Origin of the sequence: Dyadobacter fermentans DSM 18053 (assembly GCF_000023125.1) — a bacterium.
Classification (GTDB): domain Bacteria; phylum Bacteroidota; class Bacteroidia; order Cytophagales; family Spirosomataceae; genus Dyadobacter; species Dyadobacter fermentans.
In genome coordinates, this window is sequence record NC_013037.1 from 2,595,220 (window position 1) to 2,652,890 (window position 57,671).

The 57,671-nt window shown below is 53.7% G+C and carries 43 protein-coding genes (1 of these 43 running past the window's edge); 15 read left to right on the forward strand and 28 right to left on the reverse strand.

Going from position 1 to position 57,671, the window contains the following annotated elements; all coding sequences use genetic code 11:
- Positions 1-5 precede the first annotated feature (5 nt).
- The 3 genes from DFER_RS10475 to DFER_RS10485 form a co-directional block, all read right to left on the reverse strand.
- Complete coding sequence (locus tag DFER_RS10475) at positions 6-824, reverse strand: transketolase (RefSeq protein ID WP_041736313.1); 819 nt, start codon at positions 822-824, stop codon at positions 6-8.
- 60 nt (positions 825-884) lie between these two features.
- Positions 885-2,345 (reverse strand): L-fucose/L-arabinose isomerase family protein, encoded by a 1,461-nt coding sequence (locus DFER_RS10480; RefSeq protein ID WP_015811603.1) that lies wholly within the window; start codon positions 2,343-2,345, stop codon positions 885-887.
- A 134-nt stretch (positions 2,346-2,479) separates the two neighbouring features.
- Positions 2,480-3,247 carry a DeoR/GlpR family DNA-binding transcription regulator gene (locus DFER_RS10485; protein WP_015811604.1) on the reverse strand — a complete coding sequence of 256 codons (768 nt, stop codon included), beginning with the start codon at positions 3,245-3,247 and terminating at the stop codon, positions 2,480-2,482.
- Between the two features lie 239 nt (positions 3,248-3,486).
- Between DFER_RS10485 and DFER_RS10490 the strand changes: the two genes are divergently transcribed.
- From DFER_RS10490 to DFER_RS10500, 3 genes are all read left to right on the forward strand, one after another.
- Complete coding sequence (locus tag DFER_RS10490; protein ID WP_015811605.1) at positions 3,487-4,263, forward strand: 3-keto-disaccharide hydrolase; 777 nt, start codon at positions 3,487-3,489, stop codon at positions 4,261-4,263.
- A gap of 132 nt (positions 4,264-4,395) precedes the next feature.
- Positions 4,396-4,659, forward strand: coding sequence for a type II toxin-antitoxin system HigB family toxin (locus DFER_RS10495; protein ID WP_015811606.1), 264 nt, complete (start codon positions 4,396-4,398; stop codon positions 4,657-4,659).
- 9 nt (positions 4,660-4,668) lie between these two features.
- Entirely contained in the window at positions 4,669-5,034 is a 366-nt protein-coding gene (locus DFER_RS10500; protein ID WP_015811607.1) for a helix-turn-helix domain-containing protein, read from the forward strand.
- Positions 5,035-5,370: 336 nt separating this feature from the next.
- Here the strand turns inward: DFER_RS10500 and DFER_RS10505 are convergent, their stop codons facing one another.
- From DFER_RS10505 to DFER_RS10525, 5 genes are all read right to left on the reverse strand, one after another.
- A complete protein-coding gene (locus DFER_RS10505) occupies positions 5,371-7,392 on the reverse strand; it encodes an aceric acid hydrolase (RefSeq protein ID WP_015811608.1) in 2,022 nt (673 codons plus the stop codon).
- Between the two features lie 42 nt (positions 7,393-7,434).
- Positions 7,435-9,267 (reverse strand): sialidase/neuraminidase family protein, encoded by a 1,833-nt coding sequence (locus DFER_RS10510; RefSeq protein ID WP_015811609.1) that lies wholly within the window; start codon positions 9,265-9,267, stop codon positions 7,435-7,437.
- Between the two features lie 4 nt (positions 9,268-9,271).
- Positions 9,272-10,729 carry a glycoside hydrolase family 140 protein gene (locus tag DFER_RS10515; protein ID WP_041734938.1) on the reverse strand — a complete coding sequence of 486 codons (1,458 nt, stop codon included), beginning with the start codon at positions 10,727-10,729 and terminating at the stop codon, positions 9,272-9,274.
- Between the two features lie 40 nt (positions 10,730-10,769).
- Positions 10,770-12,182, reverse strand: coding sequence for a RagB/SusD family nutrient uptake outer membrane protein (locus tag DFER_RS10520; protein ID WP_015811611.1), 1,413 nt, complete (start codon positions 12,180-12,182; stop codon positions 10,770-10,772).
- 65 nt (positions 12,183-12,247) lie between these two features.
- Positions 12,248-15,394 (reverse strand): SusC/RagA family TonB-linked outer membrane protein, encoded by a 3,147-nt coding sequence (locus tag DFER_RS10525; RefSeq protein WP_229206228.1) that lies wholly within the window; start codon positions 15,392-15,394, stop codon positions 12,248-12,250.
- Between the two features lie 248 nt (positions 15,395-15,642).
- Between DFER_RS10525 and DFER_RS10530 the strand changes: the two genes are divergently transcribed.
- Positions 15,643-16,905: a ribulose-bisphosphate carboxylase large subunit family protein gene (locus DFER_RS10530; protein ID WP_015811613.1), complete on the forward strand. Its 1,263-nt coding sequence runs from the start codon at positions 15,643-15,645 to the stop codon at positions 16,903-16,905.
- Positions 16,902-18,287: a four-carbon acid sugar kinase family protein gene (locus DFER_RS10535; protein ID WP_015811614.1), complete on the forward strand. Its 1,386-nt coding sequence runs from the start codon at positions 16,902-16,904 to the stop codon at positions 18,285-18,287. The genes DFER_RS10530 and DFER_RS10535 overlap by 4 nt, the downstream gene beginning before the upstream one ends.
- Positions 18,288-18,290: 3 nt before the next feature.
- Here DFER_RS10535 and DFER_RS10540 read toward each other — a convergent pair whose 3' ends face one another.
- The 15 genes from DFER_RS10540 to DFER_RS10610 form a co-directional block, all read right to left on the reverse strand.
- A complete protein-coding gene (locus tag DFER_RS10540) occupies positions 18,291-19,607 on the reverse strand; it encodes a bile acid:sodium symporter family protein (RefSeq protein ID WP_015811615.1) in 1,317 nt (438 codons plus the stop codon).
- A gap of 2 nt (positions 19,608-19,609) precedes the next feature.
- Positions 19,610-20,278 carry an aspartate/glutamate racemase family protein gene (locus DFER_RS10545; protein ID WP_015811616.1) on the reverse strand — a complete coding sequence of 223 codons (669 nt, stop codon included), beginning with the start codon at positions 20,276-20,278 and terminating at the stop codon, positions 19,610-19,612.
- Positions 20,279-20,468: 190 nt separating this feature from the next.
- Entirely contained in the window at positions 20,469-22,055 is a 1,587-nt protein-coding gene (locus DFER_RS10550) for a DUF5060 domain-containing protein (protein WP_015811617.1), read from the reverse strand.
- A gap of 2 nt (positions 22,056-22,057) precedes the next feature.
- The gene (locus DFER_RS10555) at positions 22,058-23,569 is read right to left on the reverse strand and encodes an FGGY family carbohydrate kinase (RefSeq protein ID WP_015811618.1); all 1,512 of its coding nucleotides are present in this window, start codon (positions 23,567-23,569) and stop codon (positions 22,058-22,060) included.
- Between the two features lie 130 nt (positions 23,570-23,699).
- Positions 23,700-24,008: a hypothetical protein gene (locus DFER_RS10560; RefSeq protein WP_015811619.1), complete on the reverse strand. Its 309-nt coding sequence runs from the start codon at positions 24,006-24,008 to the stop codon at positions 23,700-23,702.
- Positions 24,009-24,038: 30 nt separating this feature from the next.
- Complete coding sequence (locus tag DFER_RS10565) at positions 24,039-24,260, reverse strand: hypothetical protein (protein ID WP_015811620.1); 222 nt, start codon at positions 24,258-24,260, stop codon at positions 24,039-24,041.
- A gap of 99 nt (positions 24,261-24,359) precedes the next feature.
- A complete protein-coding gene (locus tag DFER_RS10570) occupies positions 24,360-26,714 on the reverse strand; it encodes a DUF5703 domain-containing protein (RefSeq protein WP_015811621.1) in 2,355 nt (784 codons plus the stop codon).
- A 29-nt stretch (positions 26,715-26,743) separates the two neighbouring features.
- Complete coding sequence (locus DFER_RS10575) at positions 26,744-27,628, reverse strand: sugar phosphate isomerase/epimerase family protein (protein WP_041734940.1); 885 nt, start codon at positions 27,626-27,628, stop codon at positions 26,744-26,746.
- A 10-nt stretch (positions 27,629-27,638) separates the two neighbouring features.
- Positions 27,639-28,724, reverse strand: coding sequence for a sialidase family protein (locus tag DFER_RS10580; RefSeq protein WP_015811623.1), 1,086 nt, complete (start codon positions 28,722-28,724; stop codon positions 27,639-27,641).
- 78 nt (positions 28,725-28,802) lie between these two features.
- Positions 28,803-30,266, reverse strand: coding sequence for an MGH1-like glycoside hydrolase domain-containing protein (locus DFER_RS10585; protein ID WP_229206229.1), 1,464 nt, complete (start codon positions 30,264-30,266; stop codon positions 28,803-28,805).
- 86 nt (positions 30,267-30,352) lie between these two features.
- The gene (locus DFER_RS10590) at positions 30,353-33,514 is read right to left on the reverse strand and encodes a DUF6298 domain-containing protein (protein ID WP_229206230.1); all 3,162 of its coding nucleotides are present in this window, start codon (positions 33,512-33,514) and stop codon (positions 30,353-30,355) included.
- Positions 33,515-33,521: 7 nt separating this feature from the next.
- Positions 33,522-35,219, reverse strand: coding sequence for a pectate lyase family protein (locus DFER_RS10595; RefSeq protein WP_015811626.1), 1,698 nt, complete (start codon positions 35,217-35,219; stop codon positions 33,522-33,524).
- A gap of 25 nt (positions 35,220-35,244) precedes the next feature.
- Positions 35,245-36,993, reverse strand: a complete 1,749-nt coding sequence (locus DFER_RS10600) for a RagB/SusD family nutrient uptake outer membrane protein (RefSeq protein WP_015811627.1) — start codon at positions 36,991-36,993, stop codon at positions 35,245-35,247.
- A gap of 14 nt (positions 36,994-37,007) precedes the next feature.
- A complete protein-coding gene (locus DFER_RS10605) occupies positions 37,008-40,136 on the reverse strand; it encodes a SusC/RagA family TonB-linked outer membrane protein (protein ID WP_015811628.1) in 3,129 nt (1,042 codons plus the stop codon).
- 357 nt (positions 40,137-40,493) lie between these two features.
- Positions 40,494-43,553 (reverse strand): metallophosphoesterase, encoded by a 3,060-nt coding sequence (locus DFER_RS10610; protein ID WP_015811629.1) that lies wholly within the window; start codon positions 43,551-43,553, stop codon positions 40,494-40,496.
- Positions 43,554-43,719: 166 nt separating this feature from the next.
- Between DFER_RS10610 and DFER_RS10615 the strand changes: the two genes are divergently transcribed.
- Both DFER_RS10615 and DFER_RS10620 read left to right on the forward strand, forming a co-directional pair.
- Complete coding sequence (locus DFER_RS10615) at positions 43,720-44,283, forward strand: collagen-like protein (protein WP_015811630.1); 564 nt, start codon at positions 43,720-43,722, stop codon at positions 44,281-44,283.
- A gap of 239 nt (positions 44,284-44,522) precedes the next feature.
- Positions 44,523-44,897, forward strand: coding sequence for a DUF7678 domain-containing protein (locus DFER_RS10620; RefSeq protein ID WP_229206231.1), 375 nt, complete (start codon positions 44,523-44,525; stop codon positions 44,895-44,897).
- Between the two features lie 3 nt (positions 44,898-44,900).
- Here DFER_RS10620 and DFER_RS10625 read toward each other — a convergent pair whose 3' ends face one another.
- Positions 44,901-45,104, reverse strand: coding sequence for a hypothetical protein (locus DFER_RS10625; RefSeq protein ID WP_041736317.1), 204 nt, complete (start codon positions 45,102-45,104; stop codon positions 44,901-44,903).
- A 142-nt stretch (positions 45,105-45,246) separates the two neighbouring features.
- On the opposite strand from DFER_RS10625, the gene DFER_RS10630 reads away from it, so the two are divergent.
- The 6 genes from DFER_RS10630 (at position 45,247) to DFER_RS10650 (ending at position 49,961) form a co-directional block, all read left to right on the forward strand.
- Positions 45,247-46,422, forward strand: a complete 1,176-nt coding sequence (locus DFER_RS10630; RefSeq protein ID WP_229206232.1) for a sensor histidine kinase — start codon at positions 45,247-45,249, stop codon at positions 46,420-46,422.
- 15 nt (positions 46,423-46,437) lie between these two features.
- Positions 46,438-47,211 carry an exodeoxyribonuclease III gene (xth, locus tag DFER_RS10635; RefSeq protein WP_041736319.1) on the forward strand — a complete coding sequence of 258 codons (774 nt, stop codon included), beginning with the start codon at positions 46,438-46,440 and terminating at the stop codon, positions 47,209-47,211.
- A gap of 102 nt (positions 47,212-47,313) precedes the next feature.
- Positions 47,314-48,033 carry a hypothetical protein gene (locus DFER_RS10640; RefSeq protein WP_015811635.1) on the forward strand — a complete coding sequence of 240 codons (720 nt, stop codon included), beginning with the start codon at positions 47,314-47,316 and terminating at the stop codon, positions 48,031-48,033.
- 59 nt (positions 48,034-48,092) lie between these two features.
- Entirely contained in the window at positions 48,093-49,091 is a 999-nt protein-coding gene (locus tag DFER_RS10645) for a PD40 domain-containing protein (RefSeq protein WP_041736320.1), read from the forward strand.
- Between the two features lie 109 nt (positions 49,092-49,200).
- On the forward strand, positions 49,201-49,368 hold the full coding sequence (locus DFER_RS30090) for a hypothetical protein (RefSeq protein WP_015811637.1): 168 nt from the start codon (positions 49,201-49,203) through the stop codon (positions 49,366-49,368).
- Complete coding sequence (locus DFER_RS10650) at positions 49,368-49,961, forward strand: GNAT family N-acetyltransferase (RefSeq protein ID WP_015811638.1); 594 nt, start codon at positions 49,368-49,370, stop codon at positions 49,959-49,961. Before DFER_RS30090 ends, DFER_RS10650 begins: the two co-directional genes overlap by 1 nt.
- On the opposite strand, the gene DFER_RS10655 is transcribed toward DFER_RS10650, so the two are convergent.
- Entirely contained in the window at positions 49,958-51,715 is a 1,758-nt protein-coding gene (locus DFER_RS10655) for an ABC transporter ATP-binding protein (protein ID WP_015811639.1), read from the reverse strand. The genes DFER_RS10650 and DFER_RS10655 overlap by 4 nt on opposite strands.
- Positions 51,699-53,444, reverse strand: a complete 1,746-nt coding sequence (locus tag DFER_RS10660; protein WP_015811640.1) for an ABC transporter ATP-binding protein — start codon at positions 53,442-53,444, stop codon at positions 51,699-51,701. Before DFER_RS10660 ends, DFER_RS10655 begins: the two co-directional genes overlap by 17 nt.
- A 117-nt stretch (positions 53,445-53,561) precedes the next feature.
- Here DFER_RS10660 and DFER_RS10665 point away from each other — a divergent pair, with 117 nt between their 5' ends.
- A complete protein-coding gene (locus DFER_RS10665) occupies positions 53,562-55,055 on the forward strand; it encodes an arylsulfatase (RefSeq protein WP_015811641.1) in 1,494 nt (497 codons plus the stop codon).
- A gap of 3 nt (positions 55,056-55,058) precedes the next feature.
- Here the strand turns inward: DFER_RS10665 and DFER_RS10670 are convergent, their stop codons facing one another.
- Entirely contained in the window at positions 55,059-56,042 is a 984-nt protein-coding gene (locus tag DFER_RS10670; RefSeq protein WP_015811642.1) for an NAD-dependent epimerase/dehydratase family protein, read from the reverse strand.
- Positions 56,043-56,130: 88 nt separating this feature from the next.
- On the opposite strand from DFER_RS10670, the gene DFER_RS10675 reads away from it, so the two are divergent.
- Entirely contained in the window at positions 56,131-57,108 is a 978-nt protein-coding gene (locus DFER_RS10675) for a helix-turn-helix transcriptional regulator (protein WP_015811643.1), read from the forward strand.
- A gap of 6 nt (positions 57,109-57,114) precedes the next feature.
- Here the strand turns inward: DFER_RS10675 and DFER_RS10680 are convergent, their stop codons facing one another.
- Positions 57,115-57,671: the 3' portion of a cation diffusion facilitator family transporter gene (locus DFER_RS10680; protein WP_015811644.1), read on the reverse strand. It continues 361 nt past the right edge of the window; only the last 557 of its 918 coding nucleotides appear in the window; its start codon lies off the right edge, out of view; its stop codon occupies positions 57,115-57,117.

Here is a 57,671-nt window from a genome sequence, read left to right on the forward strand (position 1 = left end):
ATGGCTCAGGCCAGCAGCTCGTCCAATTCCTGTATGGCATCGGCATATTGCTGCTTATCGGGTACGCCGTGGTGCCATTTCAATTGATTTTCCATGTAACTCACGCCCTTACCCTTCACAGTGTGCGCGATGATGAGGCTTGGCTTGTCTTTTTCAAACGGTAATGCATCGAAAGCAGCCATTAGCTCTTTGATATTGTGCCCATCCACATGCCGCACAGCCCAGCCGAATGCCTCGAATTTATCGTCTACCGGATCGGTATTCAGCACCGCGCTGGTAGAGCCGGTGATTTGCAAGGTGTTTTTATCCAAAATCGCGCACAGGTTGTCCAGCTTGTAATGCGAGGCCGACAAAGCGGCTTCCCAGTTGGAGCCTTCGGGCAATTCGCCGTCGCCGAGGACGGTAAACACGCGGTAATCGCGCTTATCGAGCTTGCCGGCAATGGCCGTGCCCACGCTCAGCGAAAGCCCGTGGCCCAATGCGCCGGTGTTCTGCTCCACCCCGTGCACCTTGCGGGTCGGGTGGCCGATGTAATGCGATTGGTACTGACACAAAGTTTCCAGATCAGGTTCCGGGAAAAAGCCGCGCGACGCAAGCACTACATATAATGCTTCCACCGTATGGCCCTTGCTCTGGATGTACCGGTCGCGGTCGGGCGAGTCGAAATGGTCGGCGTCCACATGCATCGTGTAATTGTAGAGCACATTCAAAATATCGATACACGACAGGCTGCCGCCGGTGTGGCCCGCTTTGGCTTGGTAGATATATTTGAGTATTTTCTTGCGGTACTCCACCGATTTCTGCGCCAGTTCCTTTTCCGACATGACTTTTAGCATTAGTCCGGCCTCGCGACCGGTGTCCGTAATTTTTCCGATAGTTCAGGGTTAGTTCTGCGAAACCAGTTCGCGGTCGGGCAAACGTGTGGCGTAAGGTTGCTGTGCGGGTTCGTCAAAAACCTGCACTTCCCAGCCCATGTAATTGCCCAACGCTTCTTTCAAAATACCCGCCGTTTTCGACGCATTCATCACCACATGGTGTTCGAAACCGTTGCGGCAGATGTAATTCATCAGGTTTTGCAGGTTCGGGATCTCAGCCACGGCACGGTTACCGAAGGTTTTCAGCGTATCGTCCGTGAGCCGGCCTTCGCCAATGTACGCCTTCATCACGCCGCGCGGGTCGTCCGTGCTGATGCGCCCATATGTGAGCGGCATCGCAGGTGTGCGACCGGCCAGTGCACCCCAGGTATTCTCCTCTCCCACCGACGTGCCGAGGATCGGCGCCGTCGCAATTTCGATATCCGGCAAAAACGATTTCGCCCAGTTACCGCAGTGGAAAAGCACGCATTTGTTATCGTCGTTGGCGTAATTGTTGTTCCAATCCACCAGCGCGCTCGGCGAGCCCGAAGCCAGTTGCAGCGCATACATACTTAATGTACCCGTCACATCCACCTCGCAGCCGCTCGGCATCATGTTCTCGCTCATAATGCTCATGCTCGTGCACACATTACAGCCATAATTCTGCTGCACCGACGTCCAGCATTGTATTGCCGTGGCATCCAATGCATTAGCTTCAATAAAGTCTCCCAAAACCACATCCAGCTTCGCCATTTGGATCAATGCTTCGTCCGGCGTGCGCCCGCGGGAGGCGTAGGAAGTGATTTTATCTAATCTTTCTTTTACTTTCGAATCCTGCGCAGTCAGCTTATTAGCATTACCCAAAATCTCCGACAAATCCACCGTCACGACCGAAATGCCATTCCGCTGCAATATTTTCTCGCTATAACGAACGGTATTGAACCCGCCCGGACGAGCGCCAATCGCGCCAATGCGGACATTTCGAAGCCCTTTGGTCACGCGGCAAACCGCCACGAAATCGTTCAGGTCCTTAATGAATGAAGGATCGGTCGGATGCACGACGTGCTTCGTCGTGAGCGTGTATTTGATGCCAAACTGATACAGGTTATTGCAGGCTGAAATCTTGCCGCACCACGAATCGCGGCGGCGGGCTACATCCAGCTTGTCCAGATCGTCGGGATAACCTTGCACCAAAACAGGCACATTCAGATCGGCCAGTTTCAATGTCTCGGCAATGCCGCGTTCATCCCCGAAATTGGGCAGCACCACGAGCACGCCCATGATCTCATCCCGGTGCGCCCGGAACAATGCGGCGCATTTCTGCGCATCCTGGAACGTCTCGACACCCCCGAGCTTGGTAGCCTCGGTATCGAGCATAATCTCATTGATATTCAATTTTTTAAGCAAATCAACGATCTCCACCCGCGCCTCGGCCACCAGCCGGTCCGGAAAGAAATCCCTGTTACCAATAATGACTCCGATACTTTTCATGTTCGTTGTTTATGGGCGATAGGCTGTAAGCTATAAGCTATAAGCCCTATGCTTTATTCAATCATTCAATCATTCAATCATTCCCCATTCCACGGCGGCTCATTCACTCATTCACTCATTCACTCATTCAAAATTCACTCCGCAATAATCAACTCAATCTCATTATCATGAAAAAGCTGCTGATGCTTTTCCTCGATGCCGGCGTCGGTGATGATGTAATCGATCAGCGACAGCGCCCCGAGGCTTGCGAATGCGCTTTTGCCTACTTTCGTTGAATCAGCCACGAGGTAAGTCGTGTCCGCGGCGTCAATCATGGCCTTTTTCACTACCAAATCCGCGATACTCGGATAAGTAAGCCCCGCTTTCAGCGATAAACCCGCCGTGGCGAGAAAGAGCTTCTGCACATTCAGACCTTTGAAAAAGTCGGCGGCCTTCTGGCCTGTCAGCGACAAGGTAGGCGGCTTAAACTCGCCCCCGGTCATGATTACTTCGATGCCCGTTTCGGCGCCGAGGATCAATGCGATGTTGAGCGCATTGGTGATTACCGTCAGGTGCTTGTTGCTGCCGCGCAGCTTCTTCGCAATTTCCGTCGTGGTCGATCCCGAATCGAGGATGATCGTGTCGCCATTGGAAATAAATTCCAGGCATTTGGCGGCGATCAACTCCTTTTTATCGAGGTTCTCCTGGTTGGCGAGCGAAAAGTTGCGTACCTGGTCTTCCACATTCTTTAAAAACGCCCCGCCGTGCTCCTTGATCACCAAACCATCTTTTTCGAGTTTGTCCAGGTCCTGCCGGATGGTCACCTCGGTCACTTTAAAGAGCTTGGCCAGGTCGATCACCTTCGCCGAGCCGTCTTCTTTTAATAGTTCAAGTATTTTTTCTCGTCTCTGATTTGCCAGCATCGTATTAACTTTTGTTTTTTACCTAAAAATAGGCGGAAAAGAAACAATTCGTCACATACCGACAAAAAATAAACGCATTCACAACTCAAATAGAATACCTAAACTTATCAAAAGCAAATTTACGTAAATAAAAGAAAATAAAAAGAGAAATTTGAAAATAATAGTGAGTTATTGTGCTATTATTTCTTTGTTTAACTACAATCGAAAAATTTATGCTTGATTTTGCTATATCCGCTGACATGTATCGAAGCATCATAAAGTCGCTGACAGCCGCCGCCCTCACATTGTGCATCAGCACATTCGCCTCGGCCCAATCGGAAAAAGAAGAAAAATTACCCTCGCCAAAAGTCACCGAAGACTGGTCCGTAAAACCGCCGCTCGTCACGCCCGGCGACACCTACGCCCAGGCACCATCGGACGCCATCGTCCTGTATAGCGGCACCCCGGACATCACCAAATGGGAACATCCTGACGCCTCGCCTGTGAAATGGAAACCCGAAGGCGATGCACTTACCATCGTGCCCAAAGCCACCGACATCCGCACCAAACAAAAGTTCGGCAACATCCAGCTCCACCTCGAATGGCGCACGCCCGACCCATCCGAGGACAAGGACTTCAACCGCGGCAACAGCGGCGTCCTCATCATGGGCCTCTACGAATTGCAGATCTACGAATCCTGGAACTACAACACGCGCATCTATTACAACGGCCAGGCCGGGAGCGTGTACAAACAACACGCCCCGCTAGTCAACGCCGCCCGGAAACCCCAAACCTGGCAGACCTACGACGTTATCTTCGAAGCACCTGTGTTCCGCGCCGACAAGTCAGTAGAAAAACCCGCCTACATGACCGTTTTCCATAATAATGTATTGATTTTAAACCATGTAGAATTGAAGGGACCGATGGTGTATCAGGGGTATCCGAAGTACAAATTCCATGATGCTAAACTGCCATTGCAGTTGCAGGAGCATGGCAGTAGGGTGAGTTTTAGGAATATTTGGGTGAGGGAGTTATGACGCTGAGGCCGTTTGCTCATTAAGACCCTACATTTGCACATGAAATTCGCTCCGGACACCACTTGTTTTCAAAATTGAAGCGTAACTTCAATAGTCAAATTCGTGGTCATAATTTCTCGCAAAGCGATCAGAATGTTTTGTTCAAATAATCGGGAGTTCGCACATCCATTGGATAGATGGTATGACCAGGCTTTAAAGGCAAATTGGGCCAGTTTTTCGGATGTTAAGCAAACCTGCAACTCTGTTGACTCTATCGGGAATGCGCTTTTTGTTTTTAACATCGGCGGCAACAAATGCAGGCTTATCGCGCGAATTCTATTCAAGAAACGGACGCTTTATATCCGCTTCATTGGTACACATAAAGAATACGATAAAGTAAATTTGTCTAAACTTTAAGATAGTGATATGGAAGCCATAAAATCAGAAAAAGAGTACGAAGACGCGCTTGAAGAGGTAAACACTTTAATGAAAAAAGGCGACGATCTTATTTCAGACGAAGAAGCGGACCGGGTGGAGGAACTCGCTTTGGCAATCCAAGCATATGAAGACGTTCACTACCCCTTCCCAATGCCCAAATCAATCCCGGAATTGGTGGAGAGCAAACGTTTTGAACTTAATCTTTCAATAGCCGGTCTTGCGGAATTGCTAGGACTAGGCAAGACAAAGCTCTCCAAGATCCTGCGCGGTCAACGCGATCCGGACATACCGTTCCTCAAAGCAGTCTACCACAAACTAGGCATCGATCCCGGCGTTTTGCTGGACAATGCATAGCATCGCGAAAGCGGCAAAACTATCATAGCAAAGCCCAGCCGCAGAGCGGCAAGCGTACCACAGCAAAGCCCAGACGCAGAGCGGCAAGCGTACAGCAGCAAAACCCAGCCCGCAGAGCGGCAAGCGTACAGTAGCAAAGCCCAGCCGCAGAGCGGCAAGCGTACAGCAGCAAAGCCCAGCCCGCAGAGCGGCAACCTGTTTATAGAAACCAAATGTCAACACAAACGTCAAGGCTCCGTAGGTGCCGCCTTTGCTTGAACAGGCGGCACCTACGGAGCCTTAACGTTTAGCATCTTCATCAATGCTACAAACAGGACGCCCCGCAGGGGCGCAGCATCACCGCACCAGCGGCAGCCATACCGACATATCCCCATGCCCCCTGTTCCCCCAGGCATAATACGGCACGAGCCGTACGGGGATGGTTTTGGGCACGTCGACGGACACTTCGCGGTACAATTTCTTGCTCCAATCCGAATTATCCACCAGCACCGCATCACCTTGGAGGCTCATGACCGGGCTGTTTTCGATCGTCAGTAATGCAGGCTTGAAATTATTCCTCGCGCCAATGGCGACGTCGAAAATGGTTTTGCCTTTCGGTAAATCAACGGACTCTACGCAGTACACAACCGGACCGCGCTTCACGGCTACCTGATTGCGGGTTTCTTCTACCAATGGGTTGGATTCGATCAGTTTGACGGGCATTTCGAGCATCAGTTCAATCTTATCGCCTGATTTCCAGGTCCGGCGAAGTTCGGCGTAAGAGCCGGACGCCAGTTTTGCGGTTTCTTTTTTACCATTAATCACCATAGAAGCATTGCTGCACCAGCCCGGAATGCGGAAGAATAGCGATAATGCGTCTTTCGGCGCCTGGTCGAGTGTGATGGAAATTTTGCCATTCCACGGATAATCAGTGACTTGCGTCAATTGCAGCTGACCACCTTTTACCGCTGTTTGAAACTTATTCCCCCCATACAAATTGAAGAAAACCCCCGCATCGGAAAGGCTGTAAGCATACTGGCTCACCTCCGCGACGGTGCGCACGGTGTTGGGCGGGCAGCAGTTGGATTTCGAAATGTAGGCCTGCCGGTCCTTTTCCCAGCGCTGCTTGAATGGCAATGCATCCGAATAGGCTAATGGATTGGTATACAAGAATTTATCACCTTTGAGGCTAATTCCCGAAAGTACGCTGTTGTACAATGCAAGCTCCACAATATCAGCATATTTGGCCTCGCCGGTGATTTGCAGCATGCGCCAGTTCCAGAGTACGTTGCCGATGTTGGCGCAGGTTTCGTTGTGGGCCGTGAAGTTAGGGAGCTGGTAATCGCGTCCATAAGCCTGGTGGATTTTCTGCACTTCGTCCGGCTTGTACGACGTTCCGTCGGGCGAGGTGCCGTCATATAATGCCCCGCAGCCGCCTGTGACGTACATTTTGTGCTGCGTCACGTCATCCCACATGGTATGCAGCTGCGCAAGGAGTGCTTCGTCGCCGGTTTCGGCGTACACGTCCGCAACGCCCGCGTACAGGTAGTTGGCGCGCACGGCGTGGCCCATAACCTTGGTTTGTTTGAGGAACGGTATGCGATCTTGGTTGTCGTCCGTGCCCTCGGTGGCGCCTTTGATGGCGATGAGGTGCTTCACGAGCGTGAGGTATTTTTCGTCGTGCGTGGTACGGTAAAGCTCCGAAAGGCCCATATAATGAGCCGGGCAAATGGCATTGCGGCTCTGCTCGGGCGTGGCGGCACCGTAGAAAGTAATGAGAAAATCGGCGGCCTTTTTGGCGACGTCGAGCAGGGAAGTTTTGCCCGTGGCGCGGTAATGCACGCAGGCGGCGGTCATCAGGTGACCGAAGTTGTAGGCTTCGAAACTAAGCCGGTCCGCGAACATTTTGCCTTCGCCGTTTTGCTTTTGCTCGATAATGGCCTTGGTATAAATGTACCCGTCCTTGCGCTGCGCTTTGGCGATCACAGCGATGGTTTTGTCCATCAGCTCGTCCAGTTTCGGGTCTTTGGTGGCGGCGTACAGGCTTGCCACCGCCTCAAATGTCTTGTAAAAATCACCATCATGAAACGACGGCCCCTTGAACTTGCCCGGCTCCAAACCGGCCGCGATCTCGAAATTCCGGAACGAATGGCTCACATCCGGGTCGGTGTAGGTTTTCCAGAGCTGCGGCACCATCGTTTCGCGGCATACTTTGAAACGGTCGGCCCAGAAGCCCTGCGTCCATTCCACGGCGTTCATGTCCGTGCCGTGGAGTTTGGCAAATTTGCTTTGGGAAGTGTTGACGAGCGCTTTTTCCTGGGCAAAAGCATGGAGCGAAAGGCCCAGCGAGAGCGCTATAATCGTTTTAGTGGTTTTCATATTGTTCAAAAATCGGCCATGCGTATTTAGCAAAAACCTGCATTAGAATGACTTGGTAATCAGATAATCTATCTCAAAAACAGCCTCCGGGTCCTTTTTGCCGGCATTGGGCAGGTCGTACATCTGGTCGGTAGGCGTGTCGGCATCGGGGAAGCGGCGCGTGTCGCCGGTGCGGAATGCAATGCGGCTCACCGATTCCAGGGGGGCGAAAAGCACGCCATTACCGACCTGCTTGCCGTTCACTACAACGCTGTAAAGCCGCGTTTCGGTGTTGGCTTTGACCTGAATGTCATATCGTTGCCCCTTTTGATATTCCAGCAAAGTTTTGTTGCGATAACCCGCTTTCAGCCTGAAAACGCCCGTCGAATCGAAAGACAAACGAATGCCCGGCGTTCCCCTGGCGTCCAGAAACTCGATGTCGAGCAGGCCGGTGTTATTCTGGCCGGGTGTTACCGAAAATTCTGCGATGAGCTTTGGGGTAGCAGGAATCACGCGTTCGACTCTTGTATAGTCAAAATGATCGGCATCTTTCAGTATCAATGCTTTGCCATTTTTAGTCTTGCCAATGGCAGCCGGCGCTTGCAGCGGACTGTAAATATTCCATTCGACAAGCTCTTTCCCGTCAGTTAGTTGCGCAAAACGATCGGCGGCATGCTTTTCGGCTTTATCCCGCACCGGCACGGGGATTTTGGATACCCAAATGTCCTCTTTGTTCATACTGTAAGTTACCCAAAGGCCTCCGTCGGGCGGTGTACCGTCGCCCTCCGTGATCCCCCGGACGTATTGCGGACCGTACGATTTGTAGTTGCCGCCATAGCGCATGGACGTGATTTCGCCATTCACAAGCAGGAGGTTTTTGTAGTTCAAACCGTCATCACTCACCGAAATCGCCAATGGCCAGCGAAATTCCGACGGGTTATAAACCGTCGCATACTTTCCGTCCGACGTCTTTTGCCCCCAGATTTTGGCATTGCTGTTCACAAACCCCGGCGCCCGTTTGGGGTTGTAAAGCCAGGTTTTGCCCTCGTTTCTGCTTATGCTCGTCAAGGCATTTTTCCAAAGGCCCACCACGCGCCCGTCCGGTAAATGGTAGTAACTGAATGCTTTATATTCTCCTTTTAAACTTACCAACGGGTCATTGCGATCCGCCTCTTCTACCCATTGCTGCGTAACTAACTTATTGGCTAACAGTTCGTCGCAGGCTTCTACGAAACCTTTGTCTTTGCTTTCGGTATACATTGGATAATCGGACGGCGCTTTCCAGGAAGCATTATGTCGAATAAAATAGATCGGGCCGTACCTGCCGTCTTTCCTGATCTCCCGCACCACTCTGCCGATGCCATTTCCGTCATTCGGATCGTCTTTCGCGTCGAGTACCATGCCGAAATAAGCCAGCGTGAGCAATCGGTTGCTTTTGGAAACATAAAAGCCCATTCGCTGGTGCATGACCGCGTACAGGTCCTTCGCTACACCGGGATGACCATCCTTTTTGGTGCCGTCGGGAATTTTGTAAGGCGGAAAAATCGCGACCGGTTTGGTCCAGGTTTGCCCGTCTTTCGATGTTTGCAGCAACGTCTGCCCCGGCGGAATGTGCTCTCCAACGGGATTCGCGAGGTAGTTCAGGTAAAATGTGCCATTCCAATACGCCAGCATCGGCGCGTGGTTGTAGGTCCAGGTAATGGCCGAATCCTTGCTGGCGTCGGTACGGTTGGCGCGCAATGTCTGGTACGAATGCACGCCGATGGCCGGGCTCAGTTGCCCGTGATGGTAGTCGACATTCACGAGCGTTTTGCCCGTGTAGCGGATCGTGTCCTGCGCATTTGCCGCGCCCACAGCCAGGCACAAGGCCAGCATTCCGGTTAATTCTTTTTGCATAGCGTTATTTTTCCAACACCAAAACCCAATCATTCCCGTTTCTAACCTCCCCGGGCGGGTTAAATGTGCGGATTCCTTTGTTTTGAATTTTTCCTAAAATCTTCGTTTCGCCGGTTCGCGGATCAAACCAGCTCGCATTCAGCACTTTCCCTTGAATTTTACCCATATTGATCCTCATCTCACGCCCCGTCCAGGTGTAAATGAATGCATAATCCTTGCCGCGGGTAGCAATGAGCCGGTCGTACCGCTCACCATTTTCGGCGATCAGCGATTGGTCGGGCACGCGTTCGAAATAGGGTTTCGAGCGCATTAAGTTCTTTAAATGGGCCATCTGCCCTGCGCCGGGATCGTTAATCGCCTCTTCCCAGGAGGGCAGTTTGGCTGATCCTGCGGCTGGGACCGCATTTTGGTTGCTTGCACTTGCCTGCACGTTCGACTGTGCGCCGCTGGTGCTTTCCGGTCGTCGCGAGTGCCGCATTTGCATGACCGCATTGTTGCCATAAGTAAACCCGCAGGCACCGGCAAAAACCGACCAGTAGGCATACCGCCGCACATCTGCCGCCGTCCAAACCGGCAGCGTTTTGTCGTGCAGGCCGTGCCAGATGTTTTCATACGAAGGCTCGCCGTCGAGCACCGGCTTCACGGGCTCGCGCGCATAGTCGGCCTCCACGTAGCGCCAGTTGTCCTCGCCGTAACGAAGGTCTTTGGCCTCATTATCCTGCGCATAAGTGCGGTGACCGGATTGGAACATATTGAAATCCAGCCAGTCGCGGTCATGAAACCATTTGGAAGACTGCATTCGGCCGAACGGGTGAAAAGTGATGAGATGGTTCGGATCTTCGGCGCGCAATGTGCTGCCGATGGCCTCCCATACCTCCGGGACGACATCTCCCTGGATGTCTCCACCATTGAGCCACACGATATTCGGGCGGTTGCGGTACCGCCGCGCGAGGAATTGCGCATCGGCCTTAGCCTGCGCCGCGCTCGTTTTCCCGTTCTTCACCGCATTGCCCCAAATAGGCACCATCCCGATTTTAATGCCCTTTTCCGCGGCTAGATCGACGATGTAATCGACATGGTCCCAATAATCGTATTCCGCCGCATTGTCGAAAGCCGCGCCCTCGGTCACTTTCGGCGAGCCCAGATCGCGGTTCGTCAATGCGGAATCGCCATACACATTTACCGAGCGCAATGCCTGCACTACCATCACCTGCACCACATTAAAACCCTTTTGCTGCCGGTCGGCCAGGTACCGGGCGGCATCCTCGCGCGTGAGCCGTGTAAAAAGCAGCCAGCCGGTATCCGCCAGCCAGAAGAACGGCTTGCCGTTTTGATCCGTAAAAAACCGCCGGTTTTCCGATACTTTCAAGGTTTGCGATTGGCTATAAACAGGCTTTGTGCCGGCAATGAAGCCGGCACAAAGGAGCATGATCAATTTCAGGTTCATGCGTTTACTAACCATAAGTAATGCTTTCGATTGTACGTAAACACTTTGTAAACTATTAATATCCAGCATTCTGTGTAATCTTCGCATTCTGGTCCCGCACGATATTCGGGATCGGGAACACCAATTTGTTTTGCGTTACCGGCTTTCCTTTCGCGGTCAGCACGTCGATGACGCGGCCGGTACGTTTCAGGTCGAACCAACGGTGGAATTCGAATGCCAGCTCCACGCGGCGCTCATGTTCGACGGCCAACGCGATCGTATTGTACTGGGCAGGATAGCCCGCGGCACCGTACAATGGCAATCCGGCCCGTTTGCGGACCTCGTTCAGGTAAACCGGGTCGCCGGTCGCTTCCGAGAGCAGCAGGAGCAGGTCGGCATAGCGCAATACCATGAAATTGTTGTTTGCCGCAATGTTCTGGTTGATCAGCGGGGCCGACTTATCCTGCCATTTTTTCGGAAATTTGGCTTTGGTAAAGTTGCCTTTCGCGTCGGTGAAGCCCGTATCGATGGAAGCCTCGCGGCGGTTGTCGCCTTTTTCGTACTCATTCCAAATGTCCTCCACGACCTGGTTCATGCCCGCGCCATAGAAGCCCAATGCATTGGAATTAGGGAAAAATTCGAGGTAATAATTGCTGTAAGGCAATGTGGCGGAGCCACCAAGGAATTGTATTTCGAAGATCGACTCTTTTGTATTCTTCGTTTTAGGGTCCCAAAGCGATGCGTACGAGGGCAACAGTTCATATTGTTTGCTATCATACACTTCTTTTAACTCCTTCACGCCATTGGCTTTATCACCCACAGCCAGGTACACTTTACCGAGCAGCGTTTGCGCGGCGCCTTTGGTGGCCCGGCCGGCGATGGCAGAAGATGCCGGCAGTTTAGACTTCGCATCGGCCAAATCCTTGGTAATCTGCGCATAAATCTGCGCGGCGGGCGTGCGAAGGATTTCATAAGCTTCTGCGGCACTCACCGGACGCGTCACCAGCGGCACATCCCCCCAAAGCTGCACCATATTATAGTAGTACAATGAGCGCAGGAACAGCATTTCGCCTTGTGTTTGAGCCTTGTACGTCGCGTCGAGATCGGCATTCTCAATCTTTTCGAGGATGATATTGATGTTGTAAAGCGACCGGTAGAAATCCTGCCAGAACTGGTACACCATCGTGTTTGCAGGCGCCAGCGTGTAGTCGCGGAACTGCCATTTATCGGCCTGGTTACCCGAAATGTTGAAGATCGTCACGTTGTCGGACATCAGCTCGCCGGCATAGGAAACCGGCCCCTGCGGATGATACACGGTGTAAAGCGTGTTGTAGGCTGCATTGGCAGCAATGTCGAAATCCGACTTCGTTTTGTAAAAATTCTCCGCACTGGGGTTTGAAACCGGCGCCAGTTCGAGGAATGAATCCTTGCAGCCCCAACTGGTGGCGATGAGCGCGGCAAGTGTGATTGATTTTATGATTCTTTTCATTTGTCTTCGCTTTTTTGAGTTGCCTCAAAAGCATGGCAGCGGCCGTGCCTTCGCAGCATAAAACCTTAAAAATCAGCTTTAATCCCAACAGTAATCACACGGGGCAGAGGATACGATCCATAATCAACCCCCTGAAAAGCGCCCGGCACCGGTGCATTGCCACTGCTGTACGAGCTGGAAGTTTCCATGCTCGAAGAATAGGAAGTTGTTCCGTAAGTCGTGTTCTCAGGATCGTAGCCGATGTATTTGCTCCACAAATGCACGTTTTCCGCATTCACATAAATTCGCGCGCTGCTCATTTTCAGCTTCGCAGCCCATTTCTGAGGCATTGCGTACGATACGCGCACATTGCGCAGGCGCAGGAACGAAGCATCTTCCACCCAGTACGACGAGAACTGCTTTTGCAACCCAAGGTAGTTCACCGATGGTTTGAAATGCTTGCCATCGCCCGGATTGCTCTCAGAGCGCCAGTAGTTATACATGCTCTCGAAAAAGTTGCGTCCATTGTCCCAGGTCCCGAGGTAGCGCACGTTGTTGTTGGCGATCTCGCCGCCGTACGAGCCCTGGAACAGGAACGATAGCTCAAAGCCTTTGTAGCCAACGGTGTTGGTAATGCCCGCCGTGAAATTCGGCTGATAGTTTCCGAGAATGGTGCGGTCGGCATCGCTGATCTTGCCGTCGCCATTCACGTCACGTACTTTCGGGTCGCCCGGCGTGGTGCTGGCATGGTGCGGGTAAGCGTCGATTTCCGCCTGATTTTTGAATACGCCGTCGAAAATGTAGCCGTAGAAGTTCGAAACAGGCTGGCCCACTTCCGTGCGCACGGTCACCACGTTGTCGACATACTGGATCGGCGCGTTGCCCGGGCCGAGTTGCAGCACTTTGTTCCGGTTCCTTGAAAAGTTGAAATCCGTCGTCCATGTGAATGCGCCAGTGAGGTTTTTGGTAGAAATATTCAATTCCACGCCGCGGTTGCGCATTTTACCGATATTGGTCAGCTGGGTCGAGAATCCGGTAATGTCGGGCACCGGCACGAAAAGCAGCATGTCACGGGTAAGCGAGTTGTAGTATTCCGCCGAAAGGTTGATCCGGTTGTTAAATAGCCCCACATCCACGCCCACGTTGAACTGATTGGTCTTCTCCCATTTCAGATTAGGATTTGCCAGGCTGTTCACTTTCAGTCCATTGGCCAGGTTCTGACCATTTACATATTGCGCCGCAGCCAGCAAACTGATCGCGCCGTAGTTAGGGATCTGGTTGTTACCCGTCACGCCATAGCTCGCGCGGAGTTTCAGGTTGTTCACCGCCGTCACACCCGACATGAATGCCTCATCCGAAATCAACCAACCCGCTGAAACAGAAGGAAAATAGCCCCATTTGTTGTTCTCGCCAAAGCGCGACATTCCATCGCGGCGCATCGCTCCCGTCAGGAAGTAGCGGTTTTTGAAATTATACTGCACCCGCGCCAGGTACGACAGCAGCGACCATTCGCTGGCTGTGGTGTTCCCTGCGGTAACTGTTCCGGCATTGAGCGTGTGCACGAGGTCGTTCGGGAAGTTGTTGGCAGCCACGTACATCGTTTCGTCGCGCTGTTTTTGGCTGGTGTAACCCAGCAAACCGGTGAATGAGTGCTCACCGAGCTTCTTATCGTAGGTCAACGTATTCTCACTCAGCCAGTTCAACATGTACGCGTCGCTTGCATTGCCCTGCGCCGCGAGCACAGCCGAGTAGCCGTATTTTTGTTTATCGTTCCAATAAAAATGGTTGCGGGTATTGTACAAGTTGCCGCTGAGGCTGGTGCGGAACCGCAGGCCGTCGATGAGCTCGTATTCCAGGTAACCCGTCGCAAGGGTATTGAACGACTTCCGGCCCTTATCCACCTCCCGGGTGAGCGAGTACGGATGCCAGAGGTTCATATCCGCATAGGGCGTAAAGCGGAACCAGGTCGAGTTGGGATCGCGGAAACCGAGGTTGCCGTTTTCATTGTAAACCGGGAAAATCGGTGAGCTTTGCAGGCCGAGACTGATCACGTCGCTTTTACCCTGCGTTCCTTCCGTGCGGTCGAAAATGGAGGTAATACCAATGTTCAAGCCCGCGGTGAGCCTTTTGGTAATTTGTGTTTTGAGGTTCGATCGAAGCGCGAGGCGTTTGTAGTAGTTCGCGTCGAGAACGGCCGTTTGGTCGAGGTAGGCGCCCGAAAACATATATTGCGTCTTGTCGGTGCCTCCGGTAACCGTCAGTTGCGCGTTGAACGACGGTGCCGTGCGGAACATCACATCTTGCCAGTCCGTACCTTTTCCAAACTGCTGCGGATTTTGTGTAAAATCATCCGGGATACGCAATGTGGCCGGGCGGGCGCTGTTCGGGTCGCTCGCATTGCCGCCCTGTGCTGTCCAGGCATTGTTTTTAGCATCGGTGTAAGTTTCGATAAACTGCTGCGCGTCCATCATTTTCACGCGGCGCGTCACTTTTTGCGAGCCATATTCCACATTGGCGCTCACATTCACCTTGCCGGGCTTGCCCGTTTTGGTGGTCACAATGATTACCCCGCTCGATCCGCGCGACCCGTAAATGGCTGCGGACGAAGCGTCTTTCAGCACTTCTATCGACTCGATATCCTGCGGGTTGATAAGGTTCAGGTTAAAATTTTCCAGCGGCACACCGTCCACCACGATCAGCGGATTGGTACCGGCGGTAATGGAACTGATCCCGCGGATCTTGATCACCGGCGATGAGCCCGGTGCACCCTGCGATTGCGAAATATTTACCCCGGGGAGCGTTCCGGCCAGCGACTGGGTAACGTTACTGAATGAACGGTCTTTGAATTTATCGTAATTCACGGAAATCACCGCGCCGGTCACCGCCCGCTTGCTCTGCGTTCCGTAACCGACCACCACTACCTCTTCCAGCGATTTGTTTTCCGGCACGAGCTTCACGCCGATGTCGGTGCGCGCGCCTACCGTTTCCTCTACGGATTTGTAACCTACAAAACTGAATACCAGCACCGTAGCTTGATCCGGCACGTCGATCTGGAACGCACCGTCGGCATTGGTGGTCGTTCCGCGTTGCGTGCCTTTGATCACGACACTCACACCCGGCAGCGGGTCGGCGTCGCTCACACCCGTCACCCTGCCCTTCACGGACAGCGTCTGAGCATGCAATGCCGGAGCGACCAGCAGGCATACCAGAATGATGCGTAAGAGTTGTTTCATAAACATTCTAGCGATTAGAGAAAGAAGTGGTTTTCTTTTTATTTCTTTTATATTCTAATTTTTACGAAAAATAGGAACAATTTTACTTATAAAAAATATCCGCAAGTATTTTATGACTTATTTTTATAAAAAATTGTTGAAAACCACTTTTTGTCACTAGTCGGTGCATAAATAATCGGAGTTTGGTATACCAAATCGAACTAAAAAGCAATACATTCGTAAGCATACATTAGTATATCAGGAAACAAATGGAAAGAATAACAGCGAGATATTACATCGAAACCCCATACGCAGTTGAAAAAGCAGCCGCTGTGCTCGCAGGCGAACAGTCCTCGGGGACGTTTGTGGCAGTCCCGGGCGAAACGGAAGAACTCAAAAACCGCTTCGCGGCGCGGGTGGAGCTTATCGAACTCCTGGAAACCGTTTCCGAACCGGCCATTCCGGGCGCATCCTCGCCCGACGGACAATACCGGCGCGCCCATGTGGAAGTTTCCTGGTCGGTCGAAAACTTCGGCCATAACCTGCCCATGCTCGTTTCTACCTTACAAGGCAACCTCTACGAAATCACCCAGTTCACGGGCCTGAAACTCCTGGACATTCATTTCCCCGAAACCTATGCGAGCCATTACCGCGGTCCGCGTTTCGGCATCGGAGGCTGCCGTTCGCTCACTGGTGTGGACTCCGGCCGCCCGCTCATCGGCACGATCATCAAGCCTAGCGTAGGCCTCACGCCCGCACAAACGGCCGAAACTGTGGGAATTCTCGCCCAGGCAGGTATTGATTTCGTAAAAGATGACGAGTTGATGGCCTCCACGGCCAACTCACTATTCGAAGAGCGGGTGGACGCGGTGATGCAGGTAATCAACCGCCACGCCGACCGTACGGGCAAAAAAGTGATGTATGCGTTCAATATCAGTGATGAAATGGACGAAATGCTTCGGAAATACGAACATATCGTCCGGTCCGGCGGCACTTGCGCGATGATCAGCATCAACAGCACGGGACTTGCGGCGGCGAAACGCATTTGCGACATCGGCGAGCTCGCGATACATGGCCACCGCAACGGCTGGGGAATGCTCAACCGCCATCCCCTGCTCGGCATCGAATTCCCGGCTTACCAGAAACTCTGGCGCCTTGCGGGCGTGGACCAGCTGCACGTGAACGGCATCCGGAACAAATTCTGGGAATCGGACGACTCCGTGGTGCGCTCGATCGCATCTTGCCTGCATCACGCACCGCTGGATAAGCCGGTATTGCCGGTGGTATCTTCCGGACAATGGGGCGGACAGGCATTCGAAACCTACCGCCGCACGCAAACCACCAACCTGCTCTACATGGCCGGCGGGGGCATTATGGCCCATCCCGGCGGCCCCGCCGCAGGCGTAACCGCATTGCAGCAAGCCTGGGAAGCGGCCGTAGGCGGGCTAACCCTCGCCGAAGCGGCCCGCGACTATCCCGAATTCGGAAAATCGGTAGAAAAATTCGGCCAACTCCACTTCGACCGGGCATGAGCGCAAAAAATCTGCTTTTGGCCTTCTATGGCGACGATTTTACCGGCTCAACCGACGTCCTGGAAACCCTCGAACGCGCCGGCATCCGCACGGCGCTATTCATGGCGCCGCCCACGCCGGAAGACCTGGTCCGCTTTCCCGACATCCGGGCATTCGGCATTGCAGGCATGACGCGCGCCATGACGCCCCCGCAAATGGAGAAAACGCTTATGCCGGCATTCGCGGCGCTCAAAAAATCCGGCGCGCGGCATATTCATTATAAGGTTTGCTCCACATTCGATTCTTCACCTGCCATCGGCAGCATTGGCAAGGCCATTGAGGTGGGGATTGAAATGTTTAATCCGCGCTTCGTGTCGCTGATCGTCGCGGCGCCCGCACTGGGGCGGTACTGCGCGTTCGGGAACCTGTTTGCACGGATGGGCATCGGCAGCAACGGCCACATCCACCGGCTCGACCGCCATCCAAGCATGAGCAAGCACCCCACCACACCAGCCGACGAGGCCGATCTGCGGCTGCATTTGAGCAAACAAACCTCAAAAACCTGCGGATTGCTCGATATTCTGCAAATTGAAGGCGAGCCGCGGGAAGCGGCCGCTGCGCTCGAAAACACGGTTCGGGAGAACGATATTGTGCTTTTCGACGCGCTATACCCGCACCAGATGTTACGCATCGGCGAGCTGATCGATCCTTTCGGTAGTCCGAACGCACCGCAGTTTTCCGTCGGCTCATCGGGCGTTGAAATGGCGCTTACGGCCTGCTGGAATAATGCCGGCATCGCACGAAACCGCACCGAATGGCCCGAACCCGGCGAAGTGTCGCCGCTGCTTGTCGTATCGGGCAGCTGCTCCCCCGTCACATCCCGCCAAATCACCTACGCACTGGCGCGGGGTTTTGAAGAAATTGCGCTGGACACCCCCGCTATCGCAACCGGAATGCATGATCCGACCTTCGCTGATGATACACAAAAGGTCGTCGAATTCTTGCGTCGCGGGCGGAGCGTGATCATACACACCAGCAAAAGCACGAAGGATGAACGTTTCACGGCATCCAATAATATCCTCAAAAACAAGGGATTATCTGCAACTGAAATTCAAACCCGCACTTCTTCCCTTTACGGCGAAGCGCTCGGCCGCATTGCCCGCGCGGCAATGGCCAGCATTTCAGTCCGACGGCTGGTCATCGCCGGGGGCGACACATCCGGTGCCGTCGCCAAAACATTGGGTATCAACGCCCTTTCGATGATTGCCCCCCTATCGCCCGGAGCACCACTATGCCGCGCACACGCCCCCGGCTCCCCGGCAGACGGCCTGGAAATAAATTTCAAAGGCGGACAAGTTGGCGGCGAGGACTATTTTGAAGTGCTGAGAAGAGGGAAGTTTTGAATTTCACATTGATTGCTCCTTAATACCTTCAATTTCAGTCTCTTTTTCCGGCTCTGAGTTCGTTTTCCTTCGCCAGTAGTTAGCCAGAATGGAGCCGGAGATGTTCATCCATGGGCTGAAAACGGCTGCGGCTAGCCCAACGGTGCCTAGTTTACCCATCGTACCGGCCAGGCCGGAGGCCATGCCGCCGTTTTGCAAACCTACTTCAAATGCCATCGTTCGCGCGGAGGCCTTGTCGAGGCCCAGGAGCCTGCTCAGCCAATAGCCGAAGAAATAACCGGCCGAATTGTGGACCACGGAGACGAAAAAGAGCAGAAACCCGACCTGCATCAGGTTATCGCGCCCGGCGGCGGTGGTTACAGTGGTGAAGTAAATGATGCCGAACATAGAAACGTAAGGCATGTGTTTATCGAGATTTTTAAATGATAATGTGATTAAATGATAGCCCAGCCCCACCAGCACGGCGCCTGCGAAGAATGACAATACTTCGAGCGATTGCAAAACCGGCTCGGACACCGCCTGCGCAAACCACGCCCACAAGCCTAATGTCAGCGCGCCTAGCCAGGCCAAACACGCGAACGCTAAGCCATAAACGTTTCGCCGCGCGCGACTGGTTGCGGTTTTGAGGAAGTCATGGATGAGCGCCGCTCCGATGGGCACAATCACGATTTTGATAATCTCCATCATCATGTCCAGAAACCGGATATGGATGAGCGTTCCTGCGAGCATTTTCATGAGGAACGGCGTCAGAAACGGGGCAGCCAGGGTGGTCATGGCCGTCACCGCGACGGACAGCACGAGGTTTGCCCGGGCAATGAATACCATCACGTTTGAAGCCAGACCGCTCGAACAGGAGCCGAGCAAAATGATCCCGGCCGCGATCTCGGGATCGAAATGGAAGATTTTGGTCAATGCAAAACCGGTTAGCGGCATAATGGTGAAATGGCTGCAAAGCCCGATGAGCACGCCCTTACCGGACGTGGCCAGCTCGGAGAAGTCCCGCAGGCTCATTTGAATGCCCATTCCGAACATTACAAACTGCACCACGATAAGTATCAGCCATTTGTTGCGCAGGTCGAAGTCGCCTGCATGAAGAAAAGATTCCGGGTATGTCATTCCCGCCACCACCGCGGCGACGATCCAGGCTGTGTATTGATACCCTTGTAAAAACGGGATAGCCCCAATACCGATAGCGCATGCCACTGCCGTTCCCAATGCCGCGGCCGCGATTAAATCGCCGGCGTTTGTCAGCCATGCAAATAGCAGGAATGCGAAGCCAATTCCCGCAAGCAGCAAGCAAATCTTCCTGATTATCAACATAATTACACCTGATTAATCACCGATGCCAGGTACCGGACCGCCTCCGGTGGACTGGCCAGGATCGGAACGGTCCGCTCCGCCTCTGAAAGCGTATCCACCACCCGGGCCATGGACGCCTGCGCGAGCAGGATCACATCTACCTGGGCCGAAAGTTCGCGCAGCGCCTGGGCGACCATTTGATCGTGCAATGCGGGATTTCCACCCATCAACGCCTCGAAAGCGCCTTCGCACAACCGGCTCGTTAGTACGATTTCCTTGCCGGCTATCCGGGCGCGGCGCTGTACAAGGTCCGCCGTGGGTTCGAGCGTGGTCGGCAGAGTGGCCACTACGCCTATCCGCCTGCCTTTCGACACCGCCATATCCGCCATCGGCTGATCCACGCGCAACACCGGCACCGACACGAGTGCCGCAGCCGCTTCCACCGCCCGACCGATGGACGAGCATGTCACCAGAATCCGGTCAGCCCCGGCCTCCTCCGCCGACGCTACATGGTCGACAACACGCCGGGCCGTCGCCGGCAGCAGTTTACCATTGGCAATTACATCCTTAATCAAGCTGTCGTCTACGATATTGAACACGTTTACACCCGGCAGATGCTCATTACACAATTGCTGAAAAATCGGCACGAGCGTAGCCGAGGTGTGGATCAGGCCTAATTTCGCTGGTTTCATGTAGGAAGTTTTCGGAAAAGTCGGGATTGAACTTTCGGTTGACACAAATGAATGATTTTCGTTTGCATTCTAATTCTTTCGAAAATTAACTAAATCAAATCGCATTAAAAAGCAAAACCCAAAAAAAGACCGGACATGATCCGGTCTTTTTAATCCTTTACTATCTATGTTAACCAATCAAAAGTCGTGATCACTCCCGGTACTCTTTAATCCGCAAGGCCAGGTATGGCGTCATCGGCAGGCGGATCGACGTTCGCTTTTTATCAAATATGCGATAGTCGGTTGTTTCGGCGATTTCGAATATCTCCGGCCGCTCATCGATGGTCATATTCCAGGTATCGATCACCTCCACCTTGAACTTTCGCCCCGTTTTCGGTCCGCCTTTGCGCGGCAGGCTGAATTCCCATTCCGGCTGCATGTTTTTACCAAAATAAACGAGGTAATAGCTGCTATCGGCACGGGAGGTGTGATGGTCTTTCCAAGGGTCGGACAGTTCGAGCGGCCCCGGCGCTTCTTCCAGGATTTTCTTCAAAAATCCTATTCGCTTCGGACTGCTGCCGATCAGCCTTCCTCCTTTTGCCCAAAAAATCGTGTCGCCTGCATTCTTGTAGGTTTCCCCGTGCGTCACATACGTGCCCGCAATCACGCCTTGCCAGAATGCCTCCGTCATTTCCTCGCCGCTCAAATGCCCCCATCGCTGCTGCAAATCGCCTTCGTAACACACCTCATCGTACACCATCGGTTTGAAAAACACATCCCTCAGCAAGGTAGCGCGGCCAAAATCTTCGACCGTGGAGCCGTTTTGAATGCTTACGTGCGTGTATTCGGGCTTCCAGTTGTCATAATAAACGCTCCCGTTATGGATCGAACAAAGATGGCCGTACGGATCGGCGCTAACGACAGCCTTCGTGTAATCATCCCAGTCGGCGCGCGGCTTCGTTTTCACATAGTCGAACTCGTTCGCCAACGACCACCACACGTTGCGGAACGATGCCAGCCGGGCGGTGAGATAGCGGATGTATTTTATATCGTTCTCTTTACCAAGACTGTCAAATCCCCAATGACCCTTATCGTAGGGATGGAAAATGATCACATCGGCTTCAATTCCCAGTTTTTTAAGGTCGTCTATCCGCTTTTCTAGGTGTTGAAAAAATGCCGGCTCGAACCGTGAGAGGTCCCATTGAAACTTCGGTTTTCCCTTCACATCCTTTGTTTCCGACTTTTTCACGTACGGATAAAACGGCGGCTCGTTTTCGACGTGCGAGTAATATTTTGGAAACACACACATTCTCACCTTGTTAAAAGGCGCATCGGTGAGGGTTTTCAATGTAATTTCTTCTAATCCTTCCGGCTGGTGCGTCCACGCGTAAAGTGTTGTACCAAAGGGATAATAGCGTTTTCCATCCGCATACTTAAAATGATATGTATCAGCCACTTGTACAGGACCATGATTATCCGGGCCTGGCTCAATGCAGGTAAACGAGCCGGTTTTGCCATTCAATGGCTTACTGTTACTCGTGGTTTTGTATTTCCATTCGCCCGTTTGCTTCGGCATGAAACGAATTTTGTACAGTCCGTTCCCGTCGTAAAAACCAGCCACTTTCACTTTTTCTTTACCGCTGGAAAACTCCGCCGATAAATTTACGTCGGCAAACGGGTTGCCCGTTTGTGGCCCGGGGAGTGTCAGTTCGAAGCGCTCCCAACGTTCTACGCGTTCCTGCGCAAAAGCGGAAACCGCAGCCCAAAGAAAAACAAAAAGGAAATAACCGTATTTCATAATCAATGTGTTACACAAATTTGAGGCGCACTACTCACCGCTTCCTGCCAGCCGCGGTAAGCCGCCTTCACCGCCTCGTTGTTCACTTTCGGTGCTACCGAAGAATGGTTTTCACTTAATTTTTGCAAATATTCAATGCCTGGATAAACGCCGGAATACAAGCCCGAAAGATAAGCCGCACCGAGAGCGGAAACTTCGGGAAAACCAAGGTTCACGACCGGCTTTTCAAGCAGATCGGCCAGCATCTGTACGACGAAATTATTGGAGGTCAACCCTCCGTCGATCTTCAATTCACGCAACGCAATGCCGGTATCCGACTCCATGGCCACGATCACGTCCTTGATCTGGAAAGGGATGGATTCGAGGGCAGCGCGCACAATATGATTCTTGTTTGAATTGAATGTCAGACCGGTAATGGACGCCTTGCGGTTCATATCCCAGTGCGGCGCGCCAAGTCCGCTAAACGCCGGCACCAGGTACACCCCGCCGCTGTCTTTCACCGATCGCGCCATTGCCTCCGTCTCCCGAATGTCGCTGAACAGTTCGAGATGGGTTTTGAGCCATTCGATTGTCGCTCCGCACGTTACGATCACGCCTTCCAGCGCGTATTCTACCCTTTCGCCTGCACTCCAACCGATCGTTGTGACCATTCCCTGCTGCGATGGCTTCGGCTCAGGACCGATGTTCATCAGAATGGACGAACCGGTGCCCAAGGTCGCCTTGGCAATTCCCGGCCCAAAGCACCCCTCGCCAAAAGCGGCGGCATGCGAGTCGCCGATCATCGCGGTGATAGGTATTGCCTCTGGAAACAGACCGTTAAAATCCGTTTCACCAAAATGCGACGATGACGACTGAATATCAGGCAAATGCAATCCTTCCAGCCCAAATACACTGATCAATTCCGCGTCCCACGAAAGCGTTTCCAGGTTAAAAAACAGCGTCCGCGACGCGTTGGTATGATCCGTGAGATATGCTTTCCCATTGGTGAGTTTATGCAGCAGCCATGTATCGACGGTCCCAAAAAACGCATTTCCCCCCGCAACCGCCGTTTTCACGCGTTCATTATGAAGGTTCAGCCATATCACCTTGGACCCTGAAAAATAAGGGTCGGCCAGAAGGCCCGTTTTCTGCCGGATCATTTCTTCCAGACCCTCCGCACGCAACTGCTCGCAGACGGCCGTCGACCGTTTACATTGCCAAACCACCGCATTGTGCAGCGGCGCGCCCTTGTTATCCCAAAGCACAAAAGTTTCCCGCTGATTTGAAATACCGCACGAACGGATATCCTCTATACGTCCTTCTTTGGACGTGAAATCCGCCACGCATTTGGCAACCGACTTCAATACATTCTCATAAATCTCTTGCGGGTCCTGCTCTACCAGCCCGCCATCGAGGTACATGGTGTGCAGCGGCTCGCTGCCGCGCGCCACAACCTTTCCCTTATCATTAAAAATGACGGTTTTGGTACTACTCGTACCCTGATCGATCGCCAGCACAAATGGGCCGTTCAACATTCCCGAAGCCTTGTTTTGAACTCGTTAAACTCTCCTTACTTTATAAAAACAAAGAAAAGAAAAACAATCGAAAACAAAGCTAAAAAATATTGATTTATTTATGTGATATATTGCCTTGGGTGCAATTTCTCTACTTTGAGCACATTACTTTAAACTTAGAGACGATATTCTTCAACGCCACCACAACCATCATTAAACCTCCTAAGGCCAGAAAGGCCAGGTCGGTCTTCAAGTCCGGGCGACAAATTGTGACGTCGAACGACATGTAGACAATTTTTACAGCTGAGCAAATCGCGATGAAATCGAAAAACACAACGGCTATCTCCCGTTCCTGCAAGCTCTGAACGCCTCGCTTTATTGCTGTAAAAATGATATATGACAAGCAGCCAATTAAACTAATAGCCATTGAAATGACATACTGATTGAAATACTTTTCCATACAATCATCAGATAGTAACGATGATTGCAATCAATGGCAAAGCGTCCTTTTGGACGATTTATCAAGCCCCCCTGCGTTTTTAGTTTCCTCAGGAGCCGATGACGATTTTTCAAGGCCTATACCTAGCCCAGCGCCCAACACGAAGCCTGTAATGGCGCCCACGGGGCCAAATATTGTACCGAAACTGCCGATAGCCATCCCTACAATGAGCGGCAACGTCAATTCACTTTTCCTTTCTGATTTTGTGTTCATTATTAAGTGCGCGGTTTAAGTTGACGAAATACTTTGTTGTTGCCAAAGCTACCATCATTCCAAAATCTTATCAAGTCACCAGGCCAACTTAAACGTTTGTTACCGTTTGATGTCGGATAACCCACATTTAGAGCATATTAAATCGCCCCGGCGCTCCACCGGCGTCACTTTCAGATTCACCATTTTACCGCCTTTCCATTCGCCTTCCACTACCGTATTTTTAGGCGCGTGAAGTTTGAAGCGGACGTCCCAGCTATCTGGCCATGCGGGAAGGATGTAAATCGAATCGCCGTGCGTTTGCATGAGCATTTCCTGCAAACCGATCATGCCGGAGCCGCCCCAGTTGTGGTCGGGCACCCAATCGTGGCCGGGGCCCCAAAAGGCGGGAAAGCGGCGGCCTGAGTCCTGAAGTTTCTTGATCGTCAGCGCGGCGGCTTCATCGGTAAGGCCCAGGCGTGCGCAAAAAATGCCGTCCTGATGCCAGCTGGTGTGGTTGCGGTTTTTGATGGCTTCGGTGTCGTATTTCCAGGTGTTGACCGCCGTTTCGAGGTCGGGCTTGCCGATTCCGTACATTCCGTAGGGATATACCGGGTAAAGCTGCGGGATTTCGGTGTTCTGGATGCGTTCCCACGCCTGCGCGGGCGCAATCGTGCGATGCCCCTGCATTTCGCGGAAGCTGATCGGCGGTATCCGCCGCTGCATTTCCTTCCAGCGTGTCCGTTGCGCCTCGCTGCCGTATGGCGCCGGCAATGCAAGCATTCTTTCGAGCACGGTTTTCAGGCCGGCCACGGTCGTTACCGAATTGTAGGCCATTTTATAGGTTTCGGCCGCACTGCCGGGGAATAGCACCAGATGGCCGTTCTGATCGAGCTTGGCGGCGCTGCGGCGGGCGGCGAGGTACTGGTAATGTTCGTCGAAAAACACCACGCAGCTTTCAATGAGGGGCAAATAAGCCGAAATGTCCGCGCCGGTGAAATGCTGCTGATCGAGGATCATCAGGCAAAATTCCAGCGACGTATCCCACAGGTATTCCAGCCATTTATTGTATTCGAGTCCCGGATCGAAACCTTCCGGACGCTTGGAGCTGTATTCCGCATAGTTGGGCAAACCAAAATTCTCGATTTGCTCGGTAAAGGAGGCGCCATTGTGGCCCCAGTAGTGCTGTGTGCGCGTTTCGGCGTTTCCTAAAATGCGTTGGTAAAATTCGAATTGCGGCTTCATCATATCAAAATCGCCGCTTTTGAGCATTGGCCAATATACAAGCCGCTGATTCTGAGCCGTGAATATCCCGCCGCCCCAGTTCCGGTGATCGGCGCTGAAATGGTAAGAAGTGTCGACAAAAACCGGGTCGTATGTGAACAGTCCGCCATTGAATTTCGTAGGATAACTGCCAAACGCGTTGCAACCGAGCATGTAACGGAATAGCTGATAGTTCCGGCCGACCTGCCAAACCGCCGACGCGCTGTCTTTTTTATCGGCATTCAATGCAATATGGCTCCGCTGCCAGTATTGCTTCCACCATTCGATCGTTTTAGTATGCGCCAGCTTTTCAACTTTGCGAGCTTTTACGACAGTCGTCCAAAGCGCCTTTTTCCAAACGGCCACATTGGGCTGTTGATCGGTATGCAGATAAATGCTCAACCGGATGTTTTTGGAGGTCGATTTTGTCTTCAACCCAAATCCCCTGAACGCAGCATCCGCATATTTGCCATTCGCCACCGTCGGATCGGCTACCATGTTCGGACCGCCCATCCAGCCGCCATAAGTCAGGTTTTTGAGCGGGTTCCAAAGCGTCGGCTTCACTGCATCAAGCTTCTGCTGACTCACGATGACATCAAAAATCGTCGAATCGCGGTTCTGGTGATAGAACAGCACCCCGTTGTCCTCGTGCCGGACGCTGTCGGGAAAAACGGCGATTTTCGGTGCGGCCCATTTATAGGAACTCGCACTTCTCGCATTGCCTTTCAGCTCGCCAGGGCCCGTCCGCCAGCTTTCGTACCACGCCTGCGCCGCCACCGGGGCGCTGCTTTCCGCTTCGACATGGATAACCGGACTGAAAACATCCACCCAAACTTTTAACTTGGCGGTCAGTTTGCCCTTTTTACCGGTTATTGCTACATATCCTTCGTTCAGCTTCAACTCTTGCTGAAAGCTCTCGCCATTATCGAACGGATTCGGTGAAAGCCTCACCCGCACGCGGCCAAGCTTAGGCATGACATTATTTTCATCAAAAATGCCGCTGCGCGAAACGTAGAATAGCAAATCGCCATTTTCCACCCACACATTCAGCCCGACATCGCCGCCTCCGCAAGGCATCGATTCGCCGGAATTCTTACTTTGGGTATCCCATTTCAAATTGTACTGTTCAGGCGAAAAGTCCTGTGTAAAGGCATTTGAATGGCCTATTAATAGCAATAAAACGAGAACAAACCGGTAAAAGCGAATCAAGGGCATGGACGATCAGATAAATATTCAGCACGTTATCACGACTGAAATACGGTCTTCATAAAAGCGGTATTCGCGCTGAAATTACCTTTTACATCGCGCGGCTTGCTGGCATCGCGCGACCGTTCGATCACTAGCCAGCCTTTCCAGCCCATTTTATCGAGCGTCGCCTTTACCTTTTTCATGTCCAGCCGCGTGTTGTTTTGCAGCCACACGCCGTCCTCATCGGTGCAATGGATCTGGCAAATGCGTTTTTTACCCAAAATGCGCAGCTCTTCGCAAAGGTCGCGGCCTTCTTTGAGCGGGTTCGAGAAGTTGAAATAGATCCGGATGTTTTTAGAGCCGATCTCTCTCAGTAATTCCACCTCTCCTTTCGCGTCGAGCGCGGTCTCAATCCCGATTACTACGTCCGCTTTTTCAGCCATTTTGCCCACAGCTTTAAGCCGCTCCACGATCGCGGGCCGCAATTCCGGGTTTTTGACCAGATCTCCCTGAATACCGAGCGGCAAAAATGCAGTTTTAATGCCCATTGCCTTCATGGTTTCGATGCAGTCGCCGACCATTTTCTCGGCGCCGTCCCGTTTCGCGAACGATTGGGCATAAAATCCCGTCATAGCCAGCGAGCAGATTTCCAGGTTCAGTTCTTTGGCTTTATCGAGGTATTGCTGGCGCACGGCGGGGTCGGCGAGCCTGTTGTCGAACGTCGGCCGGTTGCCCAGGCCGCCCATATCCACTTCCAGCCCGTCGGCACCGATCTCGCCGGCGAGCGGTAATGCGCTCAGTTTCTGTCTTTTCAGGATCATCAGGTCGATCACGGCAATCTTATACCGCGACTTTTGGGAAGGGCTCAGCGCCGCCCACGACGAAAACGGCAGCGTGGCCATTGCGGCAGCGCATGCACTTAAAAAGCTTCTTCTTTTCATGATTTCAAACTCAAATAGGCCACTGTTCTTCCACGATCGCCTTGCCTTTCAGCTTCGACGGGTCGATTTTCACGTGCTTGATCCGCTGGCGGCGCCACGTGTACACAATGTGCACCATACCGTCAGTAGACTGAATCACAGACGGATACGAATACTGACTGATCGGTGAATCCTCCAAAATCAGCACGGCTTCCCAGTTCTTCCCGTCTTTGGAAACCGCCACATTCAAAGGCGTACGCGGTCCTTTCGGCTGACCTGCCGGCGGCTTTACGTGATTGTACACCAGTAGTTGCCGGCCATCTTTCAATGTCACGGCATCGGTGCCCGAGTTATTATTCGGCAATGCAGAAGGTCCCACTTCCGACCATGTTTTCCCACCGTCTTTCGACCACGATTCGACGATCGAACGGCTCTGGCTCCGGCATAGGATCTGCATATCTCCGTTAGCGTAGGTCAGCAAACTTGGCTGAATGGCCTTGATCGTCTTTCCATCGTTCAGCGGGCCTACCTTCCGCCAGGTTTTGCCAAAATCCGGTGTTACCTCGAAATGCAAGCGCCAGCCGCCTTCCCCCTCGGTGCTCGACGGGCACCAAAGCTCGCCGTTCGCTAACAGCACCGGCTTATTTTTCACCGGTCCCAAATAGCCTTCCTGCAACGCCGTTGGCTTCGACCACGTTTTACCATTGTCTTTGGAAGTGATCAAAAAGCCCTTCCAGCCGGCCACATTGGGCCCTACCTTGTAAAAAAGCATGAGTTCTCCCTTCGGAATCTGGTACAAAACCGGGTTCCAGCACGCGTAGCGGAGCTTTTCGTTCACTACGCCATTCGCTACCTCCACGGGCGCCGTCCATTTATCATTTTCCAAACGGCTCACCCAAATGCCTACGTCCGGATTACGCTCTTTCGTGCCGCCAAACCACGCCGCAACGAGCCCTGCGGGCGTTTCTGCGATGGTCGACGCGTGGCTTTCGGGGAATGGGGCCGTTTCAAAAATGTTCTCGTCGACGAGAATGCCCTCCTTGAAAGTCTGTGCATGTACGGGCAATGTGAACAGCGCCGCGCCGCAGAAAAGCCATTTTATTAAAGTTTTTCGCATTTGAATGTAGGTTAATGCTGGTTTTGGATTGATTTAAGTGCTGAATATCGAATGCGGATTTGAACGGAAATACAGCCGCTAAGGCTCGATTAAAATCTTCGAAATCCGTTCGGACGAGCCGGCTTTTTTACCGTTTACAAATACCTGCAAGCCTTTGCCTTTTTTGTAATGGCTGCCGTCGCGGTCCCAGAGGATCGTGAGGCGCTTGCCGTGGTAAAGCACGTCGTCGAGGCAAAACCAGTCCCATTTATCCTGCGGTATGAGCGGGTTTACCTCGATCACCTCGTCCGCACGCGGGCGCAGCCCCACAAGTCCGGTGATAATCAGGTCGTTGAACGTCGAGTGGTTGTAGTACCGGCTCCGCTCCTGGTCGCCTTTGAGCCAGTAACCGGTTTTTTCGTCCAGGTATTCGCCGATGTAGGGCTTCCCTCGGTAATACTGCGACTCCACGTATTTTTCCAGCAGGCCAAAATACGTCGTGTCCGCAACTACTTCCGGCTTTGGCGCATTGAGGCGGTTGGCGAGGCCGGTCAGCGTTTGCGCCGTTGCAAATGGCCACACCGCCCCGTCCCATTCGCATTGGCAGCAGCCGTGCGTGCGGAACCCGGGGTGGCGTCGCTCGGCGGTTGTTAGCCCGAATGGCGCATTAAAACCCGTTGGATCAGCCACTTGCTTCCAGGCTCCATCATATTTTTCATCGGGGATATCGAAATACCACGGAATAAACCCGGTCGCCTCTTTCACACCCGCAAAAGGGCCTTTGCCCCGCTTCTTTACTGTTTCGAAGAAACTGCTATCCGCATTCCATAACTTACTATCAATGAGCCTTTTCAAGGTATCCGCCTTGGCCGCGTACAGCTTCGACATTCCATCGTCACCTTTCAATGCGGCCATCGCCGACAGCGCCTTCGCGTTGCCGTACATATAACTGTTGATCGTCGGACGCGCATTCTGCTCCCGCCGGCCGCCGCTCAGCGACTCTTCCATGCCGTCCTTTACGTCGGTTTGCCAGAAAAGGCCGCTTTCCGTGCGCCGGTCTTTCTCCCACGCCTTGTATTCCGAATCCAAATCAGGCAGCATATCGAGCAGGTACGCCTTATCCTGGGTCACTTTGTAGCGGTTGTATAATGCGTCGGCGGTCCAGCTGCTGAAATTGAGCAGCTTTTTCATGCGCCCGCCTTCGTTCCCGCGGAACCACACGTGCACATTGTCGTTCAGATAACGCTGATCGTGCAGCCAACGGCCTTCGTAAATGTGATGGCCGAGGGCGCAACTGATCATATTATATTTATCTGCATAATTCCTGTTGACAATAAATTCGGTGATCACAAAGCCCTGCGGCGTGTTGTGAATGTGCTTCCGGTAGGTCCACCAGCGGTAGTAATATATTTCGCGGAAATTATCCTGCGGACAGTCGAACAGCGGCACATTGGCTTTCATCCATTCCCACGACTGCGCGTTAGGGATCGCATTTACCTTGTTTTCATCCTCCATCCGGTTGAAATACGTCACATGGTGCTTGTAATCCTCCGCTTTCAGCACCGCCGGTCCGGCCGCTTTTCGTGAACAACCGGTTAAGCCGAGTAATCCGGCGCAAATTATTGCAAAACCAATTTTTAAATACCCCATTACTTTTTCGAAAACCAATAGATAACCGGATCACTCCCCTGGGAAGTCAATGACATTACTTTTCCACCTTTAATTCGCTCAGCTTTTCCTAAAACCGCCCCCGTTCGTGCATTGATACGCTGCAATTGATAATTACCAGTGAATCGCGTCAGGTCCGCTTGCAAAGCCGCATTAGCCGACTGATAAATGACCAACCCCTCGCCTGCTTTGGCCAGGACATAATGCTGATTATCCTGCGGTTCCGTTTTCAGCTGAAAAGGCTCCATTCCTGAAACCGCTTCCAAAAACCCTTTCGGCAATGCCGGCACCGCGCTCACGGAACCGCCCGCAAGCAGCACTGCCCAGGCATGCTGCTCCGCGCCGTTTGCATTGTAAAGCACCGCTTTTCCAGGAAATTTTTGCCTGTATTCCAAAACCGCGTCATACACTGAGCCGAACGACACCTTACCCGTTTTCTGAATGCGCGCATGCTGGCGCGGCGCGAGGTTTTTACCGCCTTCCGGCGCATATTCGGTGCCGTTTTCGCGACGGAACCAGTAGCGGATATCAATGATATCCACTAACGCCGCATATTTGGGATCAGCCAGGATCGCATCCTGAACGTCCTTCGTCGTGCTCAACGCCACCCATGCATTTTTGCCCTTTTCCCGCTCCCATTCCCCGATCACATCCAGCCAGAACTGCACGAAATGCAGCGGGCCGGTATACTCAGCACTCACAAACTGGATGACACTGCTTTGTCCGGCGAAATTATCGAGGCATTGGCGGATGTAGGCCCGGTGCAATGCCTTCCGCTGCGGGTGGCTGATGTCATAAAACTGATCGGCGATAAAAATCCGCTTGTCGCCGGCATAAGGCGGCGGTTCGGGAAAGCCCACCTGATTGATATTGTTGGCCGTCCGCCACGGAAAATCCGCATAATGCGCACCGGCTTCGAGGATATTGTGCTGGAAATAGTTCTGATGGTACAGCAACAGCCCCTTTTGGTCGGCCAGCGTCGCAAATTCGCGCAGGCGCGACCAGTACCATTCATTATAATGCTGCAAATCGTACTGGCTGAGGTCGTCCCAGGCCGCGCCCCGGCCGCTTCTCGCAAACGGCTGCTCGTAAAATGGCGGCCACGTCTCGCCGTCAATGCGGCGGATGCGCTCATGATCGTCGCGGCGGCGGTCGTACCAGAGGCCGTAATTGTGGTCCACCACGGCAATATGCTGCGCTTGAAGCGTGTCGGTCATCACCGGCAAATCGTCCGTAAAACCCTTGCCCACGCGCCCGGGCACGTAGCGGGTAATGTGCGGCTTGGCGGCGCCCACGTCGTGCGGACGGATGCTTCCGCGCCACCACGGAACCTCATGGCGCGCGCCGGTAACAAGTTCATTTCCATGCACGAGCCAGCCATTCCGGATCGCTAATGCAGGCGGTGTGTTAGTGTTTTTAGTTTGTACAAAACCGATTTCGTCAATGGATTTGACCGTCGGGGAAGCCACTGTAAGCGGGGTGCGCTCCGCGGCCTGATCGATCCATTCTGTCAATAAAATGGCGGGTTTGTGCGAGCCTTCCACGAGCGCTGCCGCCTGGTCGAGGCTGGGACTGCTGGATGCCTCCGTTTCTTTGGGCACCAGAAATGCGCCAGCCAAAACCTGCTTGCCCAGGCGCCCGGCCAATTGGGCAAAATACAGGCTGCGCGGCTGGATATGCTCATTCACATTCTCCCAAAAACCGTCCCCCGCAAAGGCCGCCCAGGCCCCGAATGCAAAGTTTTGCGCCCCCGGCGGTGCAAAATTCTCGATCCGTGACGCGTAACATTGCCAGAAAACGGAATTAGCGGCGGTCCATCCGGCACCCTGTCCGTCCTGACCCCTGTTGTTGAAACTCAATGCATGCCCATCCACATTCACAATATCAAACAGCACACCGGAAGCCCAGCTATCCGTGGCCCCGCTGAAACCGTTCGGTAACCTAGACTCGCATTGCACGAATGCATTCGGACCGGGCGCTACGTAACCTGTGGCAAAATCATGCAAGCCGTTTTCGGCGTAGCAACGCAAAAAAAGCGTCTGCCCGCCCTGGGTGAAAAACGTATTCCGCCGCTGCCCGGCAATCTCGGAAACCGGTTCCAGCGACTTGCAATCCTCCACGGTCACCTTCGACGCCGATTCATACACCGCCACGGCCGAGCCCGCCAAATGTTTAAATGTAACCTGCCTTACCCAGGCATTTTCAATGTTTTCGAACGTGACGCCCATCCAGCGATGGTTTTCGTCTTTCAGGTTTTTGGTGTCAAATGTCGATTCAATGCGGATGTTTTCAATCCCTACATGACTACTGCGGCCCGCCCATTGATAAGGCACGACAAAACCGCCGCCGAACTTTGCGTCCAGGGCCGTCGTGATGGGCGCGTCGATGGTAATGCTATTGCCGGAAACCGCCGTCACCGTCCGGTCCCAGGTAATATCGCGCTGCCCAGGTTTCCAGCCCAGCCAGCCCGTTTCCCCGCCGAATTCCTCCATTTTCAAGCTTTTGATCCACTCGGCAGTAGAAGGCCGCACCACGCGAATGCGGTCGCCAGTTTTGAGCGAACCTGCATTTTCAACCTCGAAATGCATGGCATTCACAGGCACATAACTATCCGTGACGCGCAGTTTAGGTTTTAAAACCACATTATTACCCCCTAAAACCCGGATCACCGTTTCCCGCGTCCGCCCGTCGCCCAGCAGCACCGTGCCGCCTACGCCGGAACCACGCAAAATCACACCTGACTTTTTAATGACGATACCTGACAAAATCCGATGCGTACCGGCACCCAGCAACACCGCGCCCCGCAAACCGTTCGGGTCCAACGGCAACGAACCCACATAGTCGATCGCCGCCTGAATGCGTGCCGTGGCGTCGCCTTCCCGGGCAGGCACCGTCACGCGGATGGGCGCGTCGGGGATTGCCTGCGCGCCGGCCATGTAGCCTGCGTACGAGAAATCGACGATGCGGTTGCCGAGCGAATCGGGGGTGTATGCCAGCCGCCCGTCTTCGGCCAATGCTATTGGAGAAGGCTTTTTCGGCTTTTTTTGCCCGAATGCAAGGGGCGCAAAAAGAAAATACAATCCTGCCAGCGACAGGATCGTATCGAATTTCATCACCTTAACCAAGTATCTCAGTCTTTCCAAAGCAATACTATTTTTGATTCGGCGCGCCTTTCAGCGAAGCCAGCGTGTCGTGGTTGTTTTTGGGATTTTTCCAGTCCATTTTCTTCTTCGGATCAATGCCGTTGATGAACTTCTCGATGTTGGAATACCCGTCGCCGCTCATGTCTTTCCGCGCGTCCGATGGATCGTTCGGGTTGAGGCCGTATTTCGTTTCCCAGTCATTCGGCATGCCGTCGTCGTCCGAGTCCGCGTAAGGCGTGCCCTTGTATTCAGGGTAACCTCCTACCTGCGAGATGTCTGTGATAATGCCGTTTTTGTAAGAATCGATCGGCAGGCGGCGGTGTTCGAATTGCTTCTCCGGCAATTTTACGTTATCCAGCGGATTGATCTTTCCTGTACGTACCTGCGTGGTCACGCGCGCATCCACGGGGTCGCGGCGCGGGAGCGTGGCACCTGCATTCGCGATCACGTAATCGAACGACTCCTTAGCGCTCATGATCGGGAATGCCGGCATCGGCAGCGGCTCATGCCAGCGGATGTTGTCGGTGTATTTGCCGGCATCGGGCCGGTCTTCCACCTGCACACCACCGGCCCAGTTGTTTTTGGTGACCTTGTCGTGGCCCTCCACGATGTTGCCATTCACGTAGGCACGACCGTACACCTGGTATTTCAGCTTGCTGCGGCCTGCTTCCGGTTTCAGGATGCGGTAGCCGATCGGTTCGTTTTTGGGTGTTTCGGGACCGGGCTTGAAGTAGTTGTTCACAATGTTGTACATCGCGCGGTAGTCGCCGCCATCTATCGATCGGTGCACCCAGTTGAACACCACATTGTTTACAAAATTAAATATCCCGTACCAGCCGATCGACGGGTTACGGCCCGCATTGTTGGCCCAGAGGTTGCGCATGAATGTGCAGTTCTCGCCGCCCAGCGTGCTGCCGAAGGAGTGGTTCCAGGTATCGAGTGTTTCGGAAAATATCGAATTCTGAATGGTAATGTTGACAGTCGGGAGTTTTTGTTCCTGCGCGCCGGTGCTGTCGTTGTACATATGGCGGTACATCGACATGTTTTCGTCCAGCCCCCAGCTCGCCGACACGTGGTCGATCATGATATTGCCGATCGGGTTGCCGCCGATGGAATCGTCGCGGCGGCCTACGAATGTCTCTCCGCGGCGGAAACGCATGTGCCGGATCACGACGTCGTGCGTATTGATCCACACGCTTTCGCCCGCCACGCACACGCCGTCGCCGGGGGCCGTCTGGCCAGCAATGGTTATGTAAGGCGCGCGGATGATGAGCGGCGTTTTCAAACGGATAATACCCGCCACGTTGAAGACGATAATGCGTGCACCACCCTGCTCACAGGCATCCCGTAAGGTACCGGGACCGCTGTCCGCCAGGCTTTTTACCACATACACCTTACCTCCCCGGCCGCCGAAACTGAATGCCCCACCGCCCTCGGCGCCCGGAAACGCGGGAATGTCCGACTGCGGCAGATCCACCGGCCGTGCCGCCCAGGGAATGTAGGGCTTGCCCTTTTTAGCCTCCGCTTCGATGATCGGCAATGCCTTCTGCCACGCGATTTCCGACTTGCGTTCGGCCTCAGCGAGGAGCGAATCGCTTGTTTTCTTCGCTGCCGAAGGGATTTTCGGGTACTGCGCGAATGCGGCGGAGCCGAATAAAAGGCCGGCTAATGCCAGTTGGAGTGAATGTTTGGGGATAGGATTCATTTGTGTATGCTTTGATTTAAAAAACTTATTTCAACGGATCGAATGTGCCGGATGGCCAGCCTATGTTTTGTTCGAGCCTTGGGTTATTCGTCAATGCCTGCTGCGGGATGGCGAAGAAGTAGTACTCCGGCTTCCAGTTCACCAAAAACTTAGTATCCAGCTTTTTAGGTACAATTTCGAAGTAGTTTTTGTAAACAGAATCGAGGTTCATGCCGTCGCGGCGGGTTGCAAAATCTTCCGGTGCATTGGCTTTCAGGTTGATGGTGACGCCGTTGCGGCTTTTGCCATTGAGCAATGTTTCAAATTTTTTCCAGCGGCGCAGGTCGTAAAAACGCTTGCCTTCGAAGGCGAGCTCCACCTGGCGTTCGTGCAGAATGGCTTCGAACATTTGCGCACGGGTCATCTTGGGATTTAAACCGTAGTAGCCATCCGCGCCCGGCTCGATGCCGGCGCGTTTGCGGAGCTCGGTAAGCTGGGTATAGGCTTCGTCGAGCCTGTTCACGCCGCACGCCGCTTCGGCGAAATTAAGCATTACTTCGGCATACCGCATCTCGATCCAGTCGGTACCGGCGTTCGCAACCGCGCCTGCTGCCAGGTTCGGGTCGATGGCCTTGCGGACGTAGAAGCCCGTGTTGGTCGCTTTTTGCTCGATCGTTTTGTTGTTCACAAAATAGGTCCATAAGCGGTAGTTCGGATTGCCGTTAATGGTCCAGGTCGCGCCGTTGAATGCGATGGTCTGGTTAAAGCGCGGGTCGCGGTTTTTGTAGAACAGTTGCGCATCGTAGCCCGAGCCCTTTTCTTCGATATTCTTGCCGTTTTTCATCGGAAATGCCTGTACTACTTCCCAGGTCGGCTGGTTGGAACCGCCGGCCGTACCGAGGTAAGAAGGCCGCGTATTGTTGTCCCAGGTCATATTTTTGTTGATCTGGTCGCCTACCTTGTTGTTGTAGCACGTCACCCACACGGCTTCGGGATTATTCACTTCCTGGAACCACAGGTCACTAAAACTGCTATGCAGCTTGAAACCGTTCGCCGACAGGACCTCCATGGCCTTTTTGTTGGCATCGTATGCGGCCTGCCAGCGTTCGGGAAGGTCGCTCGGGTTATGCTGCGGGCTGGCATAATGCAGGAGAATGCGCCCTTTGAAGCCCGCCGCGGCACCGCTGGTAATGCGGCCCCAGTCGTTGGTATTGCTCCACCGGCCCGGCAGGTTGGCAATGCTGAAATCCAGGTCTTTCACGATCAGCGCCACGCTTTCGGACGTGCTGCTGCGCGGGATGGCCGCTTCTTCCTTGGCCTCCTCGCCTACGCCTTCCAGCGGCGCGAGCACCATTGGCACACCGCCGTAGAGCTGCACCAGGTCCCAGTAACGAAATGCGCGGAAGAACGTTACCTGCGCCATCAGGCGGTTTTTAACGTCTTCACTCAGCCCGCCTGTTGGCAGCTTGGCCAGGAATTGGTTGATCGAACGGAGCTTGCCGTAGTTGTTGGTCGCATTCACACCGATCCCGAAATCCTGCACGGTGTTCACCTGTACAGTGCCTTCGAAAAACCGGCTTTCGCCTCCGATCTCGTCGGTACATTTCAGGAAGTCGCCGGTGGGCCAGGTGGGCAGGTTTTGGTCGTATACGTAATCCACATAGCCTTTGGCTAGGAGCGTGTCGTTGAAAACCTGCTCTTCATTGAATGCGGAAAGGTCTGTTTTATCGAGCACGTTTTCGCAGCTTGTCAATGCAAGGCCGAGAAGTGCTGCTATTATCCAATGCTTTTTCATCGCTGTACCGATTTTTAGAGTGTAAGGTTTAATCCCAATGACCAGGTGCGCATTTGCGGGTACACATTGTAATCGCCCGAAGCTGCCTTATAGTCGTAAGGATTGAAGAATGTGATCGGGTTCATACCCACGCCGATGATCCGGGCAGAGCTGATCCCCAGCTTTTTTGCTACGTTCTGGTTCAGTTGGTACGACAAGTTCAGGCTACGCATGTTGAATGCGAATGCGCTGCGGAACCAGAATGCCGAGTTGATCGAGTACGTTTCTTCATAGAAAGGATCGGGATATTTGGCATTCGGGTTTTCGGGCGTATAGTGATCGGCCCAGAAAACGGGGCGGGAAATATCCTTCCCTGCTTTTTTGCGCGCATCACCATCCACAAGTCCCTGCCCGCCGAACGATCCGGCCGTCACCACATCCACTCTGAAACCTTTAAACCCTAATCCGAACGACAGACCAAATGTGTAATGGTTATTCTGCTTGTTTGTTAGAAACTCCTGGTCGTCCTCGGTAATTTTGCCATCCGGGGCTGCATAGCTGCCGTCGGTCTGGCGTGGGCCGCGGATATCCTGGTAATAGAGCATGCCCGGTTTCGGTGCGTACCCCATGATCGTGTAGTCGGGGTTGGTTTCGAGGAAGCGGTCCACCTCTTCCTGCGTGCGGAACATGCCCAGGTAGCGGTAGCCCTGCACGCCGCGGTCGCTCGACCGGCCCGTAGGATCGAGCCAGGTGCCGCGGTTGGTAGCGGCCACGTCCACAAGAACATTCTTATTGTCGCTCCAAGCGAGGAATGCGCCGATGTTATAGTCGATGTTTTTTCCAATGCGGTCGCTCCACCCGGTCGCGAATTCCAGACCGAACGAGTTTACCGTCTCGAAATTCTCTGCCGGCATCACCGAACCGATCGTCAGCGGCACGGACGATGCCATGGTCGTCAGCAAGTTGTAGCCATGATCGTGGTACGCATCGATAGTCGTCGTAAGGCGGTTGTTGAGGAATGCCGCGTCGATACCGAAGTTTTTCTTGGTAACATCGTCCCAGCGGCCATAGTAGTTAGGCAGTTTTTCGAGCTTGATACCCACCGTGCGGTCGCTGTTGCCGCCAAACACAGCGCCGTTCGAAGCTTGCGGCGTGTAGCGCTGCATCCATTGCCAGGCCGCCGTGCGATCGCCGCCGAGGAAACCGATGGACGCACGCAGTTTCAGGTTGTTGATGAAGGGTAATTTTTCACGGAAAAAGCGCTCTTCGGACATGACCCAGCCAGCAGAAAGCTGCGGGAATGTACCCCAGCGATATTCCGGCGCAAATTTCGTGGATGCATCGCGGCGGAATGATACTTCAAACAGGTAGCGGTCGGCAAAAGAGTAGTTCAAACGTCCCACATAAGAAAGGATACCGCTCTCGTTGGCCGCATTCGGACCAATGTCCTTCGCACCGAATGCCGACATCAGATAGTCGTTCCCCCCTTCGAAAATGCCCTCTTTCATGGTGGCAATGCTCTCCGTATAAATCTCCGACTGCTCCACAAGTGCCAGCGCACTCACCGAATGGCGGCCAAAATCGCGGGCGTAGCTGAGGTTAAAGTTCAGCTGGTAGCCGTCGGTATACCCAGGATTGAAGCGCAAGCGGTCGCCGTTGTTGAGGCGTGTGGGCGCATTGGGCGTGCCGCCATAAATGTGCCGGTTGTCGCCCAGCATCGAGAAACCGTAGGTTTTGTAATAAGTACCAAACTGCTTGCCCCAGTCGTTGCCGAGGTTCTTGTTGTACACGGTGCGGAGTTTGAGGCCGGGTACAAATGGCACATTGTATTCCAGGTATGCATTCACATTCAGCACCACATTGCGGGCGCGGGTGTAGTTGTTGAGCTTTTGCGCTTCGAAGAAATGGAAGCCGGTAGTTCCCGAGCCGCCCGGCAGCAGAACCGGCAGGCCGTCCACATAAGGCGGGATGAACTGGGGTGTGTTCAAAAGGTTGGTGACGTCCTTCTCCACGTTCTCGCCGCCTTGTTTGAGGTAAAACAGCTTGTTGTCGGACAGGTTACCGCTCACGCCTAGACCTACCTTAATATGCTTGGTCACATTCACGTCCGTGCTGGCGCGGAAGTTCCATTTTTTGTAGCTGATGTTATCGACATTCCCGTTCTGATAAAAATAGGTAGCGCCGGCAAAGAATGTGGCCCGCTCGGTACCGCCGCTGATGTTCACCGCGTGGCGGGTATTGAGCGAAGGTTTCCAGGCCATATCGAACCAGTTATAGTTGTTTTTTCTGAAATGCTCCAGTTCATCCGCCGAGTAATATTCGGGATCGTTCGGGGCGAGACCGCGGCTGCGGTTGAAATCGTTCAGATACGTGGCGAGCTGCACGCCGTCCATCATTTTGGAGCGGTACGAGGCGTCGGACACACCTACGGTGGTGGTGTAGTTGACGGTAGGCTTACCCGCTTTCCCGCGTTTGGTACGCACTACCACCACGCCCAATGCCGCCCGAGCGCCGTAAACTGCGGCTGCACCGTCTTTCAGGATGGAAAGGTTTTCGATTTCGGAAGCATCGAGCAACTGAAAATCAGCCTCGGAGCGGATCACGTCGTCTATAATATAAAGCGGTGAGTTGCTGCCGCCGTCTTTGGAAGCCTTCGTCGGGTTACGGATCGTGATCGACGCCGGTGCTCCGGGGCGGGCGGTACCGCCGCTGACATTTACACCCGGCAGCTTGCCCACCAATGCGGACGAGATGTCGCCCACGGGCAATTCGTCGAGTTCCTTCATTTTAACGGTCGCCACGGCGCCGGTGAGGTGCGAGCGCTTTTGCTCGCCGTAACCTACCACCACCACATCTTCGAGCGCCTTCACGTCCGGTTCGAGCACCACCGTGAGCGAGCCGCGGTTAGCCACTTCGATCTCCTGTTTCACAAAACCTACATAGCTGATAATCACCTTCGCGCCGCTTTCCGGCACATTCAACGTAAACTTTCCCTCGACATCAGTGGCCGTTCCCGAGTTGGTACCCGAAACCAGGATCGAAACGCCAGGCATCGGTTCCTTCGAGACGCCATCGATCACAACCCCTTTCAGTACGCGGTTCTGCGCATGAGCAGCCAAAGCCGCCAGCAGCAGGGTGAAGATGAGTAGAAGTGGTTTTCTCATGTAATTGAGTCATTTAGAATATAACTATTTCAAGACAATGGCCGGTTTTCATTGATAAAGTCCAATTGAAACCACGATCAAGTCTATTTGCGCCCTACGATTCCCCCAAACATTTTGCCGAATTTATTTCTGCACACGATACCGGGAACGTTTGCAGAGGGTCGCAGAAGTGCTACACCCAACTAGGTTAGTGTAAAATCGACACATTTTCGATTATTTGTTTTTATACAGTAATACCAAGTAAAACGAAATCACTATTGCACTATTCGAATAATAATCTTAGAAAAAAGGTGCGCCGCTTTCCTTGTTGCGACACACCTTCCAGACCGATCGGGCAACTTTCGGCCCGCCGGGAATTTACTTTTTGATGATTTTATACCGGACCACTTTTTCTTCGTCCCAGGCAACGAGTATCAGCATTCCCAAGGGCAAAGCCGAAATGTCCAGCTCGCTCACGATCCCCGGCTGTTCCTCCTTGCGGTACAAAACGCCTTTTTGATCACTCACATACAATTTATTGTAAACCAATGGCTTATCCAGGTAAACTATGGGACCTTCCGAAGGATTGGGGTACAAAGTGGTGGCCGGCCCGGATAACAGCGCTTCGGTAATGCCCGTCCGCACAGGCGAGGTAAGTACATCCGGACTGAGCACAATTTCCATATCGAAATAAGCATCTGAGCTAGTGGCGCTGTTTTGGTGGAGCTCCACGGCGATGATGTTGAGGCCCGGCCTAAGGTACTGGTTATCGTTTGGCACCACAATCGTGTACCATTGATGCTCCTGTGCCGCCGCGTTGGACGCAAAAGTAGCGTCCGTAATGGCCCCCGCCGGCATATTCGCGTCGCGAGGGAGCAGCTCCTTGCCATTGATGTAGATGATCACGCCGTCGTCGCGCCGGTAGCTGATCATTACCGACTTGAAGAATGAGTCATAACCCCAGTAGTTGAACAATGCCCTGCGGAAATAGGTGGTCGTCCAGCGCGTAGTGCAAGGCGTGAACTGGCAACCGGGAATGAAACGGGCGCCGTCTTCATCGGCTTCGTAGCAGTTCCGCTCCGACTGGCAGGCTGGTAGCACCCGCTTTTCACCGTCTTCTCCGCCCGGTGAGTAGCCTAGCGGGGCCCCACCCTCTTCCCAGGCCGAGAGGTCGTAATACCGGTCGACGGCAAAGCTGGCATCCTTCCAGGTGTAAACGCCCTTCTCGGGGGGAACGCCTTTGGCCATGTACGACCAGCGGTCGCCCGCCCGCAGCACGGTGATCGCTCCCGCCGGGTTGATCCAGCCGCCCTGGCCGCCTATGCCGCCGCTACCAGCCAGTTTCCCCACCACGATCTCGCCGTAAAACGAATCCGTCCGGGGATAAAATCCGCCCTTGCCCAGGAAGCCGGCCTTCCATTGGTTGAGCGAGGGAACGAACGATCCTTCGTAGATCCACAAACCATTCTGATTGTAGGTCAGGGCGCCGGGCAATGCGCTATGGCTCCCGCTTCGCGGATCGGGGTCGTAAGTGGTGGTACCGGTTTGGTTAATCTTATAAAATTTGAGCATCTGGCCGTGGACCTGGTCGTCGAGGTTGGTCGAGCTGAGCGACACTTCATCGGCAAATTTGAAATAATGCCGCACCGTCACCTGGTTGTTTCCGGTGAGCTCCACGGCCGGTTTCACCGTCCAGTAGCGGTTCATTACCCGCCAGCCTGAGCTGAAAGTCCGCATTTGCGAAGCTCTTACGTAATTCCCGGGATAGAATGCGCCCACATTGGTGCGGCCCGGCGCCCCTACGAGCTTCACCTCAAACGGCGCCACCCCTACCTTTCCGATGTTGGTGCCGTGCCGGTTGATGGAGAGCAGCAGATTGGCTTTGTTATCCAGGTAATGGGTAAAACTTCTGTTAGGTCCGAGGTCCTCCGTGCATTCGCAGGTGGCTATACGCGCCGTTCCGTCGGTGACAGGAACTGTGAAATTATCCAGGTCTTTATAGATCACAAATTCATCAAGCACCTTCTTGTTGGCACCGATATACCGGGCGATGAGCTTTTTGTTTTCCACCTCTACATACACCGAGCCGCCCGTGGTGGAGGCCATGTACATGACCGAGTCGATGAGCGGGCGGTTGCGCTGGAAATACTCCCCGCGTCCGCCTCCGCCGTTCACGACGTGGATAATGCCTTCGTTGGTAGCTGAGCCGCTCGTTTTGTAGTAGAAACAGGAATTAGGCGTGCCGTCGTACTTCCCGCTCGATTTGGCATTGCTGCCATCCGCGGGGTTATGGATTACCTTCCGGAACGTGGTGGAGCCTTCGTAATGCCCGCGCATCAGCCGCGAACGCTCATAGTTGTGGCTGTGGCCGGTAAAGAGCAGATCCACCTTATAGGTATCCAGCAGCGGCACCAGGTTGCGGCGGATGGCGGCAAGTTCCGGCTCCGAATCGGAATTGTGCGTTCCGCCCGTGTACGGGGGCATATGCGTGAACACGATGATCCAGTTGATCGCCGGATTGGCCCGCGCTTGCTGCAAATCGGCGATCAGCCATTTGTGCTGAACGCTTTCGGGGGCCAGTATGCTGGCGTCGGTATCACCGGCTTTCTCAAAACCATACGAATCCAGGCTGATGAAATGGATATTGCTGTAATCAAACGAGTAATATTCTTCCTTGCCCGAAGGGACGCCGCCTGCCTCTCCGTTCTTAAAATTATCCACCACGCTGAAATAGTGGATCTGATGGGTGAGCCGGCTCGATGGCCCGCCGTCGCGGTAGTCGTGGTTGCCCGGGGTGGCGTAAAAGGGCGTCTGGCGGAATGCCCAGTCGTACCGGGCCCTGGTTTTATCGAAGATATTCTGCTGAAAATCATTGTCCGAGCCGATGTCGTAGGCATTGTCGCCCAGCCAGAGCCAAAGGTCCATCGGGCCGGTGTTGTTGAGCCGCATATATTCCTGGATAGCGTCGATGGTGCTGTCCTGGCGGGTGTTAAACTTTGTAGGCGGGTCGGTTCCGAAATCCCCCAGCACCCATATTTTGGTCTTTTTCTGAACTCCTTTTTTGGGAGGGGTCGTGAAGAAATGGTACTCGGTGGATTCGACCTTCCAGAATGGATCGTAAGCCTCCACCGAATAATAGTAACGGGTGTCGGATTCGAGGCCGGTGATCTGCACCGAATGGTCGGTCACCGCGGCCGGCTCCCGCACTACCTTGTTGGTCCGGAAATCGGGATCGGTTGAATACATGACGGCCCCTTTGGAAGCGATGGCCGTTCGCCAGCGGACGGTAATGCCTGCTGATACATAAGGCTTTCCGGGTTCATCTTGTTCTGGAATGGCCATTTGAAGGTAGGGGCCGCGTGTCAGTCCGGGGTTCTGTGCGGATGCGCCGATAGCACAAAAAACACACACGAATGTGAGAGTCAGAATTGTTTTCATAGGCGGGATGTGAGAAGGTCTACAATACGCATTACGAGCCGGAAAACCACGGCAGGAAGCATGAGAAAATTTAGGAGATTTTATGGAATTATACAAATTTTTATTGGTATATTTATATGTCACCTGTTTTGAATTAATTGTATTCCACCCCTAACTATCAAATCCTATGAAAAAGAAACTACCTCCTCTTATCTGGCTCATTATCATTATTTTATGTGCCATTATTTGTGCTTGCGAAGGTCCCGATGGCGAAACCGGCGCGACTGGCCCGGCAGGGCCTCAGGGGCCACAGGGCACCCAGGGTGTGCAAGGAGTGCCGGGCGCAGCCAATGTGATCGTTTCGCCCTGGGTGAAAGTGGCCGATTCCGCCTGGACGCCCAACCGCGACTCGACCTATTTCCTGGTTTCGCTCAAAGACGAGCGCATTACGCGCAAGGTGCTCGACAGTTGCCTGGTGGTGGCCTATTACCGCAATTTCGGGCGGACGGCCGTCGTGTTCCAGCTCCCGTCGGTGACCGCCGAGCTCAGTCTGGGCTTCTACATGCAGTTTTTGAACAATGAGGGCACGGCCAACTTCGACCTGACGTATTTTGAACCGCGGAAAGAGCCCATTGACTTCGACCTGGAATTCCGCTGGATCATTGTCCCACCGGGCACCGGCGGACGCACGAAAGCGACCGACTGGCGGGATTACGAAAAAGTGCGTTCGGAGCTCGGATTGGGGGATTAATGGGCCATACCGGCTTATCAAGAATCGGTATAAATCCAAATTTCTATCCTTGGAGCACAAAAAGACGACGACCCGTTGAATCCTTCTCAGAAGCTGCGTATGTTTGACTGGACGCTATCTGGAACGGGTTTATGGTGAAGCAAAAAGTCTATCGGAAACACATACAACTTACTGAATTTCAAATTAAAAGACTTTACGAACTAAGTGAGTTCGACGGCGTCGACCCGGCGGAGCATGCTATGCGCGCCATTGACGCCTATCTGAAAAATAAAAAGACGGAAGTCCCTTCGAAAGGCCAGGCCCAGATCCGCACGAAGGTGAGGGACCAAAGCAAGGATCCGCAGATCGAAGGCGCCGTGTGGCTATCCGGCACCGTAAACCAGTACGAGTTTTCGGCACTGATCCTTAAAACACCGGCCAAAACGGCCATGGAAAAGGGGCGGATCTCCAAACTGTCGATCTGGGACCCGGCTGTGCGAAAGGCTACCAACAACTTCATCGGAGCGTGCATCGTGAATTACGATCGCGGCTGGGACATCCGGCCAAGCCGCCGCGCCGAGATTTACTACCACCCTGTAAAGGCAATGCTCGACGATTTCATCAATCAGCACTGACCGTCAGTGCGCACGTAGCGTGAGGTAAGCCACAATGAACGCGAGGAGGGCCACAATAGGCCCCAGGATGAACGCGCTCGTCATAGTGGCTTCCATCGACCTGTCGTGCTGGTTGGACGACCATTTCATGATCAGAAAATAACCGCCGACTGCGGCAATCAGGTACGCCGCAAACGCAATCAGGAGGGAGAGCAGGAAAACTTTCATGAAGCGGAAGTTTAGGTTATCCGGAACCCGGCACCTAAATTTACTCATCCACCTGCTACTTCGCGCTGAAAAAATGGTACAACAGGACGACTTTTTATTTGCCGACATTGAACGGGTAAATCAAATACCCATTGTCAAAACCATGTTGGAAGTAATTTGTCGATCCACCGGCATGGGCTTCGCGGCGGTGGCACGGGTAACGGAAGACCGCTGGATCGCATGCAGCGTGCAGGACGAAATCGGATTTGGCCTCACACCGGGCGACGAACTGGAAATCGGTACGACGATCTGCAATGAGATCCGCGCCAGCGGCGAGGCCGTGGTGATCGACCATGTGGATGAAAGCGAATCTTACTGCGGCCATCCCACCCCGCGGATGTACGGTTTCAAAAGCTACATCTCCCTCCCAATAAGGCTCAAAAGCGGTGAATTTTTCGGCACACTCTGCGCGATAGACCCCAAGCCCAACCAGCTTCAAAACCCGCGCGTGATGGGCATGTTCCACCTTTTTGCGGAGCTGCTCGCATTCCATCTCGACAACATCCGGCTCATGGAACGCACGCACACCGCCATGCAGGACCTGGCCGCTCAACTGGTTGCTTCCAATGATGAAAACCGGCAGTACCGTCATATTTCGAGCCATAATTTGCAGGAACCGCTCCGTAAGCTACGGGTTTTCAGCGATATGCTCGTTAACGCCACCGATCGCAACGAGGCTGAAAAAGCGAAGGAGTTCGCGGTGAAAATCCGCACGAGCGCACAGCAGTTTTCCATGATGATCAAAGACTTGTCCGATTTTTCCGGATTGACCAGCAAGAGCAGTTTTGCCGACGTCCGCCTGGATCGTGTAGTCGCCGACGTTATGGCCCAGCTCAGCCCGCAGATCGAACACCGTAGCATTGAAATAGAAACCCTTCGCCTGCCCACGGTGATGGCTGTTCCCGAGCAAATGGAGCAGCTTTTTTACCAGTTGCTGCACAATGCGGTCAAATTTGCGGGGCACGACGAGCCGCCGCGCATCCGCATTTCGAGCCGGGAAATGGCGCTGCACGAAATCGAAGACCTGCTGCGCGAGCCGCTACAAATGGCTTATGCCGAGATCCGGGTGGAGGACAATGGCGTCGGAATCGAAGATTCACAGCTCGAAAAGGTGTTCGATATATTCGCAAGGCTTCCCACGGGGGCATTCGGGCAGGGCGAAGGCGTAGGCCTGGCCTATTGCCGCAAGATCGTCCGCAATCACAAGGGCATTATCAAAGCCGAGGCGAACCCGGGGAAAGGCACGACATTTGTGATTACGCTCCCATTGTTCAACTGAAAACCGATGAATGCGATGAGGATTGCCACTTATAATGTGAATGGTGTAAACGGGCGCCTGCCGGTGCTGCTTCGCTGGCTGACAGAGACCACGCCCGACGTCGTTTGTTTGCAGGAGCTGAAAGCGCCGCAGGAAAAATTCCCCGAACAAGCCATCCTGGAAGCCGGCTACAAGGCAATATGGCATGGACAGAAGAGCTGGAACGGCGTTGCGATCCTTTCGCGCGGCGATATACCTGCCGAAATCCGGCGTGTGCTGCCCGGTGATCCTGAGGATGCCCACAGCCGCTATATCGAAGCCGAGATCGGCGGATTGACCGTCGGCGGGCTCTACCTGCCCAACGGCAACCCCGCGCCCGGGCCGAAATTCGACTACAAACTCCGCTGGTTCGACCGCCTGATCACCCACGCCCAGGGGCTGCTCGCTGCCGGGAAGCCCGTGCTGCTCACCGGCGATTTCAATGTAATGCCTACGGAGCTGGATGTTTACAAACCCGAAAGCTGGGTCGACGACGCCCTTTTTCGCCCCGAAACCCGCGCCGCATTTGCAAAACTGATGGACCAGGGCTGGACCGACGCGATCAGAACCTTGTACCCGGACGAGAAGATCTACACGTTCTGGGATTATTTCCGCAATGCATTCGCCCGGAATGCCGGCCTGCGCATTGACCATTTTCTACTCAGCCCGAACCTCGCGCCGAGGCTCATCGCCGCCGGCGTGGACAAGCAGGTACGCGGCTGGGAGAAAACCAGCGACCACGCGCCGGTTTGGATAGAATTAAAGGATTAGCGGCCGCTCGGCATTGCCGGTGTCAGGCTGATAATTTACAGCAAAATATGCGCGTAGATCGCAGCAGTTCGGGCCTTTTAGCTCAATACAAAACGTCCTCCCATGAAAACCCAGCTCTTTCGGGCGATCTGCTCGCTACTCGTTGCATGCCCGGCCCTGGCCTGGTCGCAGACACCCAAGGTGTTCAGAGTGAAAGCGGGCGAATATCCCGACAAGGTCATTCCCTACGCCGACCGGTATCAGTTCAGCCAGTTCAAACCCGGTAAAGCCGAGTTTTCGAACGGGCGTGTGGCGCAGGCTAATTTCAATTACAACTATGTTGGCGGGCATATTTTCTTTGTCGACTATAAGCGCGATACCCTCGAAATCATCGACAAAGAACTGCTTAAAAACCTTTCGATCGGCGATAAATCGTACCGGTTCGACAAGCGGTGGGGATATTGCGAAGTAGTGCAAACATTCAGCCGTGCAAGCCTCGGCAAGCGGGAGGTCTTGGCGAGGATCGGCACCGAAAAGGGCGGCCCCTACGGCATTTCCTACACGGCGTCTTCGGTCACAACTTATCGTTCGTATTCCAGCGATCAGGCGGCGACAAGCAAAAAGCTCAATGCCGATGCCGAAATCCTGCTCACCTACCGCTCCCTTTACTACCTGATCGACAATAACAACCGGTTTTACATCACCACTCCGGCAAACGTCCGAAAGCTGTACCCGGCCCATAAAAAGGAGATCGATCAATATCTGAAAACTCACCCTGTCGATTTTGCCAAAGAGCAGGACGTCCTACGCCTCCTGGCGCATTGTGACGCGATTTCAGGTTGATTTCGCAACGATCGGCGGCATTCATGTGTCTATGCGAATACAAACTTAAAATCGCCGATATGAGAAGGACCCTTCCTGCCATTATCCTGCTTCTGGTCGCCGGCTGCTGGCCTCCGGGAATGGACCCGGATAGAAAAGACGGCAAGTTTTTATCCGACGTCGTCAATCTGGAAGAGTTCAATTCCGAGTATGACGACTATAACTCCGATCTGCCGTCCAATCGGTATGGCGAAACGCATTTGGTATTTTCCTCCAAAAGAGAGAGGAAGGATTTGCTGAACCTCGTGTACTTCCCGGCATTCATGGAGTACGACAAAGGGCTTCAACTCAAAAAAGGCACCGAGCGCGCGGGCGGAGATTACCATGAAAGCTTTTCGGGTGCCGCGCAGCTGATCAACAAGGCAAACGGCAATTTTAATGTGTATGGCCCGCGCCTGATGTCGCACTACCGCGATTACACATCCGTTGGAAACACAAAAAGTCTGTGGCTGTTTTATGCCGACGACGCGTCCGGCGATATGGACATCAAATACGTCCAAAAAGGAGACGAAGCGCCCGCACCCGTGCAATACCTCAATTCCCCGGCCGACGATGCGTATCCGACGATTTCATTTATGGGAGATAAAATCTACTTCTGCTCCAACCGCGACGGCAATTTCGATATTTTCGAAGTAACGATCCCGCGAGACGAACGTGAGGAAATTACGCTGGAAAGCCTGGTTAACCCTTCCAAATACGAAATCCGAAAGATGGACGAACTATCGGGGGCCTACAACGACAAGTGCCCTTACCTGTACGACAACGTAATGGTGTTTGTGTCCGACCGTCCCGGTGGGCAGGGCGGCGAGGACATTTACTACTCCGAATACATCGACGGCAAATGGTCGGCGCCGGTCAATGCGGGCCCGCGGATCAACACCGCCCACAATGAATACCGCCCCATTCTCCCCAGCTTGCCCAATTTCAATTACCACCTGATGATCTTCTCCTCCAACCGCCCTGGCGGCAAGGGTGGCTACGACCTCTATATGACCGGGTTGAAAGAACGACGGTGGTAGGTGTAAGTCAACACTTTTTGCATGTTGATACGAAATGCATTGGGATTTTGTAAATTTGTAAAAACTCGCGTTCCAAAACACTGAATTCATCTATCCAAAATCTTACAAGATGAAATATTCAGGCGACACCGTTTCTAAACCGGTTACTGGGCGCGAGGCCGAAGCTCTCTCACAAGCCATCAAAACAGGCGGCTATCTGGCCAATGAGCAAGCCTGGGCCACGATTCACCGGATCACCAACCGTATCAAAAAACACAAGTCAGACAGCCGCAAGTAATGCCCTATCCCAAATTTTCAGGGATAGATTTTTCCAAACACGATGTAATCGAATTCAACCCTGACCAACCCGACGTTGGAAAGGGTTTCCGTTGCGGTCGCGGGGAATTTGTATCCTATATTAAAGGTGAAAAAATCCGGAACGAACTCAGGAGCTCGACCAGTAAATGCTGGCTTTTGAGTTGCCGGGACGGCCTTGCCGCTTACGTTACACTACTGGCTGACAAGCTGACGATGGGAACGCCAATCCTGATCGACGAGGATGTCCGCTATACCACATTTCCTGCCGTCAAAGTGGGATGGCTGGCTGCCGATCCCAGAGCAAAGGGCTCGGGAAGCCGCCTGATGGAATGGGCGATGGAATATGTCGTGTTGGAGCTGGTTCCAAGGCTGGGCATCAGATTTCTGACGGTGGATGCATTGTACGACGCAGACCTGCCGGGCCAGCCATACGACGCGTCCGGATTTTACTACAAACTCGGATTTCGCTTTACTAATCCCGACGAAGAAAATCCTCCGAGCGACGGTTTCAGAACTATGTATTTCGATCTGATGCCCCTCATTCAGCAAATAAATCAAGTCACGCAGCCCTAACTAGCCCGATTCCCTTTCAACAGCATCCCCATCGCGTCGTCCAGCGAGCCGGCGCGGTTTACTTCGCCGGAGTTGACGAAGAAGATTTCGTCGGCGTTTTCGATGGTGTTCAGGCGGTGGGCGATGATTACCTGTGTGGTGGAAGCCGGAAGCTGTTTCAGGATGTCGCCGAGGAGCTTTTCGGTTACGGTGTCGATGTTGGCGGTGGCTTCGTCGAGGATCAGGAGTTCGGGGCTGCGGAGGACGGCGCGCATGAATGCGATGAGCTGCTTTTGACCTAAACTGGTGCTGTCGCCTGTGGCGGAGACTTTGGTTTCCAGCCCGTTTTCGAAAAGGGCCAGTATTTCGCCCAGGTTCGCATTCCGGATCACCTGTTCGAGCTGGTCGTTGGAGTAATTTGTGAGATGCGCGTTGCCGTAAAGAATGTTTTCGCGGATGGTGCCGCTGAAAAGGAACGGTTCCTGCAATATGAAACCGATTTTCCGGCTGCGCTCTTCGGGGGTGTACGTGCGGATGTCGCGACCGTCGAGGAGGACGGTTCCTTCGCGCGGGTCGTACAGGCGGGCGATCAGCGAGGCGGTGGTCGTTTTGCCGCCACCCGTCGGGCCGATCAGTGCGTATGTTTTGCCGCGTTCGAGCGTAAAATTGACGTCGTGCAGGATTTCGCGGCTGTCGTAACCGAACCGCACGTCGCGGAATTCCAGCAAAGCATTGCCCCGCCCATTGCCCGACCCGGATAGCGTCACCAGGTCTGTTTCCAGCGCGAGGATTTGCGAGACACGGTCCCAGCCGGCCATAGCCACCTGGAAGCTCGTCCACAATGCCGCCAGCTGGCGCAATGGATTGTAAAAATTAACCGCATAGGCGAGGTAACTCACCAGCAACCCCACTGTAAACTCCCCGATACTGATCAGGTGAATGCCATAGGCCAGCACCACAAGCTGCGCGAGATTGGAAAACAAAGAATAGGTTGGCAAAAAAACATTGTTCGCAAGGCCAGCCCGAATGGACGTGCGGTAATTGTCGATGTTGGCAACCTGGAAACGCTGCCTGAAATAGTCGCGACGGTTGAATGCGATCACCACCTTAAAGTTGTTGAGGCTTTCCTGGATTTCGGCACTCAACGCACCTGTGCTTTGAAGGTTCCGGGCATTCGTGGCCTTCACCCAGGGCGAGAGTATCAATGTAAAAACCAGGATCACCACCGCCGGCGCCAGCGTGGCCGAGCCTAGTTTGACATTAATCACCAGCAGAAAAATCCCCGCACCGAGCATCGTGAAAATGCTTCCCATAAACTGCATGAGCGATTGCGAGAAGAATTGGTTCAGCTTATCGGTATCGTTGTTGACGCGCGAAATGAGGTCACCGGCTTTGTTTTGGTTAAAAAATGCGACCGGGAGCTGTTGTAGTTTGTTAAAAATGGCGTTTCGGAGGGTAAAAAGAAGCCGCTGCCCTACTCCACCCATCAGCTTCGTCTGGGTGTAGGCCGTGGCCAGGCCGAGCAGGTACATAGCGAGCAAAATGCTGCCGAAAACCAGCAGACCGTGAAATTGCTTCGTGACCACATAGCGGTCGATCGCGTGGCCGATCAGGAATGGGCCGAACAGGTTCACGGCCGTATTGAGCGTCATCGCGCACACGGCCAGTGCTAGGTTGCCCCTCTCGTGAGCAATCAGTTCCAGCAACTTGCCGAGCGCCTTCCAGGTGGAGGTTTTCTGCTGCTCCTCCGAAAGTTGGTTAAGATCGTACTTCATAGTTGCTCGTGCTTTGTTGCGAATTAAAAATCTGCACATATTCCGGGCTCGTCCGCATCAGTTCCTCATGCGTGCCGCAGCCGATCAATTCGCCTTCCATGAGCACCACAATCTGATCGTAGTGGCCGATCGCGGCGATTTTCTGCGTCACCGAAAGCAGCGTAATACCCGGATAGTTCCGCTCTACATTGGCCAGTATCTTCTTTTCGGTCGCATTATCGACCCGCGCGGTAAAATCGTCGAGCAAAAGCACTTTCGGGTTCAATGCGAGCGCCCGCGCGAGCATGATCCGCTGCTTCTGCCCGCCGGAAAGGCTTGCGCCTCGCTCCGACACGATGGTATCCAGACCGTCGGGCAATGTTCCGATGAATGCCGTTAGCTCAGCCGTATCGATCGCTTTGCGGAGCGATTCATCCGTCACGGTCGCGCTGAATGCGATGTTTTCCCGGATACTCATATTAAAAATGATACTGTCCTGAAAAACAAAGCCTACCTGGCGGTGAAACGATTCGCTGTCGTAATGGTCGATCGGCTGCCCGTCGAATGTAATGCGTCCCTCCTGCGGACGGATCAGGCCGGTGAGCAGGTACAGCAACTGCGTTTTTCCGGCCGCAGTCGGCCCGATGACGGCGATTTTGGACCCGGCCTTTACGGTAAGACTGACGTCTTTCAGCGCCGGTTTCCCGTCGTACAGCACCGTTACCTGATCCAATGCGATATCCCCGCGCAGCAATGCCGTCGAAGCACCGGCTTCTACCGGATCGGGCATATTGATTACGCCGGAAATGCGCTGAAATGACGCGGTGGCCTGTGCGATGACGTTGCTCATGAAACCAATCACGAGGATCGGGAAGATCAGCAATGCGAGATAGCTGTTGAACGCGGCGAAATCTCCCAGCGTCATATCGCCTTCAATCACAAAATGCCCGCCCAGCACGAGGATCGTGAGCATGGAAAGGTTGGCGGTGAATGTGACCACGGGGATCAGCGCGGCAAACAGGTTCAGGATCGCCAGCCCGAAGCCCTTCGCTTTGGTATTCGCTTCAAGAAACCGGGCATATTCAAGCTGCTGCGAATTGACGACGCGGATCAGCGCAGCGCCCAAAATGCTTTCATTAATGATTCTATTGAGCCAATCGATTACCTCGCGGCTTTGAACAAATAGCGTGCGTACTTTTTTGAGGGTAATGGCGAACATCCCGCCGATGATCGGGATAATGGCCAGGACCGTCAACGCGAGCTTCCAGTTAATGCCCAGCAAAAGCACCGCGCAGCCAATAATGATGAATACCGACGACACCATGGCCACAATGGCCTGGGAGACAAAGAGCTTGATCGAATCTACATCGGCGGTGAGGTTGGTCAGCAGCCTGGCGGCGGTTGTTTGTTCTATGAATGCATGGCTTTGTTTCGAAATCTTGTCGGACAACCTTGTACGGAGATCGCGGGCTACTTTTTCCGAGGCGTAGGTCTGGATTACGCTCTGGAGATAAGCGAAGACGAATATGAAAACCACCGCGCCGGTGAATTGGACAAGCGTATGATTGAGGTCGAAATGCCCGTGCGTGTAATCGTCGATCCCGTCGGCCACCAGCTTGGGTAGCCAGAGGTTGATACCGTTGCTGGCCAACGCAAACAGCAACAGCATGACGATCAACCCCTTGTATGGAGCCAGTAAGCTGAACAGACCCGGCTGCCTGGCGGCTCCGGGGTTGGCTTTTTCAGACATATGGGTTTAGCATTAAATACGGCGACAAATATAGCAAGGTATATTTTTGGTTCACTGCCCGTTAGCGTGGTTAAATTTTGGTTAAATTCCCCCTTTTCGAATTCCAGATCACACCCAATGAAACTCCTGAACCTGTTTTTACTGACGATATCGATCACCTGCACCGCGCAGGCGCAAAAAGCGCCCGACAAGCTTCCGAACATCGTTTACATTTACGCCGACGACCTCGGCTACGGCGAGCTCGGCTGCTACGGCCAGCAGAAGATCAAAACGCCGAACCTCGACCGGCTCGCGAAAGAAGGCATCCGGTTCACGCAGCACTACACGGGCACGCCTGTATGCGCGCCTGCCCGTGCCATGCTCATGACGGGCAAGCATGCGGGACATTCCGCCATCCGCGGCAATTTCGAACTCGGCGGCTTCCGGGATGAGGAGGAACGCGGGCAAATGCCCCTGCCGGCCAACGAGTTGACCGTCGCCGAGCTGCTCAAACAAAAAGGCTACGCCACCGCGCTCACGGGCAAATGGGGCATGGGAATGAACAACACCGAAGGCACGCCTACCCGGCAGGGCTTCGACTACTATTACGGCTACCTCGATCAGAAGCAGGCGCACAACCTCTACCCGTCGCATTTGTGGGAGAACGATCGCTGGGATACGCTCGCGCAGCCCTGGCAGGACATCCATCGGAAGCTCGATCCGGCCAAAGCCACCGACGCCGATTTCGAATCTTTCAAAGGAAAAGAATATGCGCCGGCAAAAATGACCGAAAAGGCATTAGCATTTATCGACCGGAGCAAGGCCGGCCCGTTCTTCCTGTATATGCCCTACACGCTCCCGCACGTATCGTTGCAGGCCCCCGATGAATATGTCAAAAAATACATCGGACAGTTTGATGAGAAGCCTTATTACGGTGAGAAGAATTATGCGTCCACCAAATATCCGCTATCGACTTACGCGTCCATGATCACATTCCTGGACGACCAGGTCGGTATCATTTTGGACAAACTGAAAGCGCTCGGTTTGGACGATAACACCATCGTGATGTTCAGCAGCGACAATGGGGCCACTTTCAATGGCGGTGTAAACCCGCAATTCTTCAACAGCGTGGCAGGGCTGCGCGGATTGAAAATGGACGTTTACGAAGGCGGGATCCGCGAGCCGTTTATCGTCCGGTGGCCGGGGAAAATCAAACCAGGGCGGGTGAGCGACCACGTTTCGGCCCAATTCGACCTCATGCCTACCCTGGCCGAGCTCACCGGACAAGCCTCGCCGCCCACCGACGGCATTTCGTTCCTCCCGGAACTGCTAGGACAAACCAACCGGCAGAAAAAACACGAATTCCTCTATTTTGAATACCCCGAAAAAGGCGGCCAGATTGCCGTCCGAATGGGTGACTGGAAGGGCGTTAAAACCGATTTACGGAAAAACCCCGGCAACCCGTGGCAGCTTTTCAACCTCAAAACCGACCGCAGCGAAAGCACCGACGTCGCCGCCAGCCACCCCGATATTTTGAAAAAACTCGACCAGATCGTCAAAAGAGAGCATGAAGAACCGGCGAATGCGGCGTGGCAGTTTGTGATGCCGGTGATCGCGGCGAGCAGGAAATAGCGGCTATTCCACCGGGAACGGCCCTTCATCGAACTGCTCGTCGTGGTAGCCCTTGCTTCCGACCTGCACCGCAAGCGGGCTGCGGAAATCGGTATCTTCACGCAGGCAGCGCAACACGTGCGCGAAGTCATAAACCGGCGCCCATCCCAGCTCGCGCCGCGCGCGCTCATTCACATACACGCGATCCATCTCCGGGAAGAACTTCCAGCCGTGGGCAGTGAACAGCGACTCACTTTCCCGGTACAACGAGCGGATGACCGCCGGGGCATCGGTATGCAGTTGCGCCAGATGCGCCTGCGTGAACGGCGTGGTTGCCGAGATTATGTACTTGCCGAAACCGATCGTTCCGGCTTTTTCCATGGCTAACAGATGCGCGGAAACGGCGTCGGCGATATCCACACGCCGGTAGAGCAATTCAAGCGCCTGCACATTGGGAGTGTTGTAAAGACGGCGCGTTTCGGCATTGTCGTCGTCCTCGGGAAAGAAGCGCGAGGTGCGCAGGATCAGCACCGGCAGGCGTGTTTTACGGTGAAACAGCTCGCAGAGACTTTCGGCGGCCAGCTTGGTTACGCTGTAAATGTTTTTGGGCTGCGGCACCACCTCTTCGGTGATCCACGCGGCCGGGGCACCTTTCGCCGGGTTCATGGCCGCTCCGAATGTGCTGGTGGTGCTTGTGAAAACGAATGACGATACGCCGCTTCCTACCGCTTCTTCCAGCAGGTTGAGCGTACCGGTAATGTTGGTATCTACAAAATCCTGCTTGGTGTGCGTCGCTACGTGCGGTTTATGCAGGGTAGCGGTATGAATGACGGTGCGAATGCCGCGCATGGCGGCTTTGACAAAATCCCTGTCGGCAATGTTCCCTACCCGGTCGGTGTATTCGGAATGCTTGATGTCCACACCGATGGCCGGTGTTCCCTGCGCCCGGAATGTCCGCATCAGCGCCTCGCCCAAATGCCCCGCGCTGCCAGTTACTAAAATACTCATGACTATCAGAATGCAATTTCGGGCAAAGGTATGAGCGACCGGCCCGGGAAAGTATTGGGATAGCCGATAAAAACATTGAATTTTGTATATGGCCTATATCATTGACAATGAATCGTACAGGGAGATCGCGGGCAGGAAGTTTCTTACCAAACCTTCGGTAGATACTTTCGAGCACGATGCGCCGCGGCTGCCGTTCGTGAATCACCGGGTGAGGAATACTTATGCCCGCAATTTCGGGATTATCCGGTTCCAGGCGGATTTTTTGGAGGATATGCAAATACGCGGAATGACGAGCGACCCGCATATCAGCCTGCATTTTCAATTAAAAGGCTTTTCCAACGCCCGCTTCCGGGACATACCAGGAGATCATCCGCTGCGCCCCGCAGAATATGACATTTATTATTCCGAAAACTTCCACTCGGACATTTTCTACAATCGCCAGAATGGCTTTGAATACCTTGCATTGATCCTCAAAAAAGAGCATTTGCTGCAATTCCTGCAACAAAACGGCAACCCTGCGAGCAAGCTCGCCCACGCATTGGAAAGCAGCCAGCCTGTGGCGCTTTTCGGGAAAGGCGCGCCGGTGACGCCGGAAATGCATTCGATATTGCACCGCATCCTGCACCCGCCCGTGGCCGAGGACCTGTGGGAAATGTATGTAAATGGCAAAATCCTCGAACTGCTGGGACTGCAATTGCACCAGCACCGCAATGAGCATTCCCCATCGCACGCAGACCGTGAAACGACCCGGCAACTCGCGGAAGTTTACGATTACCTCTGCTCCGAATTCCTCTCGGTGGATTCCGTGGAAGCTGTTGCAAAGCATTCGCCGCTCTCGGAACACCAGATCCGCGAGGGGTTCAGGCGGGAGTATAACACGAGCGTGTATGAACTCGTGCACGAAAAGCGCATGCTGCACGCCCGGCAGCTCCTGCTCGATGCGGGCATGTCGGTGGAAGCCGTGGCGGAGGTGGCTGGCTACACGACGGCAAGCAATTTTATTCAGGCATTTAAAAGAAAATTCGGGGTGACGCCCAAACAAATGCAGCTGGGCCGCAGGCGCTGATTTTCGTCAGATCATCCATTTACGCTCCGTGGTGAACGAGATCGTAAGCCACATTTTATAGTCGCCGCGGATTCGTCCATACAGTTCCTGCCGGATGGCGTCCAGTTCTTTCACCTGCGTATGCGCGAGCGCTTCGGGCAGGAGGAAGTCTATTTCAATGGTGTAGCTGCTGCCGGTTTTGGCCACACGCACGTATTCATCGATAAAACCATAGCGCTGCGAAATCCCTTCCGCCTCGCGGTGGATCATTTCCTCCACCTCGTCGTCGGGCGCGAATTGCAGCAATTCCCGGATGTTTTTCCGGAATGTCCGCACCGGAATGCGCAGGAAGAGGATCGAAATGAGGATGACCATCCCGGGGTCGAGGTACGGAATGAGAAACGCCAGCGAAGTATCGCGCAGGAAATAGCCCAGCGACAGCACCACGAGCACACCCGTACTCAGCAGGGCATCGAGCTGCCATTCGGTGGCTTCGATCCGCACGTATTCGGAGCGGATTTGCAATGCTTTTCTTTTGAAATACACCCAAAGAATAAAACATCCGATGATCGACGCGATGAGAT

Coding starts and splice junctions, on each gene's coding strand:
- DFER_RS10530 (WP_015811613.1), top strand. CDS start 15,643: ATGGAAAGAATAACAGCGAGATATTACATCGAAACCCCATACGCAGTT.
- xth (WP_041736319.1), top strand. CDS start 46,438: ATGAGGATTGCCACTTATAATGTGAATGGTGTAAACGGGCGCCTGCCG.
- DFER_RS10565 (WP_015811620.1), bottom strand. CDS start 24,260: ATGAACACAAAATCAGAAAGGAAAAGTGAATTGACGTTGCCGCTCATT.
- DFER_RS10675 (WP_015811643.1), top strand. CDS start 56,131: ATGGCCTATATCATTGACAATGAATCGTACAGGGAGATCGCGGGCAGG.
- DFER_RS10545 (WP_015811616.1), bottom strand. CDS start 20,278: ATGAAACCAGCGAAATTAGGCCTGATCCACACCTCGGCTACGCTCGTG.
- DFER_RS10485 (WP_015811604.1), bottom strand. CDS start 3,247: ATGCTGGCAAATCAGAGACGAGAAAAAATACTTGAACTATTAAAAGAA.
- DFER_RS10540 (WP_015811615.1), bottom strand. CDS start 19,607: ATGTTGATAATCAGGAAGATTTGCTTGCTGCTTGCGGGAATTGGCTTC.
- DFER_RS10495 (WP_015811606.1), top strand. CDS start 4,396: ATGTTTTGTTCAAATAATCGGGAGTTCGCACATCCATTGGATAGATGG.
- DFER_RS10650 (WP_015811638.1), top strand. CDS start 49,368: ATGCCCTATCCCAAATTTTCAGGGATAGATTTTTCCAAACACGATGTA.
- DFER_RS10550 (WP_015811617.1), bottom strand. CDS start 22,055: ATGAAATACGGTTATTTCCTTTTTGTTTTTCTTTGGGCTGCGGTTTCC.
- DFER_RS10505 (WP_015811608.1), bottom strand. CDS start 7,392: ATGAAAACCACTAAAACGATTATAGCGCTCTCGCTGGGCCTTTCGCTC.
- DFER_RS10640 (WP_015811635.1), top strand. CDS start 47,314: ATGAAAACCCAGCTCTTTCGGGCGATCTGCTCGCTACTCGTTGCATGC.
- DFER_RS10655 (WP_015811639.1), bottom strand. CDS start 51,715: ATGAAGTACGATCTTAACCAACTTTCGGAGGAGCAGCAGAAAACCTCC.
- DFER_RS10475 (WP_041736313.1), bottom strand. CDS start 824: ATGTCGGAAAAGGAACTGGCGCAGAAATCGGTGGAGTACCGCAAGAAA.
- DFER_RS10570 (WP_015811621.1), bottom strand. CDS start 26,714: ATGCCCTTGATTCGCTTTTACCGGTTTGTTCTCGTTTTATTGCTATTA.
- DFER_RS10580 (WP_015811623.1), bottom strand. CDS start 28,724: ATGCGAAAAACTTTAATAAAATGGCTTTTCTGCGGCGCGGCGCTGTTC.
- DFER_RS10670 (WP_015811642.1), bottom strand. CDS start 56,042: ATGAGTATTTTAGTAACTGGCAGCGCGGGGCATTTGGGCGAGGCGCTG.
- DFER_RS10500 (WP_015811607.1), top strand. CDS start 4,669: ATGGAAGCCATAAAATCAGAAAAAGAGTACGAAGACGCGCTTGAAGAG.
- DFER_RS10665 (WP_015811641.1), top strand. CDS start 53,562: ATGAAACTCCTGAACCTGTTTTTACTGACGATATCGATCACCTGCACC.
- DFER_RS10605 (WP_015811628.1), bottom strand. CDS start 40,136: ATGAGAAAACCACTTCTACTCATCTTCACCCTGCTGCTGGCGGCTTTG.
- DFER_RS10595 (WP_015811626.1), bottom strand. CDS start 35,219: ATGAATCCTATCCCCAAACATTCACTCCAACTGGCATTAGCCGGCCTT.
- DFER_RS10555 (WP_015811618.1), bottom strand. CDS start 23,569: ATGTTGAACGGCCCATTTGTGCTGGCGATCGATCAGGGTACGAGTAGT.
- DFER_RS10480 (WP_015811603.1), bottom strand. CDS start 2,345: ATGAAAAGTATCGGAGTCATTATTGGTAACAGGGATTTCTTTCCGGAC.
- DFER_RS10515 (WP_041734938.1), bottom strand. CDS start 10,729: ATGGTTAGTAAACGCATGAACCTGAAATTGATCATGCTCCTTTGTGCC.
- DFER_RS10615 (WP_015811630.1), top strand. CDS start 43,720: ATGAAAAAGAAACTACCTCCTCTTATCTGGCTCATTATCATTATTTTA.
- DFER_RS10660 (WP_015811640.1), bottom strand. CDS start 53,444: ATGTCTGAAAAAGCCAACCCCGGAGCCGCCAGGCAGCCGGGTCTGTTC.
- DFER_RS10625 (WP_041736317.1), bottom strand. CDS start 45,104: ATGAAAGTTTTCCTGCTCTCCCTCCTGATTGCGTTTGCGGCGTACCTG.
- DFER_RS10630 (WP_229206232.1), top strand. CDS start 45,247: ATGTTGGAAGTAATTTGTCGATCCACCGGCATGGGCTTCGCGGCGGTG.
- DFER_RS10560 (WP_015811619.1), bottom strand. CDS start 24,008: ATGGAAAAGTATTTCAATCAGTATGTCATTTCAATGGCTATTAGTTTA.
- DFER_RS10510 (WP_015811609.1), bottom strand. CDS start 9,267: ATGCAAAAAGAATTAACCGGAATGCTGGCCTTGTGCCTGGCTGTGGGC.
- DFER_RS10490 (WP_015811605.1), top strand. CDS start 3,487: ATGTATCGAAGCATCATAAAGTCGCTGACAGCCGCCGCCCTCACATTG.
- DFER_RS10535 (WP_015811614.1), top strand. CDS start 16,902: ATGAGCGCAAAAAATCTGCTTTTGGCCTTCTATGGCGACGATTTTACC.
- DFER_RS10620 (WP_229206231.1), top strand. CDS start 44,523: ATGCGCGCCATTGACGCCTATCTGAAAAATAAAAAGACGGAAGTCCCT.
- DFER_RS10525 (WP_229206228.1), bottom strand. CDS start 15,394: ATGAAACAACTCTTACGCATCATTCTGGTATGCCTGCTGGTCGCTCCG.
- DFER_RS10645 (WP_041736320.1), top strand. CDS start 48,093: ATGAGAAGGACCCTTCCTGCCATTATCCTGCTTCTGGTCGCCGGCTGC.
- DFER_RS10610 (WP_015811629.1), bottom strand. CDS start 43,553: ATGAAAACAATTCTGACTCTCACATTCGTGTGTGTTTTTTGTGCTATC.
- DFER_RS10575 (WP_041734940.1), bottom strand. CDS start 27,628: ATGAAAAGAAGAAGCTTTTTAAGTGCATGCGCTGCCGCAATGGCCACG.
- DFER_RS10520 (WP_015811611.1), bottom strand. CDS start 12,182: ATGAAAAGAATCATAAAATCAATCACACTTGCCGCGCTCATCGCCACC.
- DFER_RS10600 (WP_015811627.1), bottom strand. CDS start 36,993: ATGAAAAAGCATTGGATAATAGCAGCACTTCTCGGCCTTGCATTGACA.
- DFER_RS30090 (WP_015811637.1), top strand. CDS start 49,201: ATGAAATATTCAGGCGACACCGTTTCTAAACCGGTTACTGGGCGCGAG.